Origin of the sequence: Delftia sp. S65, from assembly GCF_016516495.1 — a bacterium.
Taxonomy (GTDB): Bacteria; Pseudomonadota; Gammaproteobacteria; order Burkholderiales; family Burkholderiaceae_C; genus Comamonas; species Comamonas acidovorans.
This window is the reverse complement of sequence record NZ_JACVUR010000001.1, coordinates 397488-450794: the sequence shown is the minus strand read 5'-3', so window position 1 is coordinate 450794 and position 53307 is coordinate 397488. Positions and strand designations below refer to the sequence as shown.

The 53307-nt window shown below is 68.3% G+C and carries 41 protein-coding genes (1 of these 41 cut by a window edge); 26 read left to right on the top strand and 15 right to left on the bottom strand.

Annotated features, from left to right (window positions below):
- Positions 1–235: 235 nt before the first annotated feature.
- The gene (locus IAE24_RS01945) at positions 236–1213 is read right to left on the bottom strand and encodes a GMP reductase (protein WP_013800939.1); all 978 of its coding nucleotides are present in this window, start codon (positions 1211–1213) and stop codon (positions 236–238) included.
- 365 nt (positions 1214–1578) lie between these two features.
- Between IAE24_RS01945 and IAE24_RS01940 the strand changes: the two genes are divergently transcribed.
- Positions 1579–4047, top strand: a complete 2469-nt coding sequence (locus tag IAE24_RS01940) for a UvrD-helicase domain-containing protein (protein WP_199960032.1) — start codon at positions 1579–1581, stop codon at positions 4045–4047.
- Positions 4048–4071: 24 nt separating this feature from the next.
- On the opposite strand, the gene IAE24_RS01935 is transcribed toward IAE24_RS01940, so the two are convergent.
- The 5 genes from IAE24_RS01935 to IAE24_RS01915 all read right to left on the bottom strand — a co-directional run bounded on the left by IAE24_RS01935 (position 4072) and on the right by IAE24_RS01915 (position 9667).
- The gene (locus tag IAE24_RS01935) at positions 4072–4707 is read right to left on the bottom strand and encodes a hypothetical protein (RefSeq protein WP_180318932.1); all 636 of its coding nucleotides are present in this window, start codon (positions 4705–4707) and stop codon (positions 4072–4074) included.
- A gap of 291 nt (positions 4708–4998) precedes the next feature.
- Complete coding sequence (locus IAE24_RS01930; RefSeq protein WP_199960031.1) at positions 4999–6951, bottom strand: PhoX family protein; 1953 nt, start codon at positions 6949–6951, stop codon at positions 4999–5001.
- A gap of 282 nt (positions 6952–7233) precedes the next feature.
- Complete coding sequence (locus IAE24_RS01925; RefSeq protein WP_012207126.1) at positions 7234–8067, bottom strand: BPSS1780 family membrane protein; 834 nt, start codon at positions 8065–8067, stop codon at positions 7234–7236.
- 146 nt (positions 8068–8213) lie between these two features.
- Positions 8214–9170, bottom strand: a complete 957-nt coding sequence (locus tag IAE24_RS01920) for a homoserine kinase (RefSeq protein ID WP_199960030.1) — start codon at positions 9168–9170, stop codon at positions 8214–8216.
- 125 nt (positions 9171–9295) lie between these two features.
- Positions 9296–9667, bottom strand: a complete 372-nt coding sequence (locus IAE24_RS01915) for a hypothetical protein (RefSeq protein WP_043825094.1) — start codon at positions 9665–9667, stop codon at positions 9296–9298.
- Positions 9668–9739: 72 nt separating this feature from the next.
- On the opposite strand from IAE24_RS01915, the gene polA reads away from it, so the two are divergent.
- From polA to IAE24_RS01900, 3 genes are all read left to right on the top strand, one after another.
- Positions 9740–12583, top strand: a complete 2844-nt coding sequence (gene polA / locus IAE24_RS01910; protein WP_199960029.1) for a DNA polymerase I — start codon at positions 9740–9742, stop codon at positions 12581–12583.
- Positions 12584–12640: 57 nt separating this feature from the next.
- Complete coding sequence (locus tag IAE24_RS01905; protein WP_199960028.1) at positions 12641–13537, top strand: dienelactone hydrolase family protein; 897 nt, start codon at positions 12641–12643, stop codon at positions 13535–13537.
- Between the two features lie 302 nt (positions 13538–13839).
- A complete protein-coding gene (locus tag IAE24_RS01900; RefSeq protein ID WP_034396735.1) occupies positions 13840–14673 on the top strand; it encodes a ZIP family metal transporter in 834 nt (277 codons plus the stop codon).
- Between the two features lie 28 nt (positions 14674–14701).
- Here IAE24_RS01900 and IAE24_RS01895 read toward each other — a convergent pair whose 3' ends face one another.
- The 3 genes from IAE24_RS01895 to IAE24_RS01885 are packed head-to-tail and all read right to left on the bottom strand — an operon-like array spanning position 14702 to position 17190.
- Entirely contained in the window at positions 14702–15364 is a 663-nt protein-coding gene (locus IAE24_RS01895; protein WP_097201526.1) for a response regulator, read from the bottom strand.
- A complete protein-coding gene (locus IAE24_RS01890; RefSeq protein ID WP_012207119.1) occupies positions 15361–16773 on the bottom strand; it encodes a cache domain-containing protein in 1413 nt (470 codons plus the stop codon). Before IAE24_RS01890 ends, IAE24_RS01895 begins: the two co-directional genes overlap by 4 nt.
- 54 nt (positions 16774–16827) lie before the next feature.
- A complete protein-coding gene (locus IAE24_RS01885; RefSeq protein WP_199960027.1) occupies positions 16828–17190 on the bottom strand; it encodes a hypothetical protein in 363 nt (120 codons plus the stop codon).
- A 230-nt stretch (positions 17191–17420) separates the two neighbouring features.
- Here IAE24_RS01885 and IAE24_RS01880 point away from each other — a divergent pair, with 230 nt between their 5' ends.
- Both IAE24_RS01880 and IAE24_RS01875 read left to right on the top strand, forming a co-directional pair.
- Positions 17421–17891 (top strand): Rid family detoxifying hydrolase, encoded by a 471-nt coding sequence (locus IAE24_RS01880; protein WP_012207118.1) that lies wholly within the window; start codon positions 17421–17423, stop codon positions 17889–17891.
- A gap of 27 nt (positions 17892–17918) precedes the next feature.
- Positions 17919–19406 (top strand): aminotransferase class V-fold PLP-dependent enzyme, encoded by a 1488-nt coding sequence (locus tag IAE24_RS01875; protein WP_012207117.1) that lies wholly within the window; start codon positions 17919–17921, stop codon positions 19404–19406.
- Between the two features lie 159 nt (positions 19407–19565).
- On the opposite strand, the gene IAE24_RS01870 is transcribed toward IAE24_RS01875, so the two are convergent.
- Positions 19566–20327: a LytR/AlgR family response regulator transcription factor gene (locus IAE24_RS01870; protein ID WP_012207116.1), complete on the bottom strand. Its 762-nt coding sequence runs from the start codon at positions 20325–20327 to the stop codon at positions 19566–19568.
- Positions 20308–21462: a sensor histidine kinase gene (locus tag IAE24_RS01865; RefSeq protein ID WP_199960026.1), complete on the bottom strand. Its 1155-nt coding sequence runs from the start codon at positions 21460–21462 to the stop codon at positions 20308–20310. Before IAE24_RS01865 ends, IAE24_RS01870 begins: the two co-directional genes overlap by 20 nt.
- A 150-nt stretch (positions 21463–21612) precedes the next feature.
- Between IAE24_RS01865 and argH the strand changes: the two genes are divergently transcribed.
- From argH to IAE24_RS01850, 3 genes are read left to right on the top strand one after another with little or no spacing between them, the layout of a single operon-like run.
- Positions 21613–23094 carry an argininosuccinate lyase gene (argH, locus tag IAE24_RS01860; RefSeq protein ID WP_012207114.1) on the top strand — a complete coding sequence of 494 codons (1482 nt, stop codon included), beginning with the start codon at positions 21613–21615 and terminating at the stop codon, positions 23092–23094.
- 25 nt (positions 23095–23119) lie between these two features.
- Complete coding sequence (locus IAE24_RS01855) at positions 23120–24118, top strand: Bug family tripartite tricarboxylate transporter substrate binding protein (protein WP_199960025.1); 999 nt, start codon at positions 23120–23122, stop codon at positions 24116–24118.
- Positions 24119–24139: 21 nt separating this feature from the next.
- Positions 24140–25630, top strand: coding sequence for a rhomboid family intramembrane serine protease (locus IAE24_RS01850; protein ID WP_199960024.1), 1491 nt, complete (start codon positions 24140–24142; stop codon positions 25628–25630).
- Here the strand turns inward: IAE24_RS01850 and IAE24_RS01845 are convergent, their stop codons facing one another.
- The gene (locus tag IAE24_RS01845) at positions 25631–26956 is read right to left on the bottom strand and encodes a tetratricopeptide repeat protein (protein WP_013800953.1); all 1326 of its coding nucleotides are present in this window, start codon (positions 26954–26956) and stop codon (positions 25631–25633) included.
- Positions 26957–27376: 420 nt separating this feature from the next.
- On the opposite strand from IAE24_RS01845, the gene IAE24_RS01840 reads away from it, so the two are divergent.
- From IAE24_RS01840 to pbpC, 14 genes are all read left to right on the top strand, one after another.
- Entirely contained in the window at positions 27377–33439 is a 6063-nt protein-coding gene (locus tag IAE24_RS01840; RefSeq protein ID WP_199960022.1) for an alpha-2-macroglobulin family protein, read from the top strand.
- An 89-nt stretch (positions 33440–33528) separates the two neighbouring features.
- Complete coding sequence (locus tag IAE24_RS01835) at positions 33529–34056, top strand: DUF2867 domain-containing protein (protein ID WP_199960020.1); 528 nt, start codon at positions 33529–33531, stop codon at positions 34054–34056.
- Between the two features lie 39 nt (positions 34057–34095).
- A complete protein-coding gene (locus IAE24_RS01830) occupies positions 34096–34392 on the top strand; it encodes a hypothetical protein (protein ID WP_083571195.1) in 297 nt (98 codons plus the stop codon).
- A 187-nt stretch (positions 34393–34579) separates the two neighbouring features.
- The gene (locus tag IAE24_RS01825; protein ID WP_199960018.1) at positions 34580–36676 is read left to right on the top strand and encodes a BCCT family transporter; all 2097 of its coding nucleotides are present in this window, start codon (positions 34580–34582) and stop codon (positions 36674–36676) included.
- A gap of 95 nt (positions 36677–36771) precedes the next feature.
- Positions 36772–37716: a helix-turn-helix domain-containing protein gene (locus IAE24_RS01820; protein ID WP_034398901.1), complete on the top strand. Its 945-nt coding sequence runs from the start codon at positions 36772–36774 to the stop codon at positions 37714–37716.
- A 131-nt stretch (positions 37717–37847) separates the two neighbouring features.
- Complete coding sequence (locus IAE24_RS01815; RefSeq protein ID WP_013800959.1) at positions 37848–39248, top strand: amidase; 1401 nt, start codon at positions 37848–37850, stop codon at positions 39246–39248.
- A gap of 75 nt (positions 39249–39323) precedes the next feature.
- The gene (locus IAE24_RS01810) at positions 39324–40391 is read left to right on the top strand and encodes an ABC transporter ATP-binding protein (protein WP_063328155.1); all 1068 of its coding nucleotides are present in this window, start codon (positions 39324–39326) and stop codon (positions 40389–40391) included.
- Positions 40392–40490: 99 nt separating this feature from the next.
- Positions 40491–41786: an ABC transporter substrate-binding protein gene (locus IAE24_RS01805; RefSeq protein ID WP_199960016.1), complete on the top strand. Its 1296-nt coding sequence runs from the start codon at positions 40491–40493 to the stop codon at positions 41784–41786.
- Positions 41787–41807: 21 nt separating this feature from the next.
- The gene (locus IAE24_RS01800; RefSeq protein ID WP_199960014.1) at positions 41808–42704 is read left to right on the top strand and encodes a carbohydrate ABC transporter permease; all 897 of its coding nucleotides are present in this window, start codon (positions 41808–41810) and stop codon (positions 42702–42704) included.
- The gene (locus IAE24_RS01795; protein ID WP_141834845.1) at positions 42701–43549 is read left to right on the top strand and encodes a carbohydrate ABC transporter permease; all 849 of its coding nucleotides are present in this window, start codon (positions 42701–42703) and stop codon (positions 43547–43549) included. Before IAE24_RS01800 ends, IAE24_RS01795 begins: the two co-directional genes overlap by 4 nt.
- A gap of 48 nt (positions 43550–43597) precedes the next feature.
- Positions 43598–43987: a VOC family protein gene (locus IAE24_RS01790; protein ID WP_012207101.1), complete on the top strand. Its 390-nt coding sequence runs from the start codon at positions 43598–43600 to the stop codon at positions 43985–43987.
- The gene (locus tag IAE24_RS01785; protein WP_043821445.1) at positions 43984–44853 is read left to right on the top strand and encodes an endonuclease/exonuclease/phosphatase family protein; all 870 of its coding nucleotides are present in this window, start codon (positions 43984–43986) and stop codon (positions 44851–44853) included. Before IAE24_RS01790 ends, IAE24_RS01785 begins: the two co-directional genes overlap by 4 nt.
- Positions 44854–44947: 94 nt before the next feature.
- The gene (locus IAE24_RS01780; protein ID WP_199960012.1) at positions 44948–45508 is read left to right on the top strand and encodes an HdeD family acid-resistance protein; all 561 of its coding nucleotides are present in this window, start codon (positions 44948–44950) and stop codon (positions 45506–45508) included.
- Between the two features lie 33 nt (positions 45509–45541).
- Positions 45542–47878 (top strand): penicillin-binding protein 1C, encoded by a 2337-nt coding sequence (gene pbpC, locus IAE24_RS01775; protein WP_199960010.1) that lies wholly within the window; start codon positions 45542–45544, stop codon positions 47876–47878.
- Between the two features lie 17 nt (positions 47879–47895).
- Here pbpC and IAE24_RS01770 read toward each other — a convergent pair whose 3' ends face one another.
- The gene (locus tag IAE24_RS01770; RefSeq protein WP_199960008.1) at positions 47896–48564 is read right to left on the bottom strand and encodes a TetR/AcrR family transcriptional regulator; all 669 of its coding nucleotides are present in this window, start codon (positions 48562–48564) and stop codon (positions 47896–47898) included.
- Positions 48565–48692: 128 nt separating this feature from the next.
- On the opposite strand from IAE24_RS01770, the gene IAE24_RS01765 reads away from it, so the two are divergent.
- The gene (locus IAE24_RS01765; RefSeq protein ID WP_012207096.1) at positions 48693–49637 is read left to right on the top strand and encodes a tripartite tricarboxylate transporter substrate binding protein; all 945 of its coding nucleotides are present in this window, start codon (positions 48693–48695) and stop codon (positions 49635–49637) included.
- A gap of 25 nt (positions 49638–49662) precedes the next feature.
- Entirely contained in the window at positions 49663–50214 is a 552-nt protein-coding gene (locus tag IAE24_RS01760; RefSeq protein WP_012207095.1) for a cupin domain-containing protein, read from the top strand.
- Between the two features lies 1 nt (position 50215).
- Here IAE24_RS01760 and IAE24_RS01755 read toward each other — a convergent pair whose 3' ends face one another.
- Both IAE24_RS01755 and IAE24_RS01750 read right to left on the bottom strand, forming a co-directional pair.
- Positions 50216–51223 carry a bifunctional helix-turn-helix transcriptional regulator/GNAT family N-acetyltransferase gene (locus tag IAE24_RS01755; RefSeq protein WP_199960006.1) on the bottom strand — a complete coding sequence of 336 codons (1008 nt, stop codon included), beginning with the start codon at positions 51221–51223 and terminating at the stop codon, positions 50216–50218.
- A gap of 155 nt (positions 51224–51378) precedes the next feature.
- Positions 51379–53037 (bottom strand): L-lactate permease, encoded by a 1659-nt coding sequence (locus IAE24_RS01750; protein WP_013800968.1) that lies wholly within the window; start codon positions 53035–53037, stop codon positions 51379–51381.
- A 219-nt stretch (positions 53038–53256) separates the two neighbouring features.
- Here IAE24_RS01750 and IAE24_RS01745 point away from each other — a divergent pair, with 219 nt between their 5' ends.
- Positions 53257–53307: the beginning of an alpha-hydroxy acid oxidase gene (locus IAE24_RS01745; RefSeq protein ID WP_013800969.1), read on the top strand. It continues 1125 nt past the right edge of the window; the window shows 51 of its 1176 coding nt (coding positions 1–51); the start codon lies at positions 53257–53259; the stop codon falls past the right edge of the window.

Below are 53307 nucleotides of genomic sequence, written 5' to 3'. Positions count from 1 at the left end.
CTCGACCAACGGATTAAGAGTCCGCTGCTCTACCAGCTGAGCTAAGAGCCCCAAAAACAAGTCTGCGCTGCAAACGAGACCGCAATTATGCGGCATTTTTTGTGCGCTTGCAGGAAGACGCGCCAAATTTTTAGTTCATGGCATGGTGACGCTGAGCCGGGCCCGCGTGCCACCCGGTGCGCAGCCGCAAAAAAGGCGGCCGAGGCCGCCTTTGAGGTGCTGGCGCGCAGCGCGTTTACATCAGCAGATGTTCGCCTGCGTTGTCACCGCCCAGGATCACGTAGTTGACCTTGCGGATGTCCATCAGCTTCTTGCCGCCGGAGTAGCTGATCGAGCTTTGCACGTCCTGCTCCATCTCGATCAGGGTGTTGGCCAGAAGGCCCTTGACGGGTTCGAGGATGCGCTTGCCCTCCACGTGCTTGTACTCGCCCTTGTTGAAGTCCGAGGCCGAGCCGTAGTACTCCTTGAAGCGTTGGCCGTTTTCCTCGACGGTCTGGCCCGGCGATTCCTCGTGGCCCGCGAACAGCGAGCCGATCATCACCATGGTGGCGCCAAAGCGCACGCTCTTGGCGATGTCGCCGTGGCTGCGGATGCCGCCATCGGCAATGATGGGCTTGGTCGCCACGCGCGCGCACCACTTGAGCGCCGACAGCTGCCAGCCCCCCGTGCCAAAGCCCGTCTTGAGCTTGGTGATGCAGACCTTGCCGGGGCCGATGCCGACCTTGGTGGCGTCAGCGCCCCAGTTCTCCAGGTCGATCACGGCTTCGGGCGTGCCCACGTTGCCGGCGATCACGAAGGACTTGGGCAGCTTTTCCTTGAGGTAGCCGATCATGTTCTTCACGCTGTCGGCATGGCCGTGGGCGATGTCGATGGTGATGTATTCGGGGCACAGGCCTTCGGCGACGAAGCGGTCCACGGTGTCGTAGTCGGGCTTCTTGACGCCCAGCGAAATGGAGGCGAAGCAGCCCTTGCCCTGCATCTCGCGCACGAATTGCACGTTGTCCAGGTCAAAGCGGTGCATCACGTAGAAGTAGCCGTTCTGGGCCAGCCAGGTGCAGATGCTCTCATCCACCACCGTCTTCATGTTGGCCGGCACGGCCGGGATGCGGAAGGACCGACCGCCCAGCTCCACGCTGGCATCACACTCCGAGCGGCTTTCCACGCGGCACTTGCGCGGCAGCAGCAGGATGTTGTCGTAGTCGAAGATTTCCATTTGATTCCAAGCTCCATGAAAGGTCGCGGCAGGAACATCCCTCCGCGATGGGGCGCTTGGCTTGGAGGCCGGTCTTGCGGGCGGCGCGGGCGGGCCGCGTCGCCAGGGCGGCTGTGGCCCGGGCACAAAAAACCGGACCGCAAGAAACTTGGGCCCGGTGATTGATTCTATACGTTGCCGGCGACGGGCCTGGGCACCCTGTCGATATAGCGGTTATAGGGATGGCGTTATGAGCCTGCAAGGGCGCGCTGCGCGGGCCTATTGCGGCCAGATCGCGGGCAGATATCGCGGGCAGATTTCAGGCCGATTGCGGGAAATGCGGCATCGGTTTCCCTGGGGAGCGAGGTGCTTTCTACAATGCCAGGATGTTCCCGATCGATCTGCTCGACGGCACCTCCGGTGCCGTGCCCGCCCCCAACTCCCCTTTGCTGACCAACCTCAATGAGGAGCAGCTCGCTGCCGTCACGCTTCCGGCCGGCCACGCGCTGATCCTGGCCGGCGCGGGCTCGGGCAAGACGCGGGTGCTGACCACGCGCATCGCCTGGCTGCTGCAGACGGGCCAGGCCACGCCGGGCTCCATCCTGGCCGTGACCTTCACCAACAAGGCGGCCAAGGAAATGCTGGCCCGCCTGTCGGCCATGCTGCCCTACAACGTGCGCGGCATGTGGATCGGCACCTTCCACGGCCTGTGCAACCGGCTGCTGCGCGCCCACCACCAGGCGGCAAAGCTGTCGTCCACCTTCCAGATCCTGGACACGCAGGACCAGCTGTCGGCCGTCAAGCGCCTGTGCAAGCAGTTCAACGTGGACGACGAGCGCTTTCCGCCCAAGCAGCTGCAGTACTTCATTGCCGGCTGCAAGGAAGAGGGCATGCGCCCCGGCGACGTGGTGGCCAATGATCCCGATACGCGCAAGAAGGTCGAGATCTACCAGCTCTACGAGGAGCAGTGCCAGCGCGAAGGCGTGGTCGATTTCGGCGAGCTGATGCTGCGCTCCTACGAGCTGCTGCGCGACGACGCCGCGCTGCGCGCCCACTACCAGCGGCGCTTTCGCCACATCATGGTGGACGAGTTCCAGGACACCAACAAGCTGCAGTACCAGTGGCTCAAGCAGCTGGCGGGCGACATGGTGGATGGCCGCCTGCAGGCCACGGGCAGCGTGATCGCAGTGGGCGACGACGACCAGAGCATCTACGCCTTTCGCGGTGCGCGCGTGGGCAACATGCAGGACTTCGTGCGCGAGTTCGACGTGCGCCAGCAGATCAAGCTGGAGCAGAACTACCGCTCCTACAGCAACATCCTCGACTGCGCCAACGCGCTCATCAGCCACAACAGCCAGCGCCTGGGCAAGAACCTGCGCACCACCCAGGGCCCGGGCGAGCCCGTGCGCATCTACGAGGCGCCCACCGACATGGCCGAGGCGCAGTGGATGGTCGAGGAAATCCAGCAGCTTGTGAAAAAGGACGGCTGGCAGCGCCAGGAAATCGCCGTGCTCTACCGCAGCAATGCGCAAAGCCGGGTGATCGAATCGCAGCTGTTCAATGCCGCCATTCCCTACCGCGTGTACGGCGGGCTGCGCTTTTTCGAGCGCGCCGAAATCAAGCATGCGCTGGCCTACCTGCGCCTGCTGGAGAACCCGCACGACGACACCAGCTTTCTGCGCGTGGTGAACTTCCCGCCGCGCGGCATCGGCGCGCGCAGCGTGGAGACGCTGCAGGACGCGGCGCGCAGCGCGGGCTGCTCGCTGCACGATGCCGTCTCGGCAGTGCCGGGCGCGCCGGGCACCAAGCTCGCAGGCTTTGTCGCCAAGATCGACGTGCTGCGCGAGCAGACCCAGGGCCGCACGCTGCGCGAGATCATCGAGGCCATCGAGGAAGAAAGCGGCCTGCTCGAGCACTACCGCAACGAAAAGGAAGGCGCCGACCGCATCGAGAACCTGCAGGAACTCGTGAACGCGGCCGAGAGCTTTGTCACCCAGGAAGGCTTTGGCCGCGATGCCGTGGCCCTGCCGCTGGACGAGCATGACGGCGCCAGGGCGCTGACGCAAAGCCCCGCCAGCCAGGGCCTGGACCCTGCGCTGCCGCTGCTGGACACGCCGCTCACGCCGCCGGCCGGCACCGTGGCCGGCATGGTCGATGCCGATACCGGCGAGACCCTGTCGCCGCTGGCCGCCTTCCTGACGCACGCGGCGCTGGAGGCTGGCGACAACCAGGCCCAGGCCGGCCAGGACGCCGTGCAGCTGATGACCGTGCATGCCTCCAAGGGACTGGAGTTCGACGCCGTCTTCATCGGCGGCGTGGAAGAGGGCCTGTTCCCGCATGAGAACGCCATGATGGACCGGGGCGGCCTGGAGGAAGAGCGCCGCCTGGCCTATGTGGCCATCACCCGCGCGCGCAAGCGCCTGTACCTGAGCCATTCGCAGACGCGCATGCTGCACGGGCAGACGCGCTACAACGTCAAGAGCCGCTTCTTCGACGAGCTGCCCGATGAGGCGCTCAAGTGGATCACCCCCAAGCAGGGCGGCTTTGGCAGCTACGCGCCCCGCCCCGGTGGCGGCGGTGGTGGCGGCTATGGTTCACGCGATCGCGGCGGCTTCGGCAACAAGGCCGAAGGCTGGCGCAGCGAGGTCTTCGCCAGCCCGCCCGTGCCGCCGCAAAAGGCCGCTCCGGGCCACGGCCTGCGCGTGGGCCTGAACGTGTTCCACAACAAGTTCGGCGAAGGCAAGGTGCTGGCCCTGGAAGGCACGGGCGACGATGCGCGCGCCCAGGTCAGCTTTGGGCGCCACGGCACGAAGTGGCTGGCGCTGTCCATTGCCAAGCTCACGGTCGTGGAATGAGGCGCGGGCTGCCGCGCCCGGCGCTCAGGGCTTGACTTCGAAGCTCAGCGTGGTGGTGTGGCGCACGTCGGTGTATTTCTTGCCGTCCAGCGTGACCGAGCCGTTGTCCACGCGCGCCGTCACCTCCAGCACGTACAGGCCCGGGAAATAGGGCTTGAAGCTCACCGTGCCGTCCTGCGATGGCGTGAGCGTGCGGTACCAGCCCTCGCTGGTCTGCACGTTGACCTGGCTGGCCGCGACCTTGCGGCCCTTGAACACCAGCTGGAACGTATCGCCGCCCGCCGTGGTGGGCACCAGCTCCAGGTCGTTCACGGCCTTGGTGTCGTTGCGGCCGAAACGGGCCTGGTAGTAGGTCAGCACGCCATTGGCGCCGGGGCGCGTGGCGGCGATGCGCACATCGCCCTGGCCTGCGTCCGCGGTGAAATGATTGGCATCGGCCTTCAGTGGAAGGCTCTTGCCGTCGGGCAGGACCTGCTTGGCGTCTTCCAGGGCCGGCAGCTGTTCCAGCGGCTTGCGCAGCTCTCCGGCATAGGCCCGGGCCTGTCCTGCGTCCTGCTGCAGCCAGAGATAGTCGGCATGCGCGGCCGGCACCGCCAGTGCGGCGGCGGCGGCCAGCCATGCGGAGGCGGTGCTGCGAAGGATGCGGGAAGGTTCGGTCATGGAGTCTCTCCTGTGGTGTGGCTCTGCGTGCGCCTGCCGGGCCTTGAGGGGCGTGATCCGGCGGGGCTGAAGATGGTGCGATGGCGGACGAGCGACGCCGCAATGCATCAGAAATTATAGCGATCAGGTGAGAATGACTCTTGTTTTGCACGCTAAGAGTCGGGTTCATGACATCCATGCAATTGCGACGCAGACATGCAAAAAGGCCATGGAAATCCATGGCCTTTGTGTGGCGGCGCCACTCGCCGCAGGGCGGCGGGGCGGCGGGGCGACGGGGCGCTATGGCGGCGGTCAGGCCGACAGCTTGGGCTGGGCAGCGGTGCCCGTCAGGTAGCCGACGGCGGCGCCGAACTTGCCGCGATAGTTGGCGCTGATCAGCGGGTCCAGCGTGGGCTTGACCACGTTGTGGATGGCGCCCCAGTCACCGGCGTGCTGGAAGTTGCTCATGATGTAGGTCCAGCCGTTGATCTCGTCCACGGCATGCAGGCCGGTGGATTCGCCGCCTGCGGGAATCGACATCAGGCGCGACAGCTGCTTGGTGTCGATGTTGTAGGCCCACAGGAAGTTGTTCACGTGCTGGCCGCTGTCCTCGCCGATGAACAGGGTGCGCATCTTCTCCGAGAACTTGAGGTTGTCGGGGTTGCAGATCTTGTTCGGGTTGCCGGTGTTGCCCAGCGCGTCGGCGCTGATGTCCTCGCCGGCCAGCAGGGCCTTGGTGTCCACGGGCATCCATTCGCTGTTGATGGCGGCGCCTGCCGTGTCCTTCTGGCCGCCGCGCAGGTTCAGTGCCATCACGGCGCCGGCCTTGAGCTGCTTGGGGATGGACACGCCGTTGCCGGCCACGTTCAGCGCATCACCGGCCACCATGGACTTTTCGCAGTTCTGCAGGGCCGAGTAGGCCACCTTGTCCTTGGCGTTGACGGTCGTGCCTTCCATCTTGGTGAAGCCCATGCTTGCGCCCTTGAAGGCGGCGTAGCGGTGGGTTTCCAGGAAGGCGGCAGCCTTGTCCATGCCGGGGTTGATCTTGATCCACTCGACCTTGCCGTTGGCCGTGATCTTGGTGTAGCTGGCGTCGCCCGGATCGGTCTTGGCCACGGTCATGATGTCCGTGGGCTTGAGCGTGTTGGCCAGCTGCTCGATCTCGGCGCTGGTGGCCGAGCCCAGCTTGATCCAGGTCAGCGCGGCGGCGCTGCCCGATGCGGGGTCGATGGAGAAGCCCGCGCCCACCTTGGCCACGTACAGCGAACCCGAGGACAGGTCCTTTTCCTTGTCGGCCACGAAGACGAAGTAGCCGCTGTTGGTGGCGTCGTCGCCCATCAGCGCCGTGCGCTGGTCGGGCATGACCTGGACCAGCTCGTGCGAGATGCGGCCCATGCAGAAATGCTTCTTGATGCTGGCCGTTCCGTCCACGTTGACCGTCACTTCGGGCATGTGGCCGTAGTGGTAGGGGTTGGCCTTGTTCTGGTCGCCATACAGGTTCTGGCTGAAGGCCAGCAGCTGCGCATTGCCGGTGGTGAAGGCGTCGGGCTCGTACTCTTCGCTGGACAGGTGGGTGCCCCAGGGCGACAGGCTGGCGCCGCAGGTGATCCACAGGCCGTGCACCTTGGAGGTGTCCACGTTGTGGTACTTGACCAGGCTGAGCTTGCCGGTGGTCTGGTCCTGGTCCAGCGTCAGCACGGCGATGGGAGAGGGCAGCTTGCCGTACATGTCGGTCTTGCCGTCCTGTGCCCAGGTGGTGTATTCGAACTGCACCACGGCGAACACGGGCTTGCCCTTGACGCCGTCCACCTTGGCATTGGGCACGGTCAGCAGTGAGGTGCCGTCGGGCGAATCGGAGAAGAAGTGGCGCTCGCTGCCGGCCACGGTGCGGTCGATGATCTTGTTGTTGTTGATGTCGTAGTAGCCGCCGGCCAGGATCTTGCCGCCCTTGCCGTCCGGCACTTCATCGCCGGTGACGAAGAAGGGCTGGTAGCCCAGGTCGAAGCTCTGCTCGCTGTTGTCGCTGAACTGCACCTTGAGCTGCGAGGCCACGGTCATCCTGGCCATGGCCTGGGGGTTGGCCAGCGTGGGCGCTGCCATGGAGGTGAAGCTGGCCGCCACATAGTTCTTCGCGGGGCCGTCGTCACCGCCGCCGCAGGCGGTCAGCAGGCCGGTGGCGGACACGGCGGAGCCGAGCGGCAGCAGGGGGGCGCCGGTCAGGAATTGCAGCGCCTTGCGGCGGGAGAGCATCGTGGATTGGGACATGGGGCTTCCGTTATGGGTTTGTCAGCGTCAACCCATCGGGGGCGGGATGGGCCGGGATGCCGCCGCGCACTCGCTGGCTTGACATCCGCACGGCATGCTAGGCAGCCGGTGTGACAGAGCGATGGCATCCGCATGACGGAACCGTGACAGCGTCATATGACAGCCGCCAGGCGAGGGGTGCCACGCGATACGGCCCGTCAAAAAAGCCAAAGAAGAGGCTCGAAGAAAGGTCCAAAGAAAAAGCCCCTTGAAAGGGGCTTGGGGGGGGCAGTGGCGAGGCGCTCAGCCGGACAGTCCGGGCGGCGCAGGCGGCTCGGTGCCGATGGCGTCGCTGCCATCGCTTTCATCGGGCGCTGCAAAGCAGTCACGGAAGGTGAAGACGATGGAGGTGAAGAACATGGCGGCCAGCAGCATGGCCGTGCCGATCATCAGGCCGTTGGCAATGCTGCCCAGCACCTGGGCCAGCACGGCCGAGATCAGGGCCATCACGATGCCGGCCACGATGAACACGCCCATCCAGCTCAGGCCGAAGACCACCAGCGCGCCGATGTTGCGCACACAGGCCACCAGGCTGAAGAACACGGCCTTGACCGGCGGCACGTTGTGCCAGTGCACCAGCCCCGGCGCGTGCCAGAACAGCAGTGACAGCGGCAGGTACAGGCCCATGCTCAGCCACATGGCGGCCTGGAAGTCGGGCGACTCGGCGATCTCGCGCGTCAGCGGCTCGCCGCCCAGGTAGACGTTGGCAAACTGGCCGTCGTCCACCAGCATGGACAGGCCCATGATCAGCAGGAAGCCTGCCGCATACATGGCGCCCAGCGTGAGCATGGAGTTCAGGCGCTGGCGCCCGGTGCGAAAGGCCACCAGCAGCAGGGCCGGCGTGGGCGCACGCCCGTGCGATGCCTCGGCCGCCGCCACCATCATGGCCAGCGAGGTGGCCGGCAGCAGGCCCAGCGCGATCACGGGGCCGATCAGCGGCAGCACCGTGACCAGCGACATGGCCGCCATCGACAGAAAGAACAGCGCCGCCAGTGCCAGCGGCTGCTGGCGGAAGGTGCGGATGCCCTGCTGCACCCATTGCAGGCCGGTACGGGCGGGAACGATGAGAAGTTTCATGGGGTGAGGAAGTCGGGGCGCCTGGATGGGGCATGGCCTCTGGCATGGGCCGCGCCGCTGGCGCCCGAACGGGGACTGTACCCGAGGACGCGCGGCCCGTGGACCGCAAAGCCCTCTGTCGGCCGCGCTGTGGCGGTCTTCGGACGTCAGTCCAGCGCCACCGGGTGGGCCAGGCGCTGGCGCAGCACGCGCTCGAAATGGGTGGGGTCGTGGGGAACGAGCATGGAGGCCTCGCGCGGCAGGTGGAAATCCCACAGGCGGGAAATCCAAAAGCGCAGCGCGCCCGCGCGCAGCATGGGGTTGAACAGCTCGCGCTCGGCTGGGGTCAGGGGGCGCACCGACTGGTAGGCGTCGATCATGGCCCTGGCCTTGGTGGCGTCATGGGCGCCGGTGGCGTGTTCGATGCACCAGTCGTTGAGGCACACGGCCAGGTCGAACAGCCAGCTGTCCACGCCTGCGAAGTAGAAATCGAAGAAGCCGGTCAGGCGCTCGCCATCGAACATCACGTTGTCGCGGAACAGGTCGGCGTGCACGGGGCCGCGCGGCAGCGCCGCATACGCGGGCGAGGCGGCCACATGGTTCTGGAAGGCCAGCTCGGAGCGCAGCAGGTCGGCCGTGGGTGCGTCTATGTGCGGGATGACCGTGGGCACGGTCTCGTTCCACCAGGGCAGGCTGCGCAGATTGGGCTGCTGGCGATCGTAGTCGCGTCCGGCCAGGTGCATGCGCGCCAGCATCTCGCCCACGGCGGCGCAGTGCGCGGGCTGGGGCGCCAGCTCGCTCTTGCCGGGCAGGCGGTTGACGATGGAGGCCGGCTTGCCGCACACGCTCAGCAGGATGTCGCCGCTGCGCGTCTCGGCCTGCGGGTCGGGCACGGGAATGCCGGCCTGCGCCAGGTGCTTCATCAGGTACAGGTAGAAGGGCAGTTGCTCGGCCGTCAGGCGCTCGAACAGCGTCAGCACCCACTCGCCCTGTTCGGTGGTGAGAAAGTAGTTGGTGTTCTCTATGCCGCCCTGGATGCCGCGCAGCTCCTTGAAGGAACCCAGGGACATGCGGCGCAGCAGCTCGCGCGCGTCTTTGTCGGAGACTTCGGTGAAAACGGCCATGTTGCATTGCCGGCCTTCAGGGCGCGGCGGAAATCGTTGTCGTCAGATATGGAAAGAGGGCAGCGCCGTCAGGTGCTGCCCCCTGGGATGCCGCCGGGCCGGGGACCCGGACAGTCCGGTGAGGATCAGAACTTCTTGAGGTTCCAGACGCGCGTGCCGTTGGTGCCGTCGCCATCGCCGCGGTTGCGCGAGGAACGGGCGCCGTCGTTGGACTGCACTTCATACGAAGGCATGTCGCCGACCTTGGGCTGCACGGTGATGCTGCGGGTCTGGCCGCCCACGCGCAGCTCGTCAACGCGGCTGCCGCCATCTTCCACATGGATGTGTTCCACGCGCTGGTTGGTTCGGTCGCGGCCCTCGGGCTTGGCCGTGTCCGGCGCGGTCTGCTCGGTCGCCGTCGCAGGAGCGGTGGAGGCAGCCGGGGCAGGCGTGGGGTTCTGGGCCAGCACGGAGCTGGCGGCCAGGGTCAGGAAGATGAAAAGTGGAGCGGCGCGCATAGGCTCCATTGTAGAACTTGCAGCGGGCGCTGTCCCGCCCTGTCACCCTGCCGGCGCGTGCACAATCGGCGCATGAGCAATTCCAAGACCCTGGTGCTGATCGACGGCTCCAGCTACCTCTACCGCGCCTACCACGCCATGCCGGACCTGCGCGCCGAGCCCGGCAACCCGGAAAGCCCCGCCACGGGCGCCATCCGCGGCATGATCAACATGCTCCAGGCGATCAGGAAGGAAGTGGCGGCCGACTACGCCGTCTGCGTGTTCGATACCAGCGGACCCACCTTCCGCGACACGCTCTACCCCGAATACAAGGCGCACCGCTCGCCCATGCCCGACGATCTGCGCTCGCAGATCGAGCCCATCCATGAAGTGGTCCGCCTGTTGGGCTGGCCCGTGCTGGCCATCCAGGGCGTGGAGGCCGACGACGTGATCGGCACCCTGGCCAAGACGGCCGCCGCCCAGGGCGTGAACGTGGTGATCTCCAGTGGCGACAAGGACCTGTCCCAGCTGGTGGACTCCCACATCATGGTGATGGATACCATGAGCGGCAAGCGCCGCGACGTGGCCGGCGTGACGGCCGAGTTCGGTGTGCCGCCCACGCAGATGATCGACTACCAGGCCCTGGTCGGCGATGCCGTGGACAACGTGCCCGGCGTGTCCAAGGTGGGCCCCAAGACGGCCGTCAAGTGGCTGGCCGAGCACGGCTCGCTCGACGGCCTGATTGCTGCGGCCGACGGCATCAAGGGCGTGGCCGGCCAGAACCTGCGCGATGCCATCGCCTCGGGCCAGCTGGCGCTGAGCCGCCAGTTGGTCACCATGAAGACCGACTGCGACCTGAGCGCCGAAGTGCCCACCCTGCCGGTGCTCGACGCGCTGGCGCCGCGCGAGCCCGATACCGCGCCGCTGCGCGACTTCTATGAGCGCTACGGCTTCAAGGGCCTGGCGCGCATGCTCGGCGGTGCCGCGCCCGAGCCCGATGCGCTGGAAGCCGTCAAGGCCGGCCGCAAGCCAGCGGCCAAGCCGCGTGCCGACCAGTCCACGGGCGACATGTTTGCCCAGGAGCAGGCCGAATCCGACGACGCCACCACCGAGGCCGAGGCCGTCCAGCAGCGCCCGCTGGACTATGACGTGGTGCTGACCTGGGAAGCGTTCGACCAGTGGCTGGCCAAGATCAACGCCGCCGAACTCACGGCCCTGGATACCGAAACCACCTCGCTGGACGAGATGCGTGCCGAGATCGTGGGCATCTCGCTGAGCGTGGAGCCCGGCGCCGCTGCCTACATTCCCCTGCGCCATGCCGGCCCCGACGCGCCCGAGCAACTGCCGGCCGACGAGGTGCTGCAGCGCCTCAAGCCCTGGCTGGAGGATGCGGCCCGGCCCAAGCTGGGCCAGCACGTCAAGTACGACCGCCATGTCTTCGCCAATGCCGGCATCGAGGTGCACGGCTATGTGCACGACACCATGCTGCAAAGCTATGTGCTGGAAGTGCACCGCCCGCACGGCCTAGCCAGCCTGGCGCTGCGCCACACCAACCGCACGGGCATCAGCTATGAAGACCTGTGCGGCAAGGGCGCCCACCAGATCCCGTTCGCCCAGGTGCCCGTGGACAAGGCTGCCGCCTATGCCTGCGAGGATGCCGACCAGACCCTGGACGTGCACCGCGTACTGTGGCCGCAGCTGCAGGCCAACGACGGCCTGCGCGGCGTCTACGAGCTGGAGATCGCCACCAGCGAGGCCCTGTTCCGCATAGAGCGCAACGGCGTGCTCATTGATGCCGCCACGCTGGCCAAGCAGAGCAACGACCTGGGCCAGCGCATCGTGCAGCTGGAGCAGGAGGCCTACGACATCGCGGGCCAGCCCTTCAACCTGGCCAGCCCCAAGCAGTTGGGCGAAATCTTCTTCGACAAGCTGGGCATGCCCGTGGTCAAGAAGACGGCCACCGGCGCACGCAGCACCGACGAAGAGGTGCTGGAGAAGCTGGCCGAGGACTATCCGCTGCCCGCCAAGCTGCTGGAGCACCGCAGCCTGTCCAAGCTCAAGGGCACCTATACCGACAAGCTGGCCCAGCTGGCGCTGCCGCGCACGGGCCGCGTGCACACGCACTACGCCCAGGCCGTGGCCGTGACGGGGCGCCTGTCCAGCAACGACCCCAACCTGCAGAACATCCCCATCCGCACGCCCGAAGGCCGGCGCGTGCGCGAGGCCTTCATTGCCGCGCCCGGCCATGTGATCGCCAGCGCCGACTACTCGCAGATCGAGCTGCGCATCATGGCCCACCTTTCGGGCGACGAGTCCCTGCTGCGCGCCTTCCACGAAGGCCGCGACGTGCACCGTGCCACGGCATCGGAAGTCTTCAACGTGGAGCTGGAGCAGGTCAGCAGCGAGCAGCGCCGCTATGCCAAGGTCATCAACTTCGGGCTGATCTACGGCATGAGCAGCTTTGGCCTGGCCAAGAACCTGGGCATAGAGACCAAGGCCGCGGCCGCCTACATCGACCGCTATTTCCAGCGCTATCCGGGCGTCAAGCGCTACATGGACGAGACGGTGGAATTCGCGCGCGACCATGGCTACGTGGAAACCGTCTTCGGCCGCCGCCTGTACCTGGTGGACATCAACGGCGGCAGCGGCCCGCGCAAGAAGGCGGCCGAACGGCAGGCCATCAACGCGCCCATGCAGGGCACGGCGGCCGACCTGATCAAGAAGGCCATGGTGGCGGTGCAGGCCGAGCTCGATGCCAGGCAGTCCGAGGTCCGCGTCATCATGCAGGTGCACGACGAACTGGTGTTCGAGCTGCCCGAAGGCGAGTCGGACTGGGTGCGCACCGAAATCCCGCGCCTGATGGCCGGCGTGGCCGACCTGAAGGTGCCGCTGCTCGCCGAGGTGGGCCTGGGACCCAACTGGGACAAGGCACATTGAGCTTCACGCAGGCATCGTAGACTTGGCCGGTTCTCAACCACCACCAAGGAGAGATGCATGCGTGACGATCAGCAGCAAGACCTGAAGGCCCTGGTTCCGGGGCGCAGCAGCGAAGAGGGGCCCACGCGGCGCCTGGCATTGCAGACGGCCCTGGGCCTGGGCTATGCCGCAGCGGCCACGCCGCTCATGGCGCAGACCGCCATCTCCACGCCGGCCGACGGCCTGACGGCCGGCGAGGTGCATTTCACCGTGAACGGCTTCAAGGTGCCCGCCTACCGCGCCGCGCCCGCGGGCAAGAAGAATGTGCCCGTGGTGCTGGTGATCTCCGAGATCTTCGGCGTGCACGAATACATTGCCGACACCTGCCGCCGCCTGGCGCGTGCCGGCTACCTGGCCATTGCCCCCGATCTGTATGCGCGCCAGGGTGATCCCAAGACCTATGCCGACATCGCCAAGCTCATGAGCGAGCTGGTCTCCAAGGTGCCCGACGAGCAGGTCATGGCCGACCTGGACGGCGCCGTGCAATGGGCCGGCACCCAGGGCGGCGACACGGCGCGCGTGGCCATCACGGGCTTTTGCTGGGGCGGACGCATCACCTGGCTGTATGCGGCCCATGGCCCGGTCAAGGCCGGCGTGGCCTGGTACGGCCGGCTGGAAGGCGCCAAGACGGCGCTGCAGCCACGCCATCCGCTGGAGCTGGTCTCCAGCCTCAAGGCGCCGGTGCTGGGCCTGTATGGCGGGCAGGACACGGGCATTCCGCTGGAATCCGTGGAGCGCATGCGCGAGGCGCTCAAGCAGGGCTCGGCAGCGGCCAAGGCCTCGGAGTTCGTGATCTACCCGGAGGCGCCGCACGCCTTCCATGCCGACTACCGGCCCAGCTACCGCGAGCAGGCTGCGCGCGACGGCTGGCAGAAAATGCTGGCCTGGTTCAATAAGCATGGGGTGACCCCCTGAGCGGCTGCGCCGCTTCCCCCTCTCTCGCTTCGCGGGAGGGGGACGACACCCTCGGTGCGGGGCGGCCCTTCCTCGGTGTCCCTGGTGTGAGGACGCGCCAGTTTTTAAGGTATTGCTGACTGGCTTTCAACTTTATTCGCGCAGGGGGGCTTGACAGCTTCTGTAGGCTGAAACCGAGGGCACCCGACACCGTGGCCTGCTTCCTTCATGGGATCGCAGGCCACGGCTGCGATGGGGCCTGTCTTTCTGCGAGAATTCGCGGGTTTCGCCTGCAAGGGCATACGGTTGAAGCACAAATCGCTATGACATTGGTAGCAATCATTCTGGCCACCCTGGCCGCCGGTATTGGCAGCGTCTGGGTGGCCGCGTTGTTGATGGGGCTGGGAGGCAATCGCTCGCCGGGCATGATGCCGCAGCGGCTGTTGAGCCTGGCGGCGGGCGCGCTGCTGGCCACGGCCTTCATGCACCTCTTGCCCGAAGCCTTCGAGAGCGAGGCCGGGGCGCATGACCTGTTCGTGACGCTGCTGGTGGGCCTGGTGTTCTTTTTCCTGCTGTCCAAGGCCGAGCTGTGGCACCACGGGCATGAGCACGGCGCGCCGCCGGCCCATGAGCACGATCACCACGAACATCACGATCACCAGGGCCACGCCCATGACCATTCCCATGACCACCATCATGGCCACCGCCACGGCGGCTGGGCGGTGCTGACCGGCGACAGCGTGCACTGCTTCGGCGATGGCGTGCTGATCGCCTCCGCCTTCATGGCCGACATGCGCCTGGGGCTGATCGCGGCGGTGTCGGTGCTGGCCCACGAGGTGCCGCACCACATGGGCGACATCGTGGTGCTGCGCCAGTCCAGTTCCAACCGGCGCGTGGCGCTGATCAAGGTGTCCATGGCCGGGGCCGTGACCACGCTGGGCGGCATTGGCGGCTATTTCCTGGTGGGACAGCTGCAGGAACTGCTGCCGTACTTCCTGGCCGTGGCCTCCAGCAGCTTCATCTACGTGGCGCTGGCCGACCTGATTCCCCAGCTGCAAAAGCGCCTGAGCGCACGCGAGACCGTGGCCCAGGTGGGCTGGCTGATGCTGGGCATCGTGCTGGTCACCGTGGTCAGCCGCGCGGCGCACGCGCACTGAGGCTGATGTTGAGGCAGAGGCGCGGGTCCTAGCCTGCGCGGGCCTCCTGGGGTGCCGTCCCCAGCAGGTCGGCGTAATCCACCGCGTACTTGATGAAGGCCGCATGGCCGTCGATGCGCAGCTTGCGGCGCAGGTGCAGGCGGTGGGTTTCCACGGTGCGCACCGAGGTGCCCATGAGCGCGGCGATTTCCTTGTTGGAGCGGCCCTCCGAGATCCACTGCAGCACGCTGGCCTCGCGCGGCGTGAGGGCGCGTCGGGGCCCGGACGCGCTGCCGTCTTCTTCGGCCACGGGCTGCAGGCCGGGGCTGAAATACAGGCCGCCGGCGTAGACCCGGTCTATGGCCTCGATGAGCTGCTGCGCAGGCGCGTCCTTGAGCACATAGCCGCGTGCGCCCAGCGCCACGGCGCGGCGCACGTATTCGGGGTCTTCGTGCATGGACAGCACCAGCACGCGCACCAGAGGGAACTGATCGCGGAACAGCGCGGCCAGGTCGATGCCGCTGGCGCCCGGCATGCGGATGTCGGTGACCACCAGGTCGGGCGACAGCTCGCGGGCCAGCGGCAGGGCCTGGTCCACGCTGGCGGCCTCGCCCACCACACGGATATGGTCCGTGGCCTGCAGGCGCATGGACACGCCGTCGCGCACGAGAGGGTGGTCGTCCACCAGGAGGATGCGGATCATGGGGTTCATGCAGCGGCCCGTGGGAGTTCGAATTCCGGTGAGGGAGACAGCGGCATGCCGCCATCGCGGTAGAGCACGGCGACCAGCCGGGTGCCCCGGCGCCCCGAACTGATGGACAGGTGGCCGCCCAGGCCTTCGATGCGCTCACGCATGTTGCGCAGGCCGATGCCGCCCTGGCGGTCGCGCTGCACGCGGCGCATGTCGAAGCCCTGGCCGTCGTCGCTGACCTGCAGCACCACGCGGCGGCGCTGAAAGTGCAGGCTGACATCGATGCGCGTGGCCTGGGCATGGTTTTGCGCATTGGTCACGGCCTCCTGGGCCACGCGGAACAGGGCCGTGGCGTGGCTGGGCGGCAGAAAGCGCGTCTCGCCGCGGCAGCCGAATTGCATGCGCAGGCCGTCCTCGGCCTGCATCTGCTGGCTCATCAGCGCCAGGGCCGGGGCCAGGCCCAGGTCGTCCAGCAGGGCGGGGCGCAGGCCGTGGGATACGCGCCGTATCTCCACCAGCGCGTGGTTGAGCTGCTCCAGGCCCTGGTCCACCATGCGCTGGGCCGTGGCCGGGTCCTGCGCGGCCAGCCGCCTGAGCTGGGCCTGGGCCGTCTCCAGCAGGAACTTGGAGGAGACCAGCACCTGCACCACGCCGTCATGCAGGTCGCGCGCCACGCGCGTGCGTTCCTCTTCCTGCGAATGCACCACGCGCTGGGCCAGCCGCTGCAGCTTGTTGCTGGACACGCGGTGATCGCTGAGATTGAAGACCAGCCCCGCCACGCCGATGAGCACGATGCACAGCGCCGCAATGCCGAAGATGCGCCAGCGCGTGGCCGCGATGTTGGCCTGGGCGCTCTCGTCGATCTGGCGCAGCGCCTGCTCCACATCGTCCAGGTACAGGCCCGTGCCCAGCGACCAGCCCCATTCGGGCACCGTGGCCACGTAGGCAAGCTTGGCCTCGGTACGCAGCGATGACGGTTTTTGCCACTGGTAGCGCACCAGGCCACCGCCGCTGCGCGCGGCGTCCAGGATGATCCGGGCGGGTCCTGCGCCGCCGGGGCTGTTGGGATCGCACAGGTCCACGCCCGACAGGCCCATCTGGCGCGCATCCAGCAGCACGTTGCCGTGTTCGTCGTAGACAAAGAAGTAGCCGTCCTCGCCGAACTGCATGCGCGACAGCATCTCCAGCGCCTGGCGCCGCTGCACGGATTGTTCCTCGCCGCTGGACTTGATGCGCGTCAGCGCCGTGGTCGCCAGCTGGACGTAGTGGCGCAGCTCCGTCTCCTTGCTGTGCAGGTAGGCGGTCTCGACCAGTTCCCGTTCCTGGTGGGCCAGCTCCAGGGTCTGGTGCTGCACGGTCGCCGCGACCAGGCCCAGGGCGAGCGCGATGGCGGCAATCGACAGAAGTGCAAGTTTCAGCGGAAGTTGCATGGGAGCCTGTGTGGGGTGCACCGACGATCTTTTCCGCCCAGTGGCCGGGCCTTGTCAACAGGGCTTGCGCGCATGCCGCCAGCGCCAGGGCGGCGGCCTTTGAATGGCACGCGCTGTATTTTCCAATGGCCTGCGCGCCCCGTATATCCACACGGATTCACGCGCGCGTGAAAAGGCGTTTGAATATCCCAAGGTAAACACCATGGAAAATAGTTTTTGGGTGCGAAACAATATCCCATGGATACTGGAAATCCGAGATGCATTTTCTTGGTGCGTACTCCCCTTTTTGGGGTTTTGGATAATCGTTTTGCCGTATTGTGGTGCGCCGTCCCTCTGATGCCTGATGTGCTGCTTGTTGTTGAGCAGATTCCGTGCCAAACCATTGTTTTCAAAGAATGTTGAAGGGCTGCGTAGCACTGCGTGGGTCCGTGTGCGTAGTGGTGCGTAGGGGAAAATTCATTATCGAATGCCCCAGATCCCTGCCTAGAATTTCTCCGTGAAATCACGAATTCGAATCATTTTGTATCGATGATTCAGGTCACCTCTGAGGACTTGGTTAATGGTGACAAAGTGTTTCCACAACGCCAATGCAGTAATGCGTGGCACGGCAGTGGCAGCTTGTATTTTTGTTTGAGAAGGGCAATACCATGGATATTCGAACGAACCTGGGGCGCATGGCGCTGGCATGCGGGGTGGCGGTGACGGCGGCGGCGCTGGTGGGTTGCGCTGCGCCCAACAAGCGCGAGGTGCTGTCCACCACGCAGATCTACCCGGCCATCGGCCCGTACTCGCAGATGGTGGCGCATGGCAACACCATCTACTTCTCGGGCGTGCTGCCGCTGAACGCACAGGGCACGGCCATCCAGGGCGCCACCATCGAAGAGCAGACGCGCGCCGTGCTCGACCACATCGGCGCCAAGCTCAAGTCCCAGGGACTGGGCTATGAGGATGTGCTGTCCACCTCGGTCTTCATGAAGGACCTCAACGAGTTCGCCGCCATGAACAAGGTCTATGGCGAGTACTTCAAGACCGGCGCCCCCGCTCGGGCGACGGTGGAGGTGGCGCGCCTGCCGCGCGATGTGAAGATCGAAATCTCGGCCATCGTCGGCCGCCGCTGACCGCTTGCGCAACGACAGGAGGACCGCATGAACGCACGACACCCCCAGATCGCGGCCGAGCAGGCCACATCCCTGACCGCCACTGCGGCCGCCGGCGAATCCGGCTATCCCGCGCGCTGGACTTCCAAGCGCCGCGACTTCCTGCGCATGCTGGGCTACGGCACCGGCGCCGCCACGCTGGGCCCGCTGCTGGCCGCCTGCGGCAGCGGCAACGCCCAGACCTCGGCCGCCGCGCTGCGCGAGCAGCTCATGCGCGACGAAGCCTTCTGGACCGACGTGCAGAGCATGTTCATCCTCAAGCCCGAGAAGACCTACATGAACATCGGCACGGCCGGCTCCATGCCCAAGCTGGTGCTCGACGTGTTCGATACCGAAAACCGCAAGAAGGCCGCCGACTCGGGCAACGGCTACAGCAACCTGCTGGACCTGCGCAAGCAGGTGGCGCCGGGCTTTGGCGTGGATGCCGACGAGCTGGCCTTCTCGGCCAACACCTCCTCGGGCATGTGCCATGCCATCCTGGGCATCGACTGGCAGCGCGGCGACGTGGTGGTCACCACCAACCACGAGCACGGCGGCGGCGACACGCCGCTGAAGATCGCCCAGGACCGCTACGGCATCGAGGTCTCGCGCATTGCGCTGCCCGTGGGCAACAACCAGACGGCCGCCACCTACGTGAACCTGTTCGACGAGCGCATCCGCGCGCTCAAGGCCCAGGGCAAGCGCGTGCGCGCCATGATGTGGTCCTCGCCCACCTACAAGACCGGCACCATGCTGCCCATCGCCGACCTGATGGGCGTGGTCAAGGCGCATGGCCTGATCAGCATCGTGGACGGCGCCCACCTGCCGGGCATGATGGCCTACAACTATGCGGAGCTGGGCATGGACTTCATGTCCGGCGCGGGCCACAAGTGGCAGTGCGGCCCGGGCTCGACGGGCATCCTCATCATCCGCAACAAGATGCGCGCCTCCAACCCGCTGCCCCTGCCCAAGTGGTACCCGGTGCACACCAGCGCCTACCCGGCGCTGGAGCGCACGACCACGGCCAAGGAGACCTACGACATCGCCGCCTCGGTCACCTCCTGCGGCAGCGTGCACACGCCCATGTTCATGGCGCTGGCCCAGGCCTGCGCGCAGTGGGACAGCATCGGCCGCAAGAAGATCGAGACCTATGACCTGACGCTGTCGTCCTACCTCAAGGAAAAGATCGTCGAGCGCTGGGGCGTGGACTCGCTGTACTCGCCCAAGGACGATCCCAAGCTGCTGTCGGCGCTGACCTGCTTCAACCCGTTCCAGAACAAGGACGACGTGATGAACGGGACCAAGTCATCGACCTTCGTGGCGCGCATGCTCAGCGACTATCCGCAGGGCTTCGTGATCCGCAACTCCAACTTCCCCGTGATCGGCGCGGCGGCAGACCACTACGGCGTGCGCGTCTCCACGCACCTGTGGCATGACGCGCGGGACGTCGATCTGCTGGTGGATGCGATGTGGGATCTGTCTAGAAAGATGGCTTGACCCCCTGAGCCGCTTCGCGGCTTCCCCCTTCTCGCTTCGCGGAGGGGGACGACACCCTCGCTGCGGGGCGGCCCTTGCTCGGTGTCCCTCGCGTTGGGCCATGCTTGTGTTGGGGGCGTGCTTTCTGGCGCAGGGGGCTGTCTTGGGCCGCCCTGCGCCTCAGCCGGGCTGTCCTTCGTCGCGGATGGCGGCGCGGACCTGGGGGAGCTGGCGGCGCGAGACCATGAGCAGTTCGGGGATGCCGTGCAGGCGCAGGGCCCAGCCTTCGCCTTCGGTGGGGTCGTCGTGGCGTTCCAGGGCGCGCAGGGCGCTGCGGGCCACCAGCGCGTTGCGGTGCACGCGCAGCAGGTGGTCGGCGTGGCGGGTTTCCAGGTCGGCCAGGGCGCCGTCGAGGATGTAGCTGCGGCCCACGGTGCGCACGGTCACGTATTTCTGTTCGGCCTTGAGGTAGAGCACTTCGGACAGAGGCAGGCGCACGGTGGTGCCCCGGTCCTGTATCAGCAGCACGGGGCCGCTGTCGCGCTCGGCCGTCTGGTGCACCGCCGTGCGTGCGGCCTTGGCCAGGGCCTGCTGCAGGCGCTCGCGGCGCACGGGCTTGGTCAGGTAGTCGGCGGCGTCCAGGTCGAAGGCCTCGACCGCATGGCCGGCATGGGCGGTGACGAAGACCACGGCAGGCGGCAGCGGCAGGCGGCGCAGTGCGTGCGCCAGGGCCAGGCCGTCCTGGCCCGGCATGTGGATGTCCAGCAGTGCCAGTTCCACGGCGCGCGGGCCCGGCGCCTGCAGCACGGCCATGGCCTGGCGCGCGTCTGCCGCTTCACTGACCTGGTGCGGGCCGGTGCCCGTGCAGGCTTCCACATCGGCCAGCAGGGTGCGCAGTCGCGCGCGGGCCAGGGCTTCGTCGTCAACGATCAGGATGTGCATGGTCCTTCTTCTTCGATACGGCCTTCGTGGGGTGGCTGGCAGGCGCAGCCAGCGGCAGGCTGATGCGCACCACGAAATGGCCCTTGAGCGTGCGCGCCGTGAGGTGGGCCTGCAGGTCGTGCAGCAGCGACAGCCGGGCGCGCACATTGGCCAGCGCAATGCCGTTGCCGCGCGTGCCAGCTGCGCTGGCGGAATCGATCTCGGTGGGCAGGGTGTTGGTGATGCGCACCTCCACCAGATCGCCACGGCGCTCGGTGCGCACCTGCAGCTTGCCGCCGCGTGCGCTGGGCTCCACGCCATGGCGTATGGCGTTTTCCACCAGCGGCTGCAGCAGCAGCGGCGGCAGCAGGGCGCCGTGGGCGGCAGGGTCCAGTTGCCAGCGCACCTGCAGCCGTTCGCCGAAGCGCACCTGCTCGATGGCCAGGTAGCGCTGGGCCAGCTCGATCTCCTCGGCCAGCGTGGTCGTGCTGTGCGGCTCGGCCAGCGCGTAGCGGAACAGGTCGCTGAGGTCTTCCAGCAGGGCCTCGGCCTTGGCGGGCTCGGCACGCACCAGGGCGATGGCGCTGTTGAGCGTGTTGAACAGGAAATGCGGGCGTATGCGCGACTGCAGCTCGGCCAGCCGCGCCTGCGTGTCGGCGGGGGTGTGGCCGCGTGCGCGCAGCACCAGGGCGGCCACCAGCAGGGCAGCCAGCAGTCCGCCGGACATGGCGCTGGCCAGCCAGGGGGCGCTGGTGCCGCCTGCCAGTTGCAGCATGGCGCAGGCATACAGCCCGGCCGCCATGCCCAGCAGCACGCCGGCCGCGTACTGCCCGGCGGACGGCAGGCGCTGCAGCGGATGCTTGAGCAGGCAGGCCGCCACCAGCCAGACCAGGGTGCCGGGCAGGCTGGCCCCTGTCAGCAGGGCCATGTTCTCCAGCCACTGCAGCAGCGAGTCGGCGCCGAACATCGCAGCCGTGGCCGCCACGGCCTGCACGAAGAGCACGGCGCGCAGCACCACGCCGACGTTGCAGGCGTCGAAGACCAGCGCCGCAGGCAGGGGCGGCGGGGCGGTGGTGGCGGTCGGCTGGGTCGGCAAGGGGCGGCAGGTAGTGTTTCGGCGGGTGGGGTTCGCGCCGCATGCCCGGATTATGGTCATGCCGGGCGGGCCTGCACAGCGGTCACACCGCCCATGCAGGCCCCTGCACGGGCGTGGCGCCGCCCAGGTCGATAGAATCTTCGCTTCCTGCCCGCGCGGGGGGCGTGCCGCCCACCGCCTGCACCGCCTAATCGAAGATCGCGTCCTCACATGTCTGCCAATCAACCAACGTCCGCCTCGCACAACCAGCTCGACACCAAGGCCCAGGCCTGGTCCGCTCTCTTTGAAGAGCCGATGAGCGATCTGGTCAAGCGCTATACCTCCAGCGTGTTCTTCGACAAGCGCCTGTGGCAGGCCGACATCACGGGCAGCCTGGCGCATGCCGAGATGCTGGCGGCCCAGGGCATCATCGCCGCCGCCGACCACGAGTCCATCCGCAAGGGCATGGCGCAGATCACGCAGGAAATCGAGTCCGGCCAGTTCGAGTGGAAGCTCGACCTGGAAGACGTGCACCTGAACATCGAGGCCCGCCTGACCCAGCTGGTCGGCGACGCCGGCAAGCGCCTGCACACGGGCCGCAGCCGCAATGACCAGGTGGCCACCGACGTGCGCCTGTGGCTGCGCGGCGAGATCGACCTCATCGAAGGCCTGCTCGGCGAGCTGCAGCTGTCCCTGGTCGAAGTGGCCGAGAAGAACGTTGACGTGATCCTGCCCGGCTTCACCCACCTGCAGGTGGCCCAGCCCGTGAGCTTTGCCCACCACCTGCTGGCCTATGTGGAAATGTTCAAGCGCGACGCCGAGCGCATGCTGGACCTGCGCCGCCGCGTCAACGTGCTGCCGCTGGGCAGCGCCGCCCTGGCCGGCACCACCTACCCGCTGGACCGCGAGCGCGTGGCCCGCACCCTGGGCATGGAAGGCGTCTGCCAGAACTCGCTGGACGGCGTCAGCGACCGCGACTTCGCCATCGAATTCACCTCGGCCGCCAGCCTGTGCATGGTGCACGTGAGCCGCCTGTCCGAAGAGCTGATCATCTGGATGAGCCAGAACTTCGGCTTTATCCGCATCGCCGACCGCTTCACCACGGGCTCGTCGATCATGCCGCAGAAGAAGAACCCCGACGTGCCCGAACTGGCACGCGGCAAGACCGGCCGCGTGGTCGGCCACCTGATGGGCCTGATCACCCTGATGAAGGGCCAGCCCCTGGCCTACAACAAGGACAACCAGGAAGACAAGGAGCCGCTGTTCGACACGGTGGACACCCTGAAGGACACGCTGCGCATCTTCGCCGAGATGATCGGCGGCCAGGCCGACCCGGCCACGGGCGGCAAGAAGGGCGGCATCACCGTCAACGCCGAAGCCATGCGCGCCGCCGCACTCAAGGGCTACGCCACGGCCACCGACCTGGCCGACTACCTGGTCAAGAAGGGCCTGCCCTTCCGCGACGCGCACGAGACCGTGGCCCATGCCGTCAAGCTGGCCTCGCAAAAGGGCGTGGACCTGACCGAGCTGCCGCTGGCCGAACTGCAGGCCTTCAATCCCGGCATCGAGGCCGACGTCTTCGAGGCGCTCAGCCTGGAAGGCTCGCTCAATGCGCGCAACACCCTGGGCGGCACGGCGCCGGCCCAGGTGCGCAAGCAGCTGGCAGGCCACCAGGCGCGCTTGAATGCACGCCTGAACGCACGCCTGGGCTGATCCCCCCGTTCGCCGGAGCCGCGCCATGACATCCTCCCGCCGCCAACTGCTGACCGGGGCGCTGCGCGCCGCCGGCGCAGTGACTGCCGCTGCCGCCTCGTCGGCCCTGGCTCCGCTGGCCTGGGCACAGCCCGGGCAGGCCATCCGCATCCTGGTGGGCTTTCCGCCGGGCGGCGGCACGGATGCCATCGCACGCCTGCTGGCCGACCGGCTCAAGGACGTGCTGGGCACCACGGTGCTGGTGGACAACCGCCCCGGCGCGGGCGGGCAGATCGCGGCGCAGCAGCTCAAGGCGGCTGCGGCCGATGGCCACACCCTGTTCCTCACGCACGACCACACCATCTCCATCCTGCCCCAGGTGGTGAAGAAGCCGGGTTTCGACCCTGGCCATGATTTCGTTCCCGTGGCCGGCTTTGCCACCTTCGTGAACGCGCTGGCGGTCTCCGCCAACACGCCGGCGCGCAACCTTGCCGAGTATGTGGAGTGGGTGCGCCAGGGCGCAAAGCGCGGCAGCATCGGCATTCCCGCGCCCGCGTCCACGCCGGAATTCCTGGTCAGGCTGCTGGGCGAGCACTACAAGCTGGACCTGGTGGCCGCGCCCTACCGGGGCAGCGCGCCCATGCTGGCCGACATGCTGGGCAACCAGATTCCGGCCGGCATCGCCTCGGTGCAGGACTTCATGGAAAACCACAAGGCCGGCAAGCTGCGCGTGATCGGCGTGCTGGGTACGCGCCGCCAGGCCACCATGCCCGAAGTGCCCACGCTGGCCGAGCAGGGCGTCAAGGGCTTCGAGGACACGCCCTACTACGGCATCTACGCGCCGCGCGGCACGCCCCAGGCCTTCATCGACCGCTTCTCCGCCGCCGTGGCCACCGTGCTCAAGCAGCCCGATGTGCACGAGCAGCTCACCGCCCTGGGCCTGACCGTGGGCCACATGCCGCCCGCACAGCTGGCCGAGCGCGAGCAGGCCTATACCCAGGTCTGGAAACGCATCATCCAGACCAGCGGCTTCCAGCCGCAGTAAGCGCGCGTCCAGCGGTCCCGCATGTTCTACGCGATTCCGCTGGAGGACCGGCCCCGCTGGAGCAATCCGCCGTGGATGACGCTGCTGATCATCCTCGTGAACGTGCTGGTGTTCTTCGGGCCGCAGCGCTCCGAGGAGCGTGCCCAGCAGGCGGCGGCGCAGTTCTATGCCGCCAGCGCGCTGCCGGGCATCGAGTTGCCGCGCTTCGTGGACTGGCTGCAGCGCACGGATTCGCCGATGGCAAAGCAGGCAAAGGCGCTGCAGAAGAGGGGCCTGGTCGAGCCGCTGTTGCAGCGCATGGAGCGGGAGCCGAAATTCCTGGCGCTGCTGCGCAGCGGGCAGATCGTGCCCGCAAGCGATCCCCTGCACGAGCGTTGGCAGACCGACCGTAGCCGCTACGAGGCGTTGCAGCCGGAACCTTTCACCACGCGCTGGGCCAAAAACTATGCGCTGGACGCGCCGATGCGCCCGGTGACCTGGATCACCGCAGCGTTCCTGCATGTCGACACCAGCCACCTGGTGGGCAATATGCTGTTTCTCTTCATGTTCGGCTTCTCGGTCGAGTTGATGCTGGGGCGCGGCACCTATCTGTTGTTTTATCTGCTGGGCGCCGTGGGTGGCTCGGTGCTTTCGGGCTGGGCCTATGCAGGCACAGGCAGTTACGGCTTGGGCGCCTCGGGCGCCGTGGCGGCCCTGATGGGCATGTACGCCGTCATGTACCGGTTGCGGCGTGTCCGTTTCTTCTATCAGCTGTTTTTTTATTTCAACTACGTCACTGCGCCCGCCTTGATCCTGCTGCCAGCCTGGATCGCCAATGAAGTGCTGCAGCATTTTTTCAGTGGCCAGAGCGCAGGCTACATGGCCCACCTGGGCGGCCTGCTCACAGGAGCGACCCTGATGGCCCTGCATCTGCGCCGCAAGCCACGGGCGGCGTTGGCGGGCCGCCATTCGGCGCCGGACGATGGCTTCGACGCACATGTCGCCAACGCGCGACGCCTGGGCCAGGCGCTGGACATGGAGGGCGCTCTGCGCGCCTGGCGCGCCGCAGCCCAGCTGCGGCCTGCCGACACCGAGGTGCTGCGGGCCTGGTTTGCCGCGGCCCGCTATGCGCCTGCCAGCGAGGACTTCCACCGGGCGGCCCGGCGCATCTTCAGGCTGCCGGCCCGTGATGCCGCCACCCTCGCCTGGCAGCACGCCAGTTACCGCATCTACCTGGACCTGGCCCGCCCAGGCGCCAGGATCGCGCCCGAGGACATGGTCAGGCTGGTGCGCCGCTTCACGCGTGCCCGTGCGTTCGACGATGCCGAGAAGCTGTGCCACGCGCTGCTGCAGGCAGCACCCGGCCAGCCGGGCCTGGGCGAGACGCTGTGCCTGCTGGTCAACGGCCTGCTGCAGCAGGGGCTGGCACAGCGCGCCCGCGCCTGGCTGCCACAACTGCAGCGCTGGGCGCCCGATGAGGCCGTGACCCGGCTGTTGCTCGACGGGCAGGCCCGGGCCCAGGCCACGGCGTGATCAGTGCGGGGCCGGGCGCGGGTCCGGTCCCTGTTCCGGTTCCGGGTCACGCAGCAGCCACCGCACCTCCTGCGTGGCCTCGCTGTCGGGATGGCGCGCCTGCAGCGTGGCCAGGATGCCCTGGGCCATGTCCCGGCGCCCGAAGCCCTGCAGCATCAGGCGCGCCGCCAGTTCATAGGCATGGGGCACGGCGGCATGGCCCTTGAAGCGTTTGTCGAAGCCCGAGATCAGGGTCAGCGTCGCCTGAGCATCGCCCGCGCGCCAGGTGCTGCGCGCCAGGGCCAGTGTCTGGTCGGCATCGTCCAGCGCAAAGCTCGCTTCCTTGGCGCGGCAGGCCTGGAACACCTTGAGCGCCTCGGCGGTCTGGCCCTGGCGCAGCAGCAGGGCGATGAAGCGCCGGCCGTGGTCCAGCAGCGTGGCCGTCTTGTCCGACAGCAGCAGCAAGCGGTGGTAGCGGCGCTGGGCATGCGTGTCGTCGGGGTGGGTGCGCTGGTCCTCGTAGGCCAGGCCCAGCGCGGCGGCCAGGTCGCCAGCGGCCACGTGCTCGGCCACGTCCTCGTCCAGCTGCTGGCGGGCGATCTGTTCGGGCGTGCGCGCAGGCGCCCCGTCGGGGCCGCTGTCTGCCTGGGGCACGGCGTCGATGCCCAGAGCCTCATGGTGCTGGTACATCACATAGCCCAGCAGGCTGGCCATGACCCAGCCGAAATAGATCATGGCGAAGTTGAACAGCGGCAGCAGGATCAGCCCGCTGAACAGCGGCAGCAGCAGCGACATGGCGATCTGCGCACCGCTGCTCAACAGGAACAGAAAAAAGCACAGCAGCGCATAGGGCTTGCCGATGATGCGCACCGTGTCCAGGATCAGCAGCGGATTGAGTGCGGAGAAAAAGCCCGTCGTCTGCACCAGCACGATGATGCTGGCCGGCAGCAAAAAGGACAGCAGCAGCAGGGCCAGCTGTGCCATGCCCAGGCTCACCCGCGCACACCAGCCGACGATGATGCCGTGCACCACCAAAATGGCGAACAGCTTCCAGGGCAGATGGGTCCAGTCCGGGTCCAGGTGGCGAGGATAGTCCGCAGCGCGCGATATGCCCTGCGAACCCAGCGCTGCCACCTTGAAACCATAGCGGCTGGCGGCCAGCAGGATACCGATCTGCACCAGCCCGATGGCCAGGGGTGCGGGCAGGAAGAACAGCGCCTTGAACAGCAGGCTGCCCAGCGACAGCAGCAGCGCATAGCCCAGCGGCTGTGACTGGAACGGAAAGGCGAAGAACTGGTTGATCCGGTGCCAGAACGGCTGAGGCACGGCAACGTGGTTCGGCTTCATGGACGGACTCTCTCCCTGTGTTGTATCCGCGCAGTATAGGCAGCACGCTGTATGTAGTCTGACGGGGCCTGTGGTGGGAGGTGAGCCCTGTGATTGCACGGATATGACGTGTTGATGCGCCGATGTCTTACAGACGGATACACCGCAGACCCGGTTCCGGGCACCCGCAGCAGGGCCTGCAGCGGATGCGGGCCGGTATCATCCCGCGCAGTGGTTTTCAGCCGCAGCGGATGCGGCCCTGCATTCGGTGCATGCGGGCGACAGGCCTGCGCCTTGTTCCAGCCCTTGCCGCCGAGCCCTGCCTGCAGCGCAGGGTTTTTCATTTGCAGCGTGTCATGCGGACAGCTCGCGTCGCAGTGCTGAAAGCCTGCTCATTCCAAGAAAACAGCGGGCCATCTGAGCCCGACAGAAGGGATTGCCATGGGGGTGCTTCGCACGAAAGCGATCAGTGGGTTGCAGGGGGCTCCGGCGCACAGCCGGCCCTGGGGCCGGTGGGGGTTGGGGCTGCTGCTGGGATCGGTGGCGCTGACGGCGCAGGCCGTGGGCGTGCGCCAGTTCAGCCCGCAGGGAGAGGTGGCCAAGGTCGAGCAGGTGGTGGTGCAGTTCGATGGCACGGCCGTGCGCTTTGGCGACCCCAAGGCGGCCGCGCCGGTCACGCTCAGCTGCAGCGATGCGGCGGCCACCCAGGGCACGGGCCGCTGGAACAGCGACCGCGAATGGGTGTTCGACTTCAAGCAGGCCCTGCCGCCCGGCGTGCGCTGCACGGCCCAGCTGGTGGCCGGCTACAAGTCGCCTGCGGGCACGGCCGTGACGGGCGCTGCCAGCTACCAGTTCCAGACCGGCGGCCCGGCCGTGCTGGACATGGCGCCCGACACCTATGAACAGATCGACGAGGAGCAGTACTTCGCGCTGCGCCTGTCGGGCCCGGCCACCGTGCAAAGCCTGCAGCAGCACATGTGGTGCACGGCCGAAGGCGTGGGCGAGCGCATACCCGTGCGCCTGATCGACGGCAAGGAGCGCGACGAGCTGCTCAAGCACCGCGGCTGGGACAAGGCCGCCGCCAAGAACCCTCTGCAGTACGCCACGCTGTCCTGCAACCGCCGCCTGACGGCGGGCACGACCATGAAGCTGGTTTTTGGCGCCGGCATCGCCACGCCCAACGGCGTGGCCAGCCGCCAGGACAAGCGCTTCGAGTACCGCGTGCGCGAGCCCTTCGCGGCCGAGTTCAGCTGCGAGCGCGAGAACGCCCAGGCCGCCTGCCTGCCGATCCGCCCCATGCGCCTGAGCTTCAATGCCCCCGTGCCGCGCAAGCTGGCCGAGGGCATTCGCCTGAGCAGCGGCGCCTCCAAGGTGGCGCCCGTGATCGACGGCGAATACGGCGAAAAGCTCAGCGAGGATTCGCTGGTGCAGAACCTGAGCTTCCCGGCCACCATGCAGGCCCAGGCGCGCTACACGGTGGAGCTGCCTCCGCAGTTCAAGGACGCGGCGGGCCGCAGCCTGAGCAATGCCGACATGTTCCCGCTGCAGGTGGCCACGGGCGCGCTGCCGCCGCTGGCCAAGTTCGCGGCCTCGCCCTTCGGCATCGTCGAGCGCTATGCCGAAGGCCCGGACGGCCCGGCCCTGCTGCCCGTGACGCTGCGCAATGTGGAGTCCGAGCTGGCCACCAAGTCCCTGGATGCCAGCCGCGTGAGCACCAAGCAGCCCGGCAGCGATGCCGAGATCATCGCCTGGATGCGCCGCGTGGCCGACTACGAGTCCTCCGACATGGACCGCAAGCGCGCCTCGCGCGACATCAAGGGCCCGCTGCCGCCCGTGATCGACAACGAAAACCGCGACTATGTGCAGACGCGCATGCTGTCGCTGCTGGCCGGCCAGGGCGACGTCAAGACGCTGGAGCTGCCCAAGCCCGTCAAGGGCGATCCGCGCCCCTTCGAGGTGGTGGGCATTCCGCTCACGCCGGGCTTTCACGTGGTCGAGATCGCCTCGCCGCTGCTGGGCCAGTCGCTGCTCGATGAGCGCTACGGCTCGGCACGCAGCATGTATGTGCGCACCTCGGCCTTGGTGACCAACCTGTCCGTCCACTTCAAGCTCGGCCGCGAGAACGCGGCCGCCTGGGTGACCACGCTGGACAAGGGCCAGGCCGTGGCCAATGCCAAGATCCAGGTCTCCGACTGCAATGGCAAGGTGCTGACCTCGGCCACCACCGACGCCAGCGGCGTGGCGCGCCTGGAAGGCCTGTCGCCCGAGCCGCCCCAATGCACGGGCGGTGTCGGCTACCGCTCGCCGGCCTACTTCGTCAGTGCACGCGCCCAGGGCAAGGACGGCCAGCAGGAGCTGGCCTTCACCTGGAGCGACTGGCAGCGCGGCATCGAGTCCTGGCGCTTCAACGTGCCCACCAGCCGCAGCGCCCAGCGCGACGAGGTGGCCCACACCATCTTCGACCGCACGCTGCTGCGCGCCGGCGAGACCGTGTCCATGAAGCACCTGATGCGCACCCAGACCGGCATCGGCCAGGGGCAGGGCGGCTTTGCGCTGCCCGAGCAGCGGCCCACGCAACTGGTCATTACCCATGAAGGCAGCGGCCAGCAGTACACACAGCCGCTGCAGTGGCGTTCCACGGGCACGGGCGGCCTGAGTGCGGAAAACAGCTTCTCCGTGCCCAAGGGCGCCAAGCTCGGCTCGTATTCCGTGGAGCTGCGCGGCGATGGCAACGGCTCGCGCGGGCGCAACAACCGCTTCGGCACGGGCAGCTTCCGTGTCGAGGAATTCCGCCTGCCCGTGCTCGAAGGCCGCGTGGGCCCCGAAGGCAAGCAGGCCCTGGTCGGCGTCTCCAGCCTGCCGGTGCAGGTGCAGGTGAACTACGTCTCCGGCGGCCCGGCCGCCAACCTGCCGGTGCGCGTGTCCGCCCTGGTGCGCTCCACCTGGATGGACCGCAGCGACTGGCAGGGCTTCAGCTTCTCGGCACCGCGCAGCGCCCAGGACACGGGCCAGAGCGATGACGAGGAGGCCACGGCCTCCCAGGACAGCAAGGTGGTGGCCGACAAGCTGCCCGTGACGCTGGACCGTGAAGGACTGGGCAAGCTCAAGATCGAGAACCTGCCCAAGCTGCGCGAGCCGCGCGAGCTGCTGATCGAGGCCACCTATGCCGATCCCAACGGCGAGGTGCAGACCCTGCGCAGCACGCAGATGCTGTGGCCCGCGGCCATCGTGGCCGGCGTGCGCGCCGAAAGCTGGATCACCACAGGCCGCAAGCTCCAGTTCCAGGCGCTGGCCCTGGGCGTGGACGGCAAGCCCCAGGCCGGCGTGCCGGTCAAGGTGGAGGCCATCTCCCGCGTCACCACCAGCAGCCGCAAGCGCCTGGTGGGGGGCTTTTACAGCTACGACAACCAGACCACGCTCAAGTCCATGGGCACGGTGTGCACGGGCAACAGCGATGCCCAGGGCATGGTGCAGTGCGAAGCCCAGCTGTCGCAGCCCGGCGAGGTGGAGCTGATCGTCACCGCCTCCGACAAGGATGGCCGGCCCGCCCAGGCCGCCTCCAGCGTCTGGGTCACCCGCCAGGGCGAACTGTGGTTCGGCGGCGAGGACCATGACCGCATGGACGTGCTGCCCGAAAAGCGCAGCTACGAGCCCGGCGAGACCGCGCGCTTCCAGGTGCGCATGCCCTTCCGCTACGCGACGGCCCTGGTCGCCGTGGAACGCGAAGGCATCGTCAGCACCCAGGTCATGCAGCTCAATGGCCAGAACCCCACCGTGGAGCTGAAGGTCCAGCCCGACTGGGGCCCCAACGTCTACGTGAGCGTGCTGGCCCTGCGCGGGCGACTGCGCGAGGTGCCCTGGTACAGCTTCTTCACCTGGGGCTTCAAGGCGCCGCGCGAGTGGTGGAACGCCTTCTGGCATGAGGGCAAGGAGTACATCGCGCCCACGGCCCTGGTCGATCTGTCCAAGCCCGCCTATCGCCTGGGCATGGCCGAGATCCGCGTGGGCACCAAGGCCCATCGCATCGACGTCAAGGTCACGGCCGACCAGGCCAGCTACCAGGTGCGCGGCACCGCCAAGGTCACCATCAGCGCCACGCTGCCCGACGGCAAGCCCGCCGCTGGCGCCGAGGTGGCGCTGGCGGTCGTGGACCAGGCCCTGCTGGAGCTCATGCCCAACACCAGCTGGCAGCTGGCCGACGCGATGCTGCGCCGCCGCGAGTGGGGCGTGCAGACCTCGACCGCGCAGATGGAGGTGATCGGCAGGCGCCACTACGGCCGCAAGGCCGTGGCCGCTGGCGGCGGCGGTGGCCGCAGCCAGACGCGCGAGCTGTTCGAGACGCTGCTGCTGTGGAATCCGAGCGTGGTGCTCGATGCCCAGGGCAAGGCCCAGGTCAGCGTGCCGCTCAACGACTCGCTGACCACCTTCCAGGTGGTAGCGGTGGCCGACCATGGCGTGTCGATGTTCGGCACGGGCCAGGCGCCCATCCGCACCGCCCAGGACCTGCAGATCATCAGCGGCCTGCCGCCGCTGGTGCGCGAGGAGGACCAGTTCCGTGCCATGGTCACGCTGCGCAACACCTCGGCCAAGGCCATGAAGGTGCAGGTCACGCCGCGTGCCACGCTGCTGGAGCTGGCAGCGCAGACCGTGGAGATTCCCGCGGGCGAGGCGCGCGAGGTGGCCTGGAACGTCACGGCGCCGGCCCAGCTGGGCCAGACCCGCGCCGAGGCGCTGATCTGGGAGATCGAGGCCCGCGACACCGCAGGCGGTGACAAGCCGGCCAGCGACAGGCTGAAGGTCAGCCAGCGCATCATCCCGGCCGTGCCGCTGACGGTGCAGCAGGGTACCCTGATGCAGGTCGATGGCAGCATCAACCTGCCCGTGCAACTGCCGGCCGATGCACTGTCCGGCCGCGGCGGCCTGCGCATGTCGCTGGCGCCCAAGCTGGCCGAAGGCCTGCCGGGCGTGCGCGACTGGTGGGCGCGCTATCCCTACAGCTGCCTGGAGCAGGTCACCAGCAAGGCCGTGGGCATGAGCGACGCCACGCTGTGGCAGTCCACCATGGGCCAACTGCCCAGCTACCTGGACGGCGACGGCCTGGCCAGCTACTTCCCGCTGGCGGGCGACGGTTCGGGCCGTGCGGCCCGCGGCAGCGATACGCTGACGGCCCACCTGCTCAACCTCTCGGCACTGGCACAGGGCGTGGACAAGCGCTTCGTGCTGCCGGCGGCCGAGCGCGAGCGCATGGAAAACGGCCTGATCGCCTTCGTCGAAGGCCGCATCCAGCGCAGCTTCTGGAGCCCGCGCAAGGATCTGGACATGCGCAAGCTGGCCGCCATCCAGGCGCTGGCGCTGACGGGCCGCGCCAATCCGCGCATGCTCGACAGCATCACCATCGCGCCCAATGACTGGCCCACGCATGCCGTCATCGACTGGGTGGCCCTGCTCAAGCACATGCGCGAGCTGCCCCAGCGCGAACAGCAGCTGGCCCAGGCCCAGCAGATCCTGCGCGCCCGCCTGAGCTACCAGGGCACGCGCGTGGCCTTCAGCAACGAGCAGGACGACCAGTGGTGGTGGCTGATGCAGGGCCCCGAGGTCAACCTGGCCCGCCTGATGCTGGTCAACATGGACGACCCGACGTGGAAGGAAGAGCTGCCGCGCCTGGCCAATGGCTTCATCTCGCGCCAGAGCAACGGCGCCTGGGGCACGACCACGGCCAACCTGTGGGGCGCGCTGGCACTGCAGCGCTTCTCGCAGCAGTTCGAGGCCACGCCCGTGACGGGCGCCACCCAGGCGGCTTTGGGCGCGTCCCAGGCCCGCGTGGAGTGGAGCCAGGTCACGCGCATGCGCGCCAGCGACACCGAGGGCGCGGCGCACCAGGCGTCCAGCTTCGGCGCGACCACGGTGGTCGGCGGCCTGCGCAACAACACCATGTTCCTGCCCTGGAGCGCGGTGGGTGATGCTCGCAAGGGCCAACTGACGGTGACCCAGCAGGGCACCGGCAAGCCCTGGCTCACGCTGCAGTCGGTGGCGGCCGTGCAGCTGAAGGCGCCGTTCAGCGCCGGCTACACCGTCACGCGCACGGTCAAGCCCGTGGAGCAGGCCGACAAGAGCCTGCCCGCAGGCCAGTACTCGCGCGGCGACGTGCTGCGCGTCACGCTGGAGGTGCAGGCCCGCACCGACATGACCTGGGTGGCCATCACCGACCCCGTGCCCACGGGCGCCACCATCCTGGGCGGCGGTCTGGGGCGCGACTCGGAGATCGCCTCGGGCGGCGAGCGCGCAGAAGGCGCGGGCTGGCTGGCTTATGAAGAGCGCAGCTTCGAGGCCTACCGCGCCTACTACCAGTACCTGCCCAAGGGCAATACGCGCGTGGAGTACACCGTGCGGCTGAACAATGCCGGCGACTTCGCGCTGCCGCCCACGCGGGTGGAGGCGCTGTATGCGCCCGAGATGTTCGGCGAGGTTCCCAACGCCCGCATCAAGGTGAGCGACAAGCGCTGATGCAGCGTTGATGGCGCCCTGACAAGGGGGCGGCCCTGCGGCCTATGATGGCTGCAGGACCGCCCCCTTTTTTCATCACCCTCCGCTCCATGGCACAAGTCATCCTCTCTCCGGTTCCCTCAGGCAGCGCCCTGCAGGACCGCCTCAAGACCGCCTATTTCCACGACAGCTACCAGCTGCAATTGCCGGACGACGGCAGCAGCCCCATGGCGCTGTACCTGCGCTGCGTGGGCCGCACGCCGGGCTGGATCGACTTTCTGATGCGCCTGCGCAACCGCGTGGTGGCGCCCTTCGGCATCAAGGACCTGGGCACGCTCAGCGGCGTCGATGCGCAGCGCCAGCCATCGAGCTACCGCGTGGGCGATCGCGCCGGCATCTTCCGTGTCCATGCCCTGAGCGACAGCGAAGTGGTCCTGGGCGACAGCGACCGGCACCTGGACGTGCAGGTCTCCCTCATGCGGCTGCCCAGCCCCGAGGGCGCGCCGTCCGGCACCTTCACCGCCGCCATGTCCACCGTGGTCCATGTGCACAATGCGCTGGGCCGCATCTACATGCTGGGCGTGGCGCCGGCCCACCGCGTCATCGCCCCGGCCGTGGTGGCCAAGCTGGCCGGCTGAAAGCTGCGGATGGAGCCGTCGGCTGTCCAGACCATCAAAATGGCCGTCATGGGTGCCTCGGGGCTGTCCAAGGACGCCTTGCATATCTACGTGGGCCTGACGGTGGCGCTGGCCGCCTGCGCCGTGCTGCGCAGACCCCTGGGCAGCTGGACGCCCCTCCTGGCGGCCCTGGCGGTGGCCATGACGGGCGAGCTGCTGGACATGCGCGACGATATCGCGAGCCTGGGGTATTGGCGCTGGGGCGCCAGCCTGCACGACATTGCCAATACCGTGTTCTGGCCCGCCGTACTGGCTGCGCTGGCGCGCTGGAGCAGCGTGCTGGGGCGTCGGCCCTGAAGTCAGCAAATCGGAAGCCTTTGGCGTTGGCGTCCGACGCCTGCTTCCACGCCGCCCCTTGCATACTTGCGGCCTTTGCCCGGCGGACATCCCCCGAGCAGGGAACGGGGCCCGCCCCACAAGGGCAGGGCCGCCACCATTGCGAATCGGTTCCCGGGCACACCATTGATCACAAGAGAGAGGGTATATGCCAGACACGACCACCGATCCCCGACCGGCGCCACCCGCGCCACCAGTGGCTCCGCCACCGGATGCACCGCAGGCGGCCACGCCATCGCCTGCCGAGCCTGCACCGCGCATCACCTTCTCAGGCCCCGTCGTCATTCCTTCCCTGCTGGTGCTGGGCCTGCTGCTGCTGTACTGCGGCCTCATGCCCGACAGCGCCGACCTGCTGTTCTCCAGCGCCCAGGCCTGGGTGGTGGGGCACATGGACTGGTTCTATGCCGTCTCGGTCACGCTGTTCCTGGTCTTTCTGATCTTCGTCGCGTCCAGCCGTTTCGGTGATATCCGCCTGGGTCCCGATGATGCGGAGCCCGAGTTCAGCTTCATCTCCTGGACCGCCATGCTGTTCGCCGCCGGCATGGGCATCGGCCTGATGTACTTCGGCGTGGGCGAGCCGCTGCAGCATTTCCTCAAGCCGCCCACGGCCGTGCCTTCCACGCCGGCCGCCGCGCGCGAGGCGCTGCAGTCCACCTTCTTCCACTGGGGCTTTCATGCCTGGGCCGTCTACGGAACCATGGGCCTGGTGTTGGCGTACTTCGGCTTTCGCTACAACCTGCCGCTGACCATGCGCTCGGGCCTGTACCCGCTGCTGGGCAAGCGCATCAACGGCCCCATCGGCCACAGCGTGGATGCCTTCGCGCTGGTGGGCACCATCGCGGGTATCGCCACCACGCTGGGCTATGGCGCGCTGCAGCTGGCTGCGGGCCTGCATACGGTGACGGGATGGGACACCTCCACGGCGCTGTTCCGCATCTCGGTCATCGTCATCGTGGTCGGCCTGGCCGGGCTGTCGGCCGTCTCGGGCCTGGACAAGGGCGTGCGCCGCCTGAGCGAGTTCAATCTCGTGCTGGCCTTCATCCTGCTGGCCTTCGTCATTGTGGCGGGGCCCACGGTCTTCCTCTTCGAGGCGCTGAGCGAGAACATCGGCAACTACCTGTCTGGCCTGGTCCAGCTGTCGTTCCGCACCTTTGCCTACGAGCCGCCCAGCCAGGAAGGCTGGTTCGGCGGCTGGACCATCCTCTACTGGGCCTGGTGGATCTCCTGGTCGCCCTTCGTGGGCATGTTCATCGCGCGCATCTCGCGCGGGCGCACCATCCGCCAGTTCGTGACCGGCGTGCTGCTGGTGCCCACGGCCTTCAACCTGCTGTGGATGACGGCCTTCGGCAACAGCGCCATCTGGATAGACACCCACGTGGCCATGGGCGCGTTGGGGCAGACGGCCTCGAACGTGGATGCGCTGCTGTTCCGCTTCTTCGAGTACCTGCCCTGGTTCAAGCCCGTGGCTTGGCTCACCATCGTGCTGATCGCGGTGTTCTTCGTCACCTCGGCGGACTCCGGGGCCTTCGTGGTGGACAACATCGCCTCGCGCGGCCATGCGCGTTCGCCGGTCTGGCAGCGGCTGTTCTGGGCTGCCGTGCTGGGCGTGACGGCCATGGTGCTGATGCTGGCCGGCGGCCTCAAGGCGCTGCAGGCCATGACCCTGGTGGCGGCCCTGCCGGTGGCCGTCATCATGCTGGCCCTGTGCTACGGGCTGTGGCGCGGGCTGCAGGCCGACCGCGCGCACTTCTCGCCCGACCTGGCTCCGGCCACCAGCTTCTGGAGCGGCCAGCACTGGCGCAAGCGCCTGGAGCAGATCGTGCACCAGCCCTCGCGCGCCGATGTGCGCAGGTTCCTGGCCGGCGTGGTGTTGCCCGCCATGAACGAGGTGGCCGCCGAGATGCAAAGGCGCGGCGTGCAGGCCGTGGTCACCGAGGACCTGGATGGCGAGGGCGCCGTGCGCCTGACCGTGCCCGATCCCTCGCTGCGCGACTTCGTCTACGGCGTGCGCGCCACGCGCCGCACGGTGCCCACCTTCCTGGTGAGCGAGGCGGCCAGCGAGCAGGAGCGCCGCCATGTCTACGAGCCCATCACCTTCTTCGAGGACGGCCGCCTGGGCCACGACATCCAGTACCTGCGCAGCGAGGAAGTCATCGCCGACATCCTGCGCCACTACGAGCGCTACCTGTCGCTGAGCGCCGACCAGCGCACGCATCTGCTGAACCGGGCTCCGGGCCACAGCTGAGCCGTGCTGCGCAGTGCCGCCGTCGCGGCACCCCGGGCCTTTGGGTAAACACCGGGGTGCCAGCCGGCGGCCGCCTGCGGATACTGGGCGCTGCCATGCAGCTCGAATACTCTACCCATTCGCAGGAGCCACGCCATCGTTTCGACTACTGGCACGAGGTGGTCTGCCGCCACTGCATCCCGGCCGACAGCCACCGCGCGCAGGGGGATGGTGCAGGTCCCGGCGGCTTCGGGGCCACGCTGTCCGTGCGGTCCCTGGGACTGCTGGAGATCAGTGCCATGTCGGCACCCAGCCACCGCTGGGTGCGCAACGCAGCCCACCTGCGCCTGCATGCCCGCGACGAGCTGTGGCTGGGCTATCTGCTCCAGGGCCAGGCCGAGGTGCGCCAGGGAGGGCAAGTGGCCCGGCTGAGTGCGGGCAATCTGGTGCTTTATGACGCTGCGCAGCCTTTCGAATTCTCGGTGGCGCCCCGCGATATCCTGCTGATGCGCATTCCGCGCAGCGAATTGTTGAATCGCTTTGCCCGTGCACCCTCGCACGCGGGCCGGGCGCTGCATGGCCATGCCCCGGCCGTGGCGCCGCTGCGGGCCATGCTCGGCGAGGCCATCGCCATGCCGCCTGCGCCGCACGGTGATGCCTTGGCGCAGCGCTTCGGCATGGCGCTGCTCGACGTGCTGGCCCTGGCGCTGGAGATGCAGGAGATGGCCGTGCAGCCCCGCTCGGAACGGGACCTGCACGGCCGCATCCAGGCGTTCATCCAGGACAACCTGGGCTCGCCCGAGCTGTCGCTGCAATGGCTGGCGCAGCAGCACAACGTCTCGCCCCGTACCGTGACGCGGGCCTTTGCGCGGCGCAACCAGACGCCCATGGGCCTGGTATGGCAGCTGCGGCTGCAGGCCAGCCGCCAGGCCCTGATGCAGGGGCGCTGCTCCAGCGTGACCGAGGCGGCCTTCGCGCATGGATTCTCCGATGCGGCGCACTTCAGCCGAGCCTTTCGCAAGGCGTTCGGCTGCACGCCCCGCAGCCTGCTGGCCGCCTGAGCAAGGTCGCTGACCCTCACGAACAAGCGTCGGCGCCGCCGGCTCCCTAGCATGGGCCTGCCGTGCGTCCCGTGCGGCTTTTCCAGTGCAACAACGGTGGCGCCCCGGAGCCGGGCGCCGGGAGACATGCCATGAACGACAGCGAACTGCACCATCTCGAACTGCTGGAGGTGGGGCGCGAGATCCAGTCCCGCCGCATTTCCTCGGAAGAGGTGACCCGCCACATGCTGGCGCGCATCGAGGCCGTGGACGCGCGGCTGCACAGCTACGTGACGGTGATGGCGCAGCAGGCGCTGGAGGACGCCCGCCGCGCCGACGCCGAGATCGCGCAGGGCCGCCGCCGCGGTGCGCTGCACGGCGTGCCGCTGGCGCTCAAGGACCTGCTGTGGACCCGGGGCGTCCCCACCACGCATGGAATGACGCTGCACCGCGACCATCGCCCCACGGAAGATGCCACCGTGGTGCGCAGGCTGCGCGAGGCCGGCGCCGTCATCCTGGGCAAGCTGCAGCAGACCGAAGGCGCCTTCGCCGACCACCATCCCGAGATCACTGCCCCCGTCAACCCCTGGGGCGCCCAGCTGTGGCCCGGGGCCTCGTCCAGCGGCTCGGGCGTGGCCACGGCGGCGGGGCTGTGCTTCGGATCGCTGGGCACGGACACCGGGGGCTCCATCCGCTTTCCATCGGCCGCCAACGGCATCACGGGGCTCAAGCCCACCTGGGGCAGGGTGAGCCGCCACGGCGCCTTCGAATTGGCCGCGTCCCTGGACCACATAGGCCCGATGGCGCGCAGTGCTGCCGATGCCGCAGCCATGCTCGCGGCCATCGCCGGGGCGGACCCGCTGGACCCTACGGCCAGCCAGTGCAGCGTGCCCGACTATCTGGCCATGATGACGCGCGGATTCTCCGGCCTGCGCCTGGGCATGGACCGGCAATGGGCACTGGACGGCGTGGATGCCCCCTCCCGCCAGGCGGTGGAGCAGGCCCTGGCGGTGGCGCAGCGCCTGGGGGCCAGCGTGCAGGAGGTCCGCTTTCCCGATGCCACCCAGGCGGTGGAGGACTGGCCGGCGCTGTGCGCGGTGGAGACCGCCGTGGCGCACGGCGCCACTTTCCCTGCACGGCGCGAGGCCTATGGCCCCGGGCTCGCCGGGCTGATCGACCTGGGGCTGGGCCTGTCCGCCACCGACTACCAGCGGCTGCTGCTGCGCCGCGCGGACTTCACGGGCCGGGTGCGTGCACTCTTCGCGCAGGTGGACCTGCTGCTGGTTCCCGCCACGGCCTTTGCGGCTCCCACGCTGCAACGCATGGCGCATTTCGGCTCCGATGCCGAGCTGTTCTCGGGCATGCTGCGCTACACCTGCCCGTTCGACCTGACGGGCAGCCCCACGATCACGCTGCCCGGCGGACGCACTCCCGAGGGCGCGCCCGTGGCCTTCCAGTTCGTGGCCCCCGACTTCCGCGAAGACCTGCTGGTGCGCGCGGGCTGGGCGTTCCAGCAGGCCACGGACTGGCACAGACAGCACCCTGCTGCCTGAGCCGCCTGAGCCGCCTGAGCCGCCAGGCCGGTGGCGCGACACGGGCCTGTCACACAGCCTTCCTAGACTGGCGTGATGTCCTTGATCGAGATGGAAGGTGTCGCCAAGTCCTGGGGCGGCACCACGGCACTGCAGGCGCTGGATCTGCGCATTGAACCCGGATCCTTTTGCGTGCTGCTCGGTCCCTCGGGCTGCGGCAAGTCCACCACGCTGCGCATCATCGCGGGCCTGGAAAGCGCCACCTCGGGCCGCGTACGCATCGATGGGCAGGACGTCACCCAACTGCCGCCCGCTCGGCGCGGCATTGCCATGGTGTTCCAGAACTACGCGCTGTTCCCGCACCTGACGGTGGCGCAGAACATCGGCTTCGGCCTGTCCGTGCGCAAGGTCCCGGCGGCCGAGGCGCGCCGGCGCATCGACGAGGCCGCCGCGCTGCTGGGCCTGGACGCGCTGCTGGCGCGCCGGCCCGGCCAGCTGTCGGGCGGCCAGCAGCAGCGCGTGGCGCTGGGCCGCGCACTGGTGGCCCGCGCCCGCGTCTGCCTGATGGATGAGCCGCTGTCCAACCTCGACGCCCAGCTGCGCCAGGAAATGCGCACCGAGCTGCGCGAGCTGCAGCGGCGCCTGGGCCTGACCGTGGTCTATGTCACGCACGACCAGGCCGAGGCCATGGGCATGGCCGACCAAGTGGTGCTGCTCAGCCAGGGGCGCGTGGAGCAGTGCGCCGCGCCCCAGGAGATCTACAGCCGGCCCGCCACCACCTTTGCCGCGCGCTTCATCGGCACGCCGGCCATGAACATCGCGCGCCTCGACGGCCTGCACATCGCGGGCAGCCATGCCAGCGCCGCGCCCGCCGGCCTGCAGCAGCCGGGCCAGGCGCGCTGGCTGGGCGTCAGGCCCGAGGACATGCGCCTGTCGCTCCATGGCGATGTCGGCAGCGGCCCCGTGGTGGCTGCCGACATCGAAAGCCTCGAATACCTGGGCGCCGACCTGGTGCTGCGCTGCCGCGTGGGCAGCGAGCAACTGATGGTGCGCACCGCTGGCAGCCAGCTCGGCGGCCTGCAGCCGGGCCAGCTCGTGGGCCTGCGCTGGGCGCGCGAGGCCACGCATTTCTTTGACGAAAAGGGGCGGCGCTGCACGGCCTGAGGCCGAGGCACCGGCCCCCAATTCCTTCGCCATCCACCGTTTCAGCCGTTTCAGCCGTTCCGGCTTTCGCACCCGAAGCACCTTCCAGGAGAGTCCGCCATGCAACGCCATGCCTTCCTCAAAACCCTCGCAGCCGCAGCCGCCCTGGCCGCCACGGGCCTGCTGAACACCGCCAGCGCGCAGACGCCGCTGGAGGTGCCGTTCTACTACCCCGTGGCCGTGGGCGGCCCCATCACCAAGGTGATCGACGGCTATGCGGCCGAGTTCAACAAGGCCCATCCGCAGTACCGGATCACGCCCGTCTATGCGGGCACCTACCAGGAGACCATCGTCAAGGCGCTGACGGCCCACAAGTCGGGCAAGCCGCCGGCCAGCTCGGTGCTGCTGTCCACCGACATGTTCACGCTGATCGACGAGGACGCCATCGCCCCCATCGACGACTTCGTGAAGACCGATGCCGACCGGGCCTGGCTCAAGGGCTTCTATCCGGCCTTCATGGCCAACAGCCAGACGGGCGGCAAGACCTGGGGCGTGCCCTTCCAGCGTTCCACCGTGGTCATGTACTACAACAAGGAAGCCTTCAAGGAAGCCGGCCTGGACCCGAACAAGGCGCCGCAGAACTGGAAGGAACTCAAGGAAGCTGCGCACAAGCTGACGAAGAAGGACGCCAGCGGCAAGGTCGTGCAGTACGGCATACAGATCCCGTCCACGGGCTTTGCCTACTGGATGCTGCAGACGCTGACCACGCCCAATGACGTGCTGCTGGCCAACGAGGCCGGCACCCAGGTCACGCTGGACAGCCCCCGGGTCGTGGAGGCGCTGGACTTCTGGGTGGGCCTGGTCAAGGAGGGCGTGCACCCGGCCGGCGTGGTGGAGTGGGGCACGACGCCCAAGGACTTCATGGAAAAGAAGGCCGCCATCATCGTCACCACCACGGGCAACCTGACCAATATCCGAGCCAATGCCAAATTCGACTTCGGCGTGGGCCAGATCGCAGGCAATGTGCGCAAGGGCTCGCCCACGGGCGGCGGCAACTTCTACCTGTTCAAGAAGGCGCCCCGGGAGCAGCAGGAGGCGGCCTTCCAGTTCATGAAGTGGGTCACCCAGCCCCCGCTGGCCGCGCAGTGGAGCATGGACAGCGGCTACGTGGCCGTCTCGCCCGCCGCCTATGACACGCCCGCGCTCAAGAAGTACGGCCAGGACTTCCCGCAGGCCCTGGTGGCGCGCGACCAGCTGCCGGTATCGGTGGCCGAGTTCTCCACGCATGAGAACCAGCGCGTGACCAAGGTGCTCAACGACGCCGTGCAGGCCGCCCTCAACGGCAGCAAGACCTCGGCCCAGGCCCTGCAGGATGCGCAAAAGGAAGCAGACCGCATCCTGCGCCGCTACAAGTGATGGCGCAGTGCCGCTGACTGCATGAGCTCCGCTCCCGCCTCCCTTGTCCGCGGCCGACAGGCCGTCCATGCCTGGCTGATGCTGCTGCCGGCGCTGGTGCTGCTGGTGGCCTTCACGCACTGGCCGGCCGTGGCTACGCTGATCGACAGCCTGCATGCCACGCTGCGCGGCGGCCAGCCGGGGCCATGGGTGGGCCTGGAGAACTACGCCGTGATGGTGGACGACCCGGTGTTCTGGCAGGCCGTGCGCAACAACCTGTGGTTCGCGGCGGCCACGATCCCGCTGTCCATGGCGCTGGCGCTGGCCATGGCGCTGTGGGTCAACGAGAGGCTGGCCGGCCGCGCCTTCGTGCGCATGGCGTACTTCACGCCCACGGTGCTGCCCATGATTGCCGTGGCCAACATCTGGCTGTTCTTCTACACCCCGCAGTACGGGCTGCTGGAGCAGCTGCGCGGCGCACTGGGCCTTCCCGCGCACAACTGGCTGGGCGACCCGTCCACGGCGCTGGCCTGCGTGACCGTGGTGGCGGTGTGGAAGGAGGCGGGCTTTTTCATGATCTTCTACCTGGCCGCGCTGCAGACCCTCAACCCCAGCCTCAAGGAGGCGGCGGCCATCGAGGGGGCCTCGCGCTGGTACTTCCTGCGCCGCGTGCAGTGGCCGCTGCTGATGCCGACCACGCTGTTCGTGCTGGTCAATGCGGTGATCAACGCCTTCCGCCTGGTGGACCACCTCTTCATCCTCACGCGCGGCGGGCCGGACAACGCCTCCACGCTGCTGCTCTATCACCTGTACGAAGTGGGCTTCAAGTTCTGGGACACGGGCTATGCGGCGGCCCTGACCGTGGTGCTGGTCGCCGTGCTGGCGGCCGTGGCGCTGCTGCAGTTCTTCGTGCTCGACAAGAAGGTGCACTACCAATGAGCGCCGCATCCATTGCCCCGCGCCATGCGCCGCCCGCGCTGTACGGCGCCACCTGGCTGGACACGCTGGCCGCCTGGCTGCTGGCCCTGCTGTGGATACTGCCGCTGGCCTATGCGTTCTGGACGGCCTTTCATCCGCCCGAATACTCGGCACGCTTCGACCTGGCAGCGCCCTGGACGCTGGAGAACTTTCGCCGTGCCTGGCAGGCCGCGCCCTTTGCGCGCTATTTCCTGAACACGGCCGTGCTGGTGGTCATGATTTTGGCGGCCCAGCTGGTGCTGGGCACGCTGGCGGCCTATGCCTTTGCACGCTACCGCTTTCGTGGCCAGGGCCTGGCCTTTGCCCTGGTGCTGGTGCAGCTGATGATCATGCCGGACATCCTGCTGGTGGCGAACTACCAGACCCTGTCGCGCCTGGGCGCCGTCGATACGCTGCTGGGCATCGGCCTGCCGTACTTCGCATCGGCCTTTGCCATCTTTTTGCTGCGCCAGACCTTCCTGGGCATTCCCCGGGAACTGGACGAGGCCGCGCGGGTGGAGGGTGCCAGCACCCTGCAGATCCTGTGGCGCGTCTACGTGCCGCTGGCGCGGCCCGTGTACCTGGCGTTCGCGCTGGTGTCGGTGAGCTTTCACTGGAACAACTTCCTGTGGCCGCTGATCATCACCAACAGCGTGCAGGCGCGCCCGCTCACCGTGGGGCTGCAGGTGTTCTCCAGCGTGGAGTCGGGCGTGGAATGGGCCACCATCACGGCCGCCACGCTGATGAGCTCGGGCCCGCTGCTTGTGGCCTTCGTGCTGTTCCAGCGCCAGTTCGTGCAGAGCTTCATGCGTGCGGGGATCAAGTGAGGGCGGTGCTAAAGTTCCTTGTCCCAGCCTTTCACCCCGAGGTCCACCATGTCCGGTCCCGCATCCGCAGGTCTGTTCATCTACGCCAAGCAGCCTGACCGGCTGGCGCTGTTCTACATGGAGGTGCTGGCCATGCGCATGCTGCACCACACCAGCGAGCTCATGGTGCTGCAGTCGCCGGACCTGCAACTGGTGCTGCACGCCATTCCCGAGGCGATTGCGCGGCACATCACCATCACCGAGCCACCCCAGCCGCGCGAGAACGTGGCCCTCAAATTCTTTGCCACAGTGACCAGCTTCGCGGCCGTTCGTCCCCTGGTCATCGCCCATGGCGGCCAGCTGTGGGAGCAGTCCTGGCAGGGGCCGGGCTTTCGCGTCTGCAACGCCATGGACCCCGAAGGCAACCTGTTCCAGCTGCGTGAGCCGCTGCCCGCATGATGCAGATCCTCACCTGGAACACCCAATGGTGCCTGGGCCTGGACGGCCGCATGGACCCGGAGCGCATCGTGGCGCATGCGCTGTCCATGGCCGATATCGACGTGCTGTGCCTGCAGGAAATCGCCATCCACTACCCCGGCCTGCAGGGCGCGCCCGGCGACCAGGTGGCGCAGATCCGCCAGGCCCTGCCCGAAGGCTGGAAGGTCTTCTTCGGCGCCGCCGTGGACGAGTTCACGGCCGTGGGCCGGCAGCGCTTCGGCAACCTGGTGGCCACGCGCCTGCCGGTGCTGCAACTGGCCCACCACCGCCTGCCGTATCCGCACGACGGCGGCGTGCGCAGCATGCCGCGCTGCTGCACGGCGGCCACGGTGATGGATGCCGCGCTGGGCCCCGTGCGGGTGATGAGCACCCACCTCGAATATTTCTCGCGCCGCCAGCGCATGGCCCAGGCGCTGGCGCTGCGTTCCCTGCAGATCGAGGCGCTGGGCCAGGCCGAGGCGCCGCCCCAGCCCGCCAGCGATGGCTCGCCCCAGCAGACCAAGCCGCACACGCCGCATGCCGTGCTCTGCGGCGACTTCAACTTCGAGCCGCACGAGGACGAATACGCCGGCCTGTCCGCCCCCTGGGCGGCCGGCGAGCAGGGCGCAGTGAGTGCCGGCCAGTGGCACAACAGCTGGAGCGTGCTGCACCCGGACCAGCCCCAGCCGCCCACCTTCCGGTTGTTCGACCGCCAGTGGGGCCCTGAGCCCGGCGCGTGCGATTTCGCCTGGGTCAGCGACAGCCTGCGCGGCCATGTGCGTGGCTGGGCCGTGGACAGCGACACAAGGCTCTCGGACCACCAGCCCGTGCTGCTGCAGCTGGATTGATCCAGGTCAGGGTCCGCCGCCAAGCCGGCCTTCGCCTACAGACAGTGTGGCGGGCCTGCTCCAAGGTCATGGGGACTGTTTTGAAGGAGCATCCATGAGCCTCAATCCGCTCTCCACGATTCTTCACCGCACCTGGTGGGTGCTGCTGCTGCGCGGCCTGGTCGCCATCGCCTTCGGCGTGCTGACCTGGGCGCAGCCGGCGGCATCGCTGGCGGCGCTGGTGCTGACCTTCGGCGCCTTCACCTTTGTCGATGGTTTGCTGGGCGTGTATTCGGCCATCCAGGGGCGCGACCAGATGCGCCATTGGTGGGTGCTGCTGCTGTGGGGCCTGGCCGGCGTGGTGGTGGGCGTGCTCACCGTGGTCGCGCCCGGCGTCACGGCGCTGGTGATGACGCTGTACATCGGCGCCTGGGCCCTGGTCACGGGCCTGCTGCAGATCGTGGCGGCCGTGCGGCTGCGCAAGGAGATCACGGGCGAGTGGCTGCTGATCCTGGGCGGCGTGCTGTCCGTGCTGTTCGGCGCCTTCGTGCTGGCCCAGCCGGGCGCGGGCATGATGGCCATGCTCTGGGTGCTGGCCACGTATGCGGTGGTCTTCGGCGTGCTCATGGTGCTGCTGTCCTTCAAGCTCAAGAAGGGCATACGCCATTCTTCCTGAGCCGCGGGTGCAAAGGCGGACAATGCCGGCTCCATGATCGAATCCCGGCGACCTTCTCCCTTCATGCGTCTTCCCCGCGCGGCCCTGGCGGCCGCGCTGCTGTTCGCGGCGGCCGGTGCCGCCCAGGCGCTGCCCAGCTTTTCCGAGGTCCGCGAAGGCCACCGTTCCTCCGAGACCGAACTGCTCTCGCGCGAGGGCGAGGTGCTGCAGCGCCAGCGCACCGACGCCAGCGTGCGCCGTGGCGACTGGGTGGCCCTGGCCGACATCTCGCCCGCGCTGCGCACGGCCCTGGTGCTCAGCGAGGACAAGCGCTTCTACGAACACAGCGGCGTGGACTGGGCCGCCGTGTCCTCCGCCGCCTGGGGCAACCTCTGGAACCAGCGCACGCGCGGCGCCAGCACCATCACCATGCAGCTGGCGGGCCTGCTCGACGGCGACTGGCGCCAGGGCCCGGGCGGGCGCAGCGTGGTGCAGAAACTGGGCCAGACCGTCTCGGCCCAGGTGCTGGACCGGCGCTGGCGCAAGGACCAGATCCTGGAGGCCTACCTGAACCTGGTGCCCTTCCGTGGCGAGATCGTGGGCATCGATGCGCTGTCGCGCACCCTGTTCGGCAAGGCCGCGCACGGGCTGGACGCGCGCGAGGCCGCCATTGCCGCCGCCCTGGTGCGCGCGCCCAACGCCTCGCCCGAGCGCGTGGGCCGGCGCGCCTGCGGCGTGCTGCAGTCGCTGGCGCCCGAGGACGCGGCGGCGCGCGACTGCACGGCCATGGAATTGCTCACCGCCAGCGTGCTGCTGCGCCGGCAATGGGCGGCCAGCGAAGGCCAGGCCCCGCATCTGGCGCGCCGCCTGCTGGCCGAGCCGCAGTCCAAAGGCCAGGCCCGCGTGCGATCCACGCTGAGCGCGCCCGTGCAGCGCTTTGCCGTGCAAAGCCTGCAGCAGCAACTGCGCGAGCTGCAGGGCCGCAATGTGGAGGACGGCGCCATCGTCGTGCTGGACAACGCCACGGGCGAGGTGCTGGCCTGGGTGGGCTCGTCGGGCGAATTGAGCCAGGCGGCCGAGGTGGATGGCGTCACGGCCATGCGCCAGCCCGGCTCCACGCTCAAGCCCTTTCTCTATGCCCAGGCCATTGCCGAGCGGCGGCTGACGGCGGCCTCGCTGATCGAGGATTCATCGGCCCACATTCCCACGCAGAACGGGCTCTACATTCCGCAGAACTACGACCGGCGCTTCAAGGGCTGGGTCTCGGCCCGCACGGCGCTGGCGTCGTCGCTCAACGTGCCGGCCGTGCGCACCCTGGTCATGGTCACGCCCGATGCCTTCTTCTCGCAGCTGCAGCGCCTGGGCCTGCCGCTGCGCGAAAGCGGCGGCTACCACGGCTTCAGCCTGGCGCTGGGCAGCGCCGAGGTGCCGCTGCTGCAGCTCACCAACGCCTACCGCGCCCTGGCCAACGGCGGGCAACTGACGCCCGTGCGCTGGGCGGCAGCCCCGGCCCCCGCTCCGGCTGCCGTGCCGAAGACCCAGGCCAAGGCCGGTGCTGCCGTGCAGGCCATCGACGCACGCGCGGCCTTCATCGTGGGCGACATCCTGTCCGATCCCATGGCGCGCGCGCCCACCTTCGGCACGGACAGCGTGCTGGCCACGCGCTTTTGGTCGGCCGTCAAGACCGGCACCAGCAAGGACATGCGCGACAACTGGGCCGTGGGCTGGTCGCAGCGCTACACCGTGGGCGTGTGGGTGGGCAATGCGCGCGGCGAGGCCATGCACTCGGTCAGCGGCACCAGCGGCGCGGCACCTGTCTGGGCCGCCGTGATGGGTTTCCTGCATGCCCGCACACCCAGCCGCGCGCCCAAGGCGCCGGCGGGTGTGCTGCAGCAGGCGGTGCGCTTCGGCCCCGATGCCTCGGGCCTGCCGCTGGAGAGCGCACGCAGCGAGTGGTTCGTGGCGGGCACGCAGCAGAGCCTGTTCGCCATGGCGGGCAGCGGCCTGCCTGCCGCATCCGCATCAACACGCGGGACTTCGGCAGCCTCGCCCGTGCGCATTGCGCGCCCGGCCAACGGCACCATCCTCGCGCTGGACCCCGACATTCCGCCGGACCGCCAGCGCGTGCAGCTGTCGGCCCGGCCCTCGGGCACGGCCGCCACGCAGGAATGGCAGGACGCGAGCCTGCGCTGGCGCATGGTCAGCGCCGCCCCGCCCGGCGCGGCCGAGCCTGCGCCCAAGGAGATCGGCCGGGGTGCTGCCGCCGCCTGGATGCCCTGGCCCGGCCGCCACCGGCTGGAACTGGTCGATGCCAAGGGGCAGGTGCTGGACAGCGTGCAGGTGGAGGTGCGCGGCGCCGGCGTGGTGGCTTCGCGCGCGGGCGGGCGCTGATCAGGCGCCGGTCGTGATCACTGCGCCGCGCGGGTGCCCGCCGCGCGGATGCCCGCCGCAGTGAAGGCCACCAGCTCGTCGATCACATGCTCCACGGGGTCGGCGCGGTGGCCGCCGCCCAGCATGCGGCTGACTCGGCCGTTGTCGGAGCGGATGTACATCATGGCGCCGTACATGCATTCCAGGCGCCACTGGAAATCGTGCTGCGACAGCTGCGGCAGAGCCTGGCGCAGCAGGGCCGCAAAGCGTTTGGCAGCCTCGTCGTAGGCGGCAAACACCACCTCCCTGACTGCCTGGTCGGGATCGACCGAGCACAGGGCCGTGACGCGGTTGAAGTCGGCCTCGCCCTCGCTGTGGGCGGCGCGCAGCGCAGGGGCGATGAAGGCCCGAAGAATGTCCTCCACGGCAGGCTGCGGCGACTGCTGCTCCAGCCTTTGCAGCAGCGCATGGCGCTGTCCGTTGACGGCCATCACGCGCTGCTCGAACAAGGCCTTGAGCAGGCCCAGCTTGTTGCGGAAGTGGTAGTGGATGGCGCCCGTGTCCACATCGGCCAGCGCCATGACGGCGCGCAGCGACGTGCCCGCGTAGCCATGCCGCGCAAACAGCTGCTCGGCGGCTTGCAGAAGGCGTTCGCGGGCCTGGGCGCGGGGTTCCTCGGCCGCGGTGTCATCGGTGCTGGACGTCATGGCTGCGGATCATAGACAGCGCCAGGCCCTTGCCGCACCAAACCATGGCATGGTGGTGACATGGATTGATTCAGTCGACTGACTGAATTAACATGCGCAGCCATCACACAACGACAAGGAGACACAGCATGACCACCCGCAAGTGGCTCGGCGCCCTGATGGCGCTGGGCTGCACCCTGGCCACCGCGCAGGAGCCGTTCCCGTCGCGGCCGCTGACCCTCATCAACCCCTGGGCGGCGGGCAGCTCCACCGATGTGATGGCGCGTACGCTGGCCGAGGAATTCCGCAAGCAGCTGGGCCAGAGCGTGGTCGTGGTCTCGCGCGACGGGGGCTCGGGCGTGATCGGCATGAATGTGCTGGCCCAGGCGCCGGCCGACGGGCTGACGCTGGCCTTCACGCCCATGACCCCCATCACCGTGCAGCCCCACTACGTCAAGGGCCTGAAGCTGGGGCCCGACAGCGTGCAGCCGCTGTGCGGCGTGACGGAGAACATCCTGGGCGTCAGCGTGCGCGCAGACAGCCCTTTCAAGACGATAGGCGAGCTGGTGGCGGCGGCGAAGAAGGGCTCGCTGAGCTACGGATCGCCGGGACCGAACTCGGCGCCCTTCCTGGCCATGGACCAGCTGGAGCGCGACCAGGGCCTCAAGCTCGTGCATGTGCCCTACAAGGGCGATGCCGGCTCGATACAGGAATTGCTGGCCGGGCGGCTGGACTTCGTCAGCAGCATCGCGGCCTCGGCTGCGCCCCAGATACGCGCGGGCAAGCTGCGCCTGCTGGCCGTGGCCTCGGAGCGCCGCCACCCGGCCTTCCCCGAGGTGCCCACCTTCAAGGAACTGGGCATGGCGGTGCAGGAGGAATCGTTTGCGGGCCTGTTCGTGCCGCGTGGCGTGCCCGAGGCGGTGCTGGGCCGGCTGGACGCCGCCTGCGCCGCCGCAGCGCGGTCCGATGCCGTCAGGCAGGTGGCCCAGCGCGGCGACCAGGTGGTCTTCCACCAGGACCGCCGCCAGTGGGACCGGCGCATCCACGACGAATTCCGCAAACAGGGCGCAGCGGCCGAACGCCATGCGCAGTGACCTCCTTTCCGCCATCTCTCCATCCATGACCGATTCCAGCCTGCCCCCCATCCGCCGCGTGATCACGGCCAACGACGCACAGGGCCGCTCCTTCATTGCCGAGGACGGCGCCTCGCCCGCCGTGCGCCTGGTCGAGGAACGCCCCGGCTACCGCATCACCAACCTGTGGCGCACCGATGCCTCACCCGCGCAGATCAATGCGCCCGACACCATTGCCATCCACCAGGGCGTGGCACCGCCGCCCTATGGCACGGTGCTGCGCATCCTGGACATTCCGCCCGAACCTGCCGATCCGCAGGAGCTGGCGCGTGCCCTGCATGCCACCTTTACACGCATGTACGGCGACGCCCACCGCAACGTGCAGCCCGGCGAGCATCCGGGCATGCACCGCACGGATACCGTGGACTACGCGCTGATGCTGGAGGGCGAGCTGGTCGCCATCCTGGACCGCCAGGAAACCGTGCTGCGCGCCGGTGACGTGCTCATACAGCGCGGCACCAACCATGCCTGGGCCAACCGCTCGGGCCGGCCTGCGCGCATTGCCTTCGTGCTGGTGGCGGGCGAGCAGGGCTCCTGACTCAGGGGGCCTGGCCTGCCCATGCCGCCACGGCAGGGCGTGGCCGCACGAAGCGCTGCTCGATCACGGTCTCGCCCCATTGCTGGCCCGGCCATTCCTCGGCCAGGGTGAAGCCTGACGATTCGTAGAGCCGGCGTGCTGCATCCAGGCCCCGGAAGGTCCACAGCTGGGTGGCCTCGAAGGCCTGCTGGTCGCAGAACGCCAAGGCTTGCTGCAGCAGCTGGCGCCCCGTGCCGGCGCCGCGCAGGCCGTCTTCCAGGATGAACCAGCGCAGGTGCGCCTGGCGGCCCTCGGGGTGCTTGCCAAGGTCCTCTCCATCGATGGCCACGGAGCCCACGACGCGGTCGCCGTCCAGCGCCGTCCACAGCTGGTTGCAGGGCTTGTCCAGCCGGCCGGCGAACTCGGCCAGGCCGCTGGCCACGCGGCTTTCGAAGAAGACGCCAAAGCCTGCGTGGCGCGCATAAAAGCGCGCATGCATGTCCACGATGCGGCCCAGGCAGCCGGGCCGGTATCCGGGCAGGACCTGTATCTGCGCGGGTACGGGTTGGGGCTGGGACAGGGGCTCCTCCTGCCGGTGTGCCTGCAGCGCCCGGGCGTACAGTGCCAGTCCTTGGGCGACGGCCTGCTGCTGCGGCGCCTGCATGCGGTCCAGCGCCGCCGTCACCTGCTGGCGCCCGAAGGCCTCGATGGCGGCCAGCGTACGCCGGCCCTTGGCGGTCAGGGCCAGCTGCTTGACGCGGCCATCCTCGCCATCGGCGGCTTCCTTCAGCTCGCCCGCCTCCACCAGCTTGCGCACCATGCGGCTGACGCTGGATTTCTCCAGCCCCAGGACCAGGGCCAGCTGCGAGGCCGCCATGCGCCCCTGTGCGCCGATCTCCAGGATGGCGTGCACGGCCGAGGGCGGATAGTCCGTGGCCGCTAGCGTGGCCTGCATGAAGCCCAGCTCGCGCACCATCTGGCGCGAGGCGGCGCGGATGCCATCCACCAGGGAAAGATCGTGCTGCGGCATGGGTGCTCCTTGGGTCCGTGCAGGGTTTGATTATGGTTGCATGGTACAACCATAAATGCCGCTGCGCATCTGTTTATGCAGCGATGCATGCCCCAGGCGTAAAAAAGCCGCCCGGCGCATGCGGGCGGCTGTAGCCTGGCGCAGATGCGCAAGGCTCAATTGACCATCAGGCGGAACGGCCAGACATAGGCCTGCAGCGTCACGAAGATGCCCATCAGGCAGGCCAGGGCGACGGAGTGGAAGAACACGTAGCGCAGGATGTCGCCCTCATGGTTGAACCAGCGCGTGGCCGTGGAGGCGACGACGATGGACTGCGCATCGATCATCTTGCCCATCACGCCCCCCGAGCTGTTGGCCGCTCCCATGAGGTTGGGCGACAGGCCCAGCTGCTCGGCCGCCACCTTCTGCATGCCGCCGAACAGCACGTTCGATGCCGTGTCCGAACCCGTGAGCGCCACGCCCAGCCAGCCCATCAGGGTGCCGAAGAAGGGGTAGAACACGCCCGTGTTGGCGAAGGCCAGGCCCAGCGTGGTGTCCGTGCCCGAGTAGCGCGTCAGCGTGCCCAGGGCCAGCATCAGCACGATGGTGATGAGCGAATAGCGCACCAGCCAGATGGTGCGCACGAACTGGCTGACCAGCTGCACGGGGTTGTACTTCATGACCAGGCCGCCCACGATGGCCGACAGCAGGATGCCCGTGCCCGTGGCCGACAGCAGGTTCAGCGTGTAGATGGCGCCTTCCTTGGTGGGCTGGCGCACGACGGGCGGCACCTTCTCGATCAGGTTGTGCAGGCCTTCCATGGGAAAGGCCGGGGCGAACAGGCCGTTGAGCGCGGCCTTGACCGAGGGCAGGCCCCAGATGAAGACGAAGACCGTGAGGATGGCCCAGGGCGTCCAGGCGCGGATCACGTCGGCGCGCGGGTGCTGGGTCACGGCGCGGGGCGCCTGGGCTTCGCCGCCGCTGTTCTCATGGCCCTTGAGCGAGGTCGAGCGCCAGATGGTCCTGGGCTGCCACATGCGCAGGAAGCCCACGGTGCAGACCATGGAGACGATGGCCGCGATGATGTCCACCAGCTCGGGGCCGATGAAGTTGGACACCAGGTACTGCGGAATGGCGAAGGACACGCCGGTCACCAAAATGATGGGCCAGATCTCCATCATGGCCTTGCGCCCGGCAAAGGCCCAGATCAGCCAGAACGGCACCAGCACCGAGAAGAACGGCAGCTGGCGGCCGACCATTGCCGTGACCTCCATCAGGTCGTAGCCGTGCACCTTGGCCAGCGTGATCACCGGCGTGCCCAGCGCGCCGAAGGCCACGGGCGCGGTATTGGCGATCAGCGACAGGCCCGAGGCGGCCAGCGGCGAAAAGCCCAGGCCGATGAGGATGGCCGCCGTCACGGCCACGGGCGTGCCGAAGCCGGCCGCGCCCTCGAAGAAGGCGCCGAAGGCGAAGGCGATCAGCAGCAGCTGGATGCGCCTGTCCTCGGTGATGCCGGCAATGGAGTCCTGCAGGATCTTGAAGCTGCCGTTCTTCTCGGTCAGCTGGTGCAGGAAGATGATGTTCAGAACGATCCAGCCGATGGGCAGCAGCCCCGTGAAGCCGCCGAACAGTGCCGCGCGCCCGGCCATGCCTGCCGGCATGTTGTAGACGAAGACCGCGATCACCAGCGCCGCAATCAGCCCGGCGCCGGCCGCCAGGTGGGCCTTCATGTGCAAAAAGCCCAATCCCACCAGCATGACCACGACCGGGATGGCCGCGAGCAGTGTGGACAGCCACATGTTGGAAAGAGGGTCGTAGACCTGCTGCCAAACCATAGGAGCGTCTCCTGAAGAGTTTTTAGGATGTTGTGCGGGGCGGATCGTCGCTCTCATGGCTGGTTGGCACACTAGCGTTAGCCCTCGGTTGGGCTGCGAGAGAGAAAATTTCAATCGGCGCACAAATCACTTCAAACCCGAACGGGTGACTGGAACGTGCCCTGCGCACTACCATGCTCGGCAGTCCCGCGGCATGCGGGTTCCAGAAAGCCAGAAAACGTGTCCACCGACCTTTCCAAAATCACCTGCATCGAAGACCTGCGCATCGTG

Excerpts from the sequence above, each read along its gene's own strand:
- IAE24_RS01945 (WP_013800939.1), bottom strand. The coding sequence starts at position 1,213 with ATGGAAATCTTCGACTACGACAACATCCTGCTGCTGCCGCGCAAGTGC.
- IAE24_RS01940 (WP_199960032.1), top strand. The coding sequence starts at position 1,579 with ATGTTCCCGATCGATCTGCTCGACGGCACCTCCGGTGCCGTGCCCGCC.
- IAE24_RS01935 (WP_180318932.1), bottom strand. The coding sequence starts at position 4,707 with ATGACCGAACCTTCCCGCATCCTTCGCAGCACCGCCTCCGCATGGCTG.
- IAE24_RS01930 (WP_199960031.1), bottom strand. The coding sequence starts at position 6,951 with ATGTCCCAATCCACGATGCTCTCCCGCCGCAAGGCGCTGCAATTCCTG.
- IAE24_RS01925 (WP_012207126.1), bottom strand. The coding sequence starts at position 8,067 with ATGAAACTTCTCATCGTTCCCGCCCGTACCGGCCTGCAATGGGTGCAG.
- IAE24_RS01920 (WP_199960030.1), bottom strand. The coding sequence starts at position 9,170 with ATGGCCGTTTTCACCGAAGTCTCCGACAAAGACGCGCGCGAGCTGCTG.
- IAE24_RS01915 (WP_043825094.1), bottom strand. The coding sequence starts at position 9,667 with ATGCGCGCCGCTCCACTTTTCATCTTCCTGACCCTGGCCGCCAGCTCC.
- polA (WP_199960029.1), top strand. The coding sequence starts at position 9,740 with ATGAGCAATTCCAAGACCCTGGTGCTGATCGACGGCTCCAGCTACCTC.
- IAE24_RS01905 (WP_199960028.1), top strand. The coding sequence starts at position 12,641 with ATGCGTGACGATCAGCAGCAAGACCTGAAGGCCCTGGTTCCGGGGCGC.
- IAE24_RS01900 (WP_034396735.1), top strand. The coding sequence starts at position 13,840 with ATGACATTGGTAGCAATCATTCTGGCCACCCTGGCCGCCGGTATTGGC.
- IAE24_RS01895 (WP_097201526.1), bottom strand. The coding sequence starts at position 15,364 with ATGAACCCCATGATCCGCATCCTCCTGGTGGACGACCACCCTCTCGTG.
- IAE24_RS01890 (WP_012207119.1), bottom strand. The coding sequence starts at position 16,773 with ATGCAACTTCCGCTGAAACTTGCACTTCTGTCGATTGCCGCCATCGCG.
- IAE24_RS01880 (WP_012207118.1), top strand. The coding sequence starts at position 17,421 with ATGGATATTCGAACGAACCTGGGGCGCATGGCGCTGGCATGCGGGGTG.
- IAE24_RS01875 (WP_012207117.1), top strand. The coding sequence starts at position 17,919 with ATGAACGCACGACACCCCCAGATCGCGGCCGAGCAGGCCACATCCCTG.
- IAE24_RS01870 (WP_012207116.1), bottom strand. The coding sequence starts at position 20,327 with ATGCACATCCTGATCGTTGACGACGAAGCCCTGGCCCGCGCGCGACTG.
- IAE24_RS01865 (WP_199960026.1), bottom strand. The coding sequence starts at position 21,462 with ATGACCATAATCCGGGCATGCGGCGCGAACCCCACCCGCCGAAACACT.
- argH (WP_012207114.1), top strand. The coding sequence starts at position 21,613 with ATGTCTGCCAATCAACCAACGTCCGCCTCGCACAACCAGCTCGACACC.
- IAE24_RS01855 (WP_199960025.1), top strand. The coding sequence starts at position 23,120 with ATGACATCCTCCCGCCGCCAACTGCTGACCGGGGCGCTGCGCGCCGCC.
- IAE24_RS01850 (WP_199960024.1), top strand. The coding sequence starts at position 24,140 with ATGTTCTACGCGATTCCGCTGGAGGACCGGCCCCGCTGGAGCAATCCG.
- IAE24_RS01845 (WP_013800953.1), bottom strand. The coding sequence starts at position 26,956 with ATGAAGCCGAACCACGTTGCCGTGCCTCAGCCGTTCTGGCACCGGATC.
- IAE24_RS01840 (WP_199960022.1), top strand. The coding sequence starts at position 27,377 with ATGGGGGTGCTTCGCACGAAAGCGATCAGTGGGTTGCAGGGGGCTCCG.
- IAE24_RS01835 (WP_199960020.1), top strand. The coding sequence starts at position 33,529 with ATGGCACAAGTCATCCTCTCTCCGGTTCCCTCAGGCAGCGCCCTGCAG.
- IAE24_RS01830 (WP_083571195.1), top strand. The coding sequence starts at position 34,096 with ATGGCCGTCATGGGTGCCTCGGGGCTGTCCAAGGACGCCTTGCATATC.
- IAE24_RS01825 (WP_199960018.1), top strand. The coding sequence starts at position 34,580 with ATGCCAGACACGACCACCGATCCCCGACCGGCGCCACCCGCGCCACCA.
- IAE24_RS01820 (WP_034398901.1), top strand. The coding sequence starts at position 36,772 with ATGCAGCTCGAATACTCTACCCATTCGCAGGAGCCACGCCATCGTTTC.
- IAE24_RS01815 (WP_013800959.1), top strand. The coding sequence starts at position 37,848 with ATGAACGACAGCGAACTGCACCATCTCGAACTGCTGGAGGTGGGGCGC.
- IAE24_RS01810 (WP_063328155.1), top strand. The coding sequence starts at position 39,324 with ATGTCCTTGATCGAGATGGAAGGTGTCGCCAAGTCCTGGGGCGGCACC.
- IAE24_RS01805 (WP_199960016.1), top strand. The coding sequence starts at position 40,491 with ATGCAACGCCATGCCTTCCTCAAAACCCTCGCAGCCGCAGCCGCCCTG.
- IAE24_RS01800 (WP_199960014.1), top strand. The coding sequence starts at position 41,808 with ATGAGCTCCGCTCCCGCCTCCCTTGTCCGCGGCCGACAGGCCGTCCAT.
- IAE24_RS01795 (WP_141834845.1), top strand. The coding sequence starts at position 42,701 with ATGAGCGCCGCATCCATTGCCCCGCGCCATGCGCCGCCCGCGCTGTAC.
- IAE24_RS01790 (WP_012207101.1), top strand. The coding sequence starts at position 43,598 with ATGTCCGGTCCCGCATCCGCAGGTCTGTTCATCTACGCCAAGCAGCCT.
- IAE24_RS01785 (WP_043821445.1), top strand. The coding sequence starts at position 43,984 with ATGATGCAGATCCTCACCTGGAACACCCAATGGTGCCTGGGCCTGGAC.
- IAE24_RS01780 (WP_199960012.1), top strand. The coding sequence starts at position 44,948 with ATGAGCCTCAATCCGCTCTCCACGATTCTTCACCGCACCTGGTGGGTG.
- pbpC (WP_199960010.1), top strand. The coding sequence starts at position 45,542 with ATGATCGAATCCCGGCGACCTTCTCCCTTCATGCGTCTTCCCCGCGCG.
- IAE24_RS01770 (WP_199960008.1), bottom strand. The coding sequence starts at position 48,564 with ATGACGTCCAGCACCGATGACACCGCGGCCGAGGAACCCCGCGCCCAG.
- IAE24_RS01765 (WP_012207096.1), top strand. The coding sequence starts at position 48,693 with ATGACCACCCGCAAGTGGCTCGGCGCCCTGATGGCGCTGGGCTGCACC.
- IAE24_RS01760 (WP_012207095.1), top strand. The coding sequence starts at position 49,663 with ATGACCGATTCCAGCCTGCCCCCCATCCGCCGCGTGATCACGGCCAAC.
- IAE24_RS01755 (WP_199960006.1), bottom strand. The coding sequence starts at position 51,223 with ATGCCGCAGCACGATCTTTCCCTGGTGGATGGCATCCGCGCCGCCTCG.
- IAE24_RS01750 (WP_013800968.1), bottom strand. The coding sequence starts at position 53,037 with ATGGTTTGGCAGCAGGTCTACGACCCTCTTTCCAACATGTGGCTGTCC.